Genomic DNA, 53,611 nt, shown 5'->3' with positions numbered 1-53,611 from the left:
TTATGGCTAAGTGGGAAAGGATGTAGAGATCCCAAAACAACCAGGATGTTGGCTTAGAAGCAGCCATCATTTAAAGAAAGCGTAACAGCTCACTGGTCTAAATAAGGGTCTCCGCGCCGAAAATGTACCGGGGCTAAAGCCATACACCGAAACTGCGGGTGCGTCTTATGACGCGCGGTAGCGGAGCGTTCTGTAAGCTGATGAAGGTGGACCCGTGAGGGCTGCTGGAGGTATCAGAAGTGCGAATGCTGACATGAGTAACGATAAAGAGGGTGAGAGACCCTCTCGCCGAAAGTCCAAGGGTTCCTGCGCAACGCTAATCGGCGCAGGGTTAGCCGGCCCCTAAGGCGAGGCCGAAAGGCGTAGTCGATGGGAACGGGGTTAATATTCCCCGGCCAGTGGGTAGTGACGGATGCCGTGTATCGTATCTCCTTATTGGATTGGAGATGCGGTGAAGGTGTTCCTGGAAATAGCTCCCACGCTAAGACCGTACCCGAAACCGACACAGGTGGACAGGTAGAGTATACCAAGGCGCTTGAGAGAACTGTGCTGAAGGAACTCGGCAAATTGCTCCCGTAAGTTCGCGAGAAGGGAGCCCGGTACGAAGGCAACTTTGTATCGGGGGCACAGAATAGGGGGTTGCGACTGTTTATCAAAAACACAGGGCTCTGCGAAGCCGCAAGGCGACGTATAGGGTCTGACGCCTGCCCGGTGCTGGAAGGTTAAGAGGAGGTGTGCAAGCACCGAATTGAAGCCCCAGTAAACGGCGGCCGTAACTATAACGGTCCTAAGGTAGCGAAATTCCTTGTCGGGTAAGTTCCGACCTGCACGAATGGCGTAACGACTTCCCCGCTGTCTCCAGCACAGACTCAGTGAAATTGAATTCCCCGTGAAGATGCGGGGTTCCTGCGGTCAGACGGAAAGACCCCGTGCACCTTTACTACAGCTTCACACTGGTATTCGTGATGACATGTGTAGGATAGGTGGTAGGCGTTGAACCCCGGGCGCCAGCTCGGGTGGAGCCATCCTTGAAATACCACCCTTGTCCTCATGGATATCTAACCGCGGTACTACAATATCCGGGACCGTGTGTGGCGGGTAGTTTGACTGGGGCGGTCGCCTCCCAAATGGTAACGGAGGCGCGCGAAGGTAGGCTCAGAGCGGTCGGAAATCGCTCGTTGAGTGCAATGGCATAAGCCTGCCTGACTGCGAGACTGACAAGTCGAGCAGAGACGAAAGTCGGTCATAGTGATCCGGTGGTCCCTCGTGGAAGGGCCATCGCTCAACGGATAAAAGGTACGCCGGGGATAACAGGCTGATGATGCCCAAGAGTCCATATCGACGGCATTGTTTGGCACCTCGATGTCGGCTCATCGCATCCTGGGGCTGGAGCAGGTCCCAAGGGTTTGGCTGTTCGCCAATTAAAGCGGTACGTGAGCTGGGTTCAGAACGTCGCGAGACAGTTCGGTCCCTATCTGCCGTGGGTGTAGGAAATTTGAGAGGATCTGTCCCTAGTACGAGAGGACCGGGATGGACGTACCTCTGGTGGACCTGTTGTGGCGCCAGCCGCATTGCAGGGTAGCTATGTACGGAATGGATAACCGCTGAAGGCATCTAAGCGGGAAACCAACCTCAAAACTAGATATCCCTTGAGAGCCGTGGAAGACCACCACGTCGATAGGAGGCATGTGGAAGGGTGGTAACATCCGAAGCTGAGCCTTACTAATAGCTCGATCGATCTTGATCACTCCCATTAAGCTATAATCATAAAAACTGCTAAAACGCAGAGCTTGAAAAAAACAAAACAGACCAGTTCATATGTGACTTATTCCTGCCCGGTGGCTATGGCGGGGCGCCCCCACCCGATCCCATCCCGAACTCGGAAGTGAAACGCCCCTGCGCCAATGGTACTTCGTCTTAAGACGCGGGAGAGTAGGGCGCCGCCGGGCATGAATAAGACACACACAATCTCTCAAAATAAAACAGAACATACCTTATTACCGCGGGGTGGAGCAGCCCGGTAGCTCGTCAGGCTCATAACCTGAAGGTCGCAGGTTCAAATCCTGCCCCCGCAACCAAAATATCAAACCCGCTATCGCAAAGATGGCGGGTTTTTTGTTGTTTAAATTTTAAAACAGAAACCGGCAACTAACCCGCCTAGGCCGGGAAGCTGTGCTCTCCATCAAAGTAATTCCAGATATGTGAGGCCACCGGACCCAAATGGTGGTTGCCGCGCCTGGCAAGGCAGATTGACAAGCTGATCTCGCCCAGGGTTGGGAGTGGCTTCAGAACGCCCTCAGTGACCTCCTGAGCAATCATATGACGGGGAAGACGGCCCCAGCCCAGTCCTGATGTGATCAGGTCCTTTTTGGCCTGCAGATCCGTCACAAACCACTTTGGTGCGTCCGCAAGCAGGCCGGTGTCCGGAGATTGGGCATCAGAGGACTTCACCACGATCTGAGGATGCTCAGCCAAACTAGCTCGCGTGAGCGAATGCGGGGCATTGTCACCAAGCAAGCCATAAGAGATGACAAGGGGTACATCCATACTGGTGATGGGCTTGTAATCCAAGGATGCATTGCGAGTTGGGGCGGCGAAGATTGCCATGTCGACAGCTTCAGACAGGAGCACGCGCTCTCCGGAGGCTACTTCTACATCCAAGTGGATCGTTGTCTGAGGGAACTTGGTACGGAGTGACTTTAGGAGGTCCGTGATCCAAGTGACTGGAAAGATGCTGCTAACTGCCAAGCGGATCTCAGGCTCGTTTTCTCCCTTGAGGTCTTTCACCGAATCTTCGAAGGCTTTGGCTTGTTCCAGAAGTCTTCTGATCTGAACCAGTAGAGTTTTTCCTTCAGGCGTGAGCTTTGGGCGGTACTTGGAGCGATCGAAGATCTGGAGTTGATAGAATTCTTCGACCTGCTTTACTGAATAGGATACTGCAGAGCGTGCTTTGTTCAGCTTTTCGCTCGCGAGTTGGAAGCTTCCGACCTCACAGATCGTGCTGATGGCATTGAGATGATCTAAGTTTGTCATGGTCTAATAATGTGACGGAGTTGGTCAGAAAGCTATGCTTTTTTCTGAATGAGTTGGGGCGTACATCAGTTTTCAAGAAACACAGACTGATTAGGAGTTTGAGATGAAAACTGTTGTTGTAGGTGGTACTGGCCTCGTTGGAAGTGAAGTTGCGAAACTGCTGGGACAAGAGCATGACGTGATCACTGTTGGCAGGTCCAGTGGTGATATGCAGGCTGATATTGAAGACAAAGCTTCTCTTGAGGCGCTTTTTGAAAAGATTGGGGCCGTAGATGCGATCATCAGTGTTGCTGGTGATGGTGTGTTTGGCGGCTTTGATGAGGAAGGCGACCATGCTTATGAGCGGGCTTTGCAGAGTAAAGTCATGGGGCAGGTGAACTTGACCCGTGTTGGTCACAAGTACCTCAACAAGGGTGGCTCCATTACTCTAACCTCCGGTGCTGCCGCCCAACATCCGATGCCGAATACTGCTGCAATCGCAATTGCAACGGCAGGTGTTGACGCGTTTGTGCGAACTGTGGCGCTGGAGCTGGCTGATGATAAGCGCATCAACTCTGTGAGCCTCTCGCTGGTGAAAGAGTCCGCTGAGAAGTTTGGCATGGATAGCACGCATTGTGTACCTGCTGCCAAGGTTGCGGAGCATTACCGTGATGTTCTTAGCAGTTCAGAGAGTGGGCAAGTGCTTCTGGTGCAGAATTAAAGGTTTTTCGCAGGCAGGCCCATGAAAGCCTTAGCTCTCCAGCTTTGCCCGCATTTCAACCGGTGTGGTTGATGATGACAAGGACGGACCTGTCCTTGTCATTCAGCTGGTTCTGCTTGCTGCCTGAATGATTTGTCACCGTAGATGAAGCGAGGGCCGCGGCCGTAGCTGGCGGCGGCGTCGCCAGCGTTGTAGAGCTCGCATTTGTCGAGCGAGAGGCAGCCACAGCCCATGCAGCCTTCCAGTTGGGATCTTAAGCGTTCCATGCGGGTGATACGTTCATCTAAGTGCACTTTGAACTGTTGGCTCAGGCGTTTCCATTCCGCTTTGTTGGGTGCACGGCCTGGTGGCAACGTTCCCAGTTGCTCTGAAATCTCTTTGATGGTGAAGCCAAACTCTTGTGCGACGAGAGCAAAAGACAAGCGGCGGATGTCAGCGCGCATGAAGCGGCGTTGGCCGCCTGCGTTGCGGCTGGCTGTGACTATTCCCTTGGTTTCGTAAAAGCGGATGGCGGATGTGGTGAGGCCGGATCTTTCGGCGAGTTCACCGATTGTCATGACGTCTGAGTGCTTCATAAATTTCTCAAAAATAGTGCTTGACTTAAACTTAACTTGAAGTCCTAAACAGGGTGTCATCAGAAGTCAAAAGAAAGGCTATTGCGATGACAAAGAGTTTTTTAGAGCACGTAAACATCACCGTTTCTGACCCAATTGCGACCGCAGGCCGTCTTTCAGATTGGTTTGGCTGGCATGTGCGTTGGCAGGGTGCTGCCCGGGCGGGTGGAACCACTGTTCATGTTGGAACAGATGACAGTTATATCGCCGTTTATTCTCTTGGAAACACCAATGCGACCAAGGAAGACAATTACGTCACTCACGGCAGTCTGAACCACGTTGGTGTAGTGGTTGATGATCTGGATGCGGTTGAGAAGAAAGTGCTGGCAGGCGGGTATAAGACCCGAAATCACGCAGATTACGAGCCTGGTCGCCGCTTCTATTTCGATGATGATGACGGCATTGAGTTTGAGGTCGTCAGCTACGCATAGAGCAATGTGTACCGGTGCAAGAGCGTTTCCCCATAATGAGGAAGCGCTCTTTTTCGTTTTACCAGAGGTCCAGCCCCAGAAGCTTTTTGCCGAGGTCGGTCAGTTCAGCAGTTTGGGCGTTTTTCTTCTCCCATTCGCGTGGGTCGCCGGGGAAGGATGCTCTTTGCGGCGGTTCCATATTGCGCCACTGATGGATGCGCTCCTGCCTCAGATCTTCATTGCTCTGCTCAGATGGGAACATGGAGATGTATTGGGCGATGCGTACCTTGTCTTTGGAGTTGTTGGGACGGATGCCGTGGGCGAGGAGCGCATTGAAGATCATCAAGTCGCCCGGTTCCATCTCGATCTTTTCAATTTCAAAGCCCGAGTAGTCTGGATGTTTGGGATCACGATCCTCCGGTTGGGTTTTAACCCACTCCTCAAAGTCTTCGAAGAGTTTGGGGATGCATTGGAAGCCGCCGGTTTCTTCGTCCTGCTTTACCAGTGAGAGGACGCCTTGCACGCTTATTGGCAGCGGGCGTAGGGATGTGTCGACATCCCAATGAATGAAGCCGGGTTTGCCGTCGCGGTCTTTCTTGGGTGGGTTGAGATTGGCGCGGTCGATGCTGACCCAGAGGTCTTCGCGGTCCCAGATATCTACGAAGGCATCGTAGATGCGTTGCTGCATGCGGTTGTCCCACAGGTACTGGTGGTTATAAATCTCCAGCATGCCCGCATTGTTAAGCTCCAGCATTTTGTGAGCGCGGCGTTGTGGGGTGTACCAGGTGGATGGATCCTTAGGATCTTTCTCATCAAACTCCCAAAGCAGATCCACTAGGCGTTTTACGTTTTCCTGCGGAACGGCCTGACGTACGATGACATAGCCACGGGTGATCCAATGTTGCCAGTCATCTTCTGAAAGTACGCGCAAGGGCAGGGTTTTCTTGATGTCCTTCAACTGGGTGTTAGTTGCGGTTGAGCCCCAGTGATTGTCTGCAAGCAGTTCAGCGTCCATGTGGTCCTCCCAGATCCTTCAATGGCTTGTAAGTTTATTCACTTTGGTATGTGAGAGTTGTTCTAAACTAGCTGATACTGATACTATTCTGGCGTCTTACTGGTTCAGAGGGTGAAATGCGGTCATATCTGGAGAAAGTGCCAGAGTCTGAAGACGGTTCATTCAAGGTGATGAACCGGCGTCTTCATGATGGCATTCCGTTCTCCTGGCATCATCATCCTGAGTATGAGCTGACGCTGACGTTGAACTCTGAAGGCCAGCGCTATGTGGGTGATCATGTGGGCGATTATGGGCATGCGGACCTTGTGCTGCTTGGACCTAATCTTCCGCATACTTGGGCGTCCAACAGCAAGCCCGATGATGATGAACCTCATCAGGCGCTGGTGATCTGGTTTGAGCCGGAGTGGATTGAGCGTATCACCAATGAGATGTCAGAGCTCTCCGGCGTGAAGAAGCTGTTTCAGCGGGCCTTGGCAGGCCTGAGTTTCAGCGATGATGCAAGGCATCGGGTGGTGCCGAAGATCAGGAGATTCTTTAAGGAAGATCCGTTGGAGCGTTTGTTCACCATCCTGCGGGTGCTGGCGGAGCTTTCTGAAGATGAATATGCGATGCAGCTTGCGCATGATCCGGTGGTGCTTTCCAGCGCGGATGGTGGGAATGAACGGATTGACCGGGTGCTGACGCTAATTCATTCCGAATATTCACGGGTGTTGCCTTTGGAAGAACTGGCAGAAACTGCGGCACTCAGTGTTTCAGGAGTGCACCGGCTGTTTCAACGCCATACCGGGCAGACGGTCTCTGAGTATCTGAAACGTATTCGGATTGGGGATGCGTGCGCGCAGCTTTCTGGCGGCGATGCCCCTGTGTCGCTCATTGCTCATAATGTTGGGTATTCGGCGCTGGCCAACTTTAATCGCCAGTTTCGCGCGGTGAAAGGCATGACACCGCGCGAGTACAGGGCGAGGTTTCGCCGGTAGCTGGCTGGCTACATCACCGCGCCAATTTGCCAAGGCACGAACTCGTAGTCGCCCAGACCTTGCGCTTCTGATTTGCTGTGTTCGCCAGAAGCGACTTTGATCATCAGCTCAAACAGTTCTGTTCCGACCTCTTCGACGGATCTTCCTTCGGAGATGATGGAGCCTGCGTTGAGGTCCATATCCTCGGGCATATGCTCGAAGAGAGGCGTGTTGCTGGCGACTTTGATGGTTGGCGATGGCTTGCTGCCAAAAGCAGAGCCACGGCCAGTGGTGAAGACGATCAGGTTGCAGCCGCTGGCGATCTGGCCGGTGACAGAGGCTGGGTCGTAGCCGGGACTGTCCATGAAGACGAAACCGTTGGTCTCGATAGGTTCGCCGTATTTGTAGACGCCTTCCAGCGCTGTCGTCCCGCCTTTGGCGACTGCGCCGAGGGATTTTTCGAGGATGGTTGTCAGGCCGCCGCGTTTGTTGCCCGGAGAAGGGTTGTTGTCCATGGTGCCGTTGTTGCGGGCGGTGTAGTCCTCCCACCAGCGGACCCGTTCCACCAACTTTTCAGCTATCTTCTGGTTCGCAGCGCGGCTGGTGAGCAGGTGTTCAGCGCCGTAGATCTCTGAGGTTTCAGAAAGAACTGAGGTGCCGCCGTATTTGACGAGCAGGTCTGTTGCATAACCAAGGGCTGGGTTGGCCGTGACGCCGGACCAGCCATCGGAGCCGCCGCATTGCAGGCCGACCATTAACTTGGAAACTGGTGCTGGTTGGCGGGTGGCTTTGTTGACTTCCGGCAGCATGGCTTTGACCTTTTCAATGCCTGCTTCGATGGTTTTGCGCAGGCCGCCCATGCCCTGAATGTTCATGAACTGGAAGGTTGGTGACTGCTTCAGGCCGTAGGCATCCAGCAGGAAGTCGATCTGATTGACTTCGCAGCCCAGGCCCACGAGCAGAACGCCGCCGACATTTGGATTTCTGGCGTAACCCCAGAGGACGCGTTGCAGGTTTGCGAAGCCTTCGTTGTCGCCTGCCATGCCGCAGCCTGTGCCGTGGGCGAAAGAGGCAACACCGTCGACGTTCTCAAACTGGAGCAGATCTTCGTCGCTGAACGCATCGGCGATGCGGTGGGCTGCTGTGGCAGAGCAGTTTACGCTGGTGAGCACGGCGATGTAGTTGCGGGTGCCGACGCTGCCGTCTTCGCGGTGATAGCCGAGGAAGGTTCGTTCTTCCGGGCGCTCTGCGTATTGGGTTGGCTTGTAGTCTTTACAGAAGCTGTGGTGCACGCCGGGATCGGAGAACTCCATGTTGTGCGAATGCACGTGGGAGCCTGCCTGAATGTCGGTTATGGCGAAGCCGATTGTTTGGCCGAACTTGATGAGTGCTTCGCCTTGCTTGATGTCACGCTCAGCGATTTTGTGGCCTGCCGGGATGTTGTCGCGAACCTGAAGGTCGCCTGCCTGATCGCCCGGCTGTAGCGCTCTTGTGGCGATGATGACGTTATCCGCTGGCTGGAGTTTGACGCTGGCTGGAATGGGTGCCGACATTTCAGAGAGTTTCCATTGTTTTGGTGAGGTAGAACTTTGCAGCGGTGCCACCAAAGATGGCCTCCCAATCTGCCTGAGGCAGGTCAGCGGTGAGCTGCTCCACCATATCCACCCAGTTTTGATAGGTGTTCGCGAGGAGAAGGACCGGCCAGTCGCTGCCGAACATCACGCGTTCGGGCCCAAAGCATTTCAGGATGTGAAAGGCGTAGGGGGCGATGTCCTCGATCTCTGCATTCTCGGAGGCTTCGGTCAGAAGGCCTGAGAGTTTGCAGCAGACGTTGGAGGTGCGGGCGATGTCGCCGACGTGTTGGGACCACGTCTCGATGGCCTTGTTGCGGATATCCGGTTTTGCGCCATGGTCGATGACGGCGCGCAGATCCGGATAACGGCTGAGGAAGGTTTTAAGGTGTGGCAGGTGCCGGGGCTGGACTAGTAGGTCGAGCGTCAGGTTGTTGTCGATGAGGGCCTGAATGGCGGGGTGCAGGTTGTCCTGCAGCATCCACTCATCGTCTTCAATGTCCTGTATCATCGGACGAATGCCGACGAGTTTCGGGTTTTGCGAGAGTTCCCGAATGACCTCAGGTGCGTTCGTGGCTTCCATGTCTACCCAGCCGACGACGCCGAGGATCCAGTCGTGCTCTGCGGCCAGTTCCAGCATGAAGTGGGTTTCATCAACGGTGTCAGCGGCCTGAACGAGGATGGTTCCATCCATCTTGGCTTGCGTGAGCAGGGGCTGGATGTCGCTGACGAGGAAGTCGCGATAGAGGACGTTCAGGTCTGGTGTCAGCCAGCTGTAGTCGCCGCGGGAAAGCTTCCAGAAATGGTGGTGGGCATCAATCCTAAGCATGCTTCACCTCTTGTTCGAAGAAAAGATTGCCAGAAGGGACAGGGGCGTTTGCCGGGAGTAGTTCTCTTTCTTTTAACTGGGCCCAGAAGGCATCCGGGATGTCAGCTGCGATCCATTTGAGGGTGCCTTCCAGCTCATTGCGGTTGCGCATTCCGGGAATGACGCTGGCGACTGCTGGGTGTGCGAGCGGGAAGTGGAGGGCCGCGGCTGCGAGATCAACGGAGAACTCCTGACAGCACTCTTTCAGCGCGTTCACATGTGTCAGTATCTCAGGTGGTGCGCTTTCATAGTTCCAGGTGTTGCCGCCAACGAGGATGCCAGAGTTGAAGGGGCCACCCAGAATGATGGAGGTTTTCGCTTCAAGGCAGGCTGGCAGCAGGTCTTGCAGAGGGGCTTGTTCCAGCAAGGTGTAACGGCCTGCGAGCAGGAAGGCATCCCAATGGGCTTGCTGCATCAACTCCATGCAGATGGCCGTCTCATTGACGCCGAGGCCCATGGCTGAGATGGCGCCGGAGCTCTTGAGTTCCTGAAGGGCTCTGATACCGCCTTTCAGGTCTTTCATATGACGCAGGTTTTCTTCCGGGCCGTGGGTGGCGGTGCCGATGTCGTGGACCAGCAGGATGTCGAGGCGATCAAGGCCAGTGCGATGCAGGCTGGCCTCATAGGAGCGCATGATGCCGTCATACGAGTAATCGTAGACCGGGTGGAAGGGAAGCGGATCAGGCCAGCCGAACTGGGCCGGATTGTCCGCCATGCCGGGTTTCAGCAGGCGGCCAACCTTGGTGGAGATGATGTAGTCGTACTTGCGCACGGCATCTCCAATGACGCGTTCAGAGCGGCCAAAGCCGTAGTAAGGGGCGGTATCAATGTATGTGAGACCAACCTCTTTGGCGCGATCCAATGTGCTCATGGACTCTTTGCGAGGTGCTGTTGCAAACAGCCCGCCAAATGCTGCGCCGCCGATCCCCAACGTCGGTAGCTGCAGATTTGTTCCTCCCAATTGTCGATGAGCCAGCTTCCCTCCCAAGCCCATAGCGATTTCCTTAGGTTGTTACTGTGCCGTAAATGTTGGTTATGTCCTTTGCGACCTGTGCATAGGCCTCCTGAACCTCTTCAATTCCCGGTGCTTTAAAGTCGTCTATCCGCTCCATGAACGGGCAGCTGAGTGCCGCAACCGCATGACCGTCCGGTCCCAGAATTGGAAATGCCAGATTGGTAACACCGACCGTGCTGGCAGATGGCATACGCACGAAACCTTGCTGCTGCACCTCCTCCAGAATGGCATGGAACTGGTCGTAGCTCATCTCCGGTTCTCCAAGGGCGCGTTCATGCTGGTTGTACATGAGCTCGCGGATCTCCGGCTTCTGGAAGGCAGCGATTGCCCGTCCGGTGCCTGTGTTCCAGAGGCCGATGACTGAGCCGGTTTTGAGCACGAAACTCCAGTTGCCCGGTGCTTCCACGCTGGCGACAACGACGATCTCTCCCTGATGTTCCATGCCGATGTGGCTGGACTGGTGAACGTCTTTGGCCGTCTTGCGCATCATGGGTACCGCTGCTTCCAGCAGGCGGGTCACCGGTGGGTGGCGATGCGACATGGAATACATTTTCAGGCTGAGCTGAAAGCGGTCGCCCTCGATGGAGCGAGAAACATACTCGCGGCGCACCAGAGTGGTGAGCATGCGGTAGATCTCGTTCGGAGATCGGTCGAGTGCTTTCGCGATTTCTGCCTGAGACAGGCCGGATGCGTACTGGGAGAGTAACTCCAGAATATCCAGTCCCTTCTCCAGGGCGGGCGCGCGGTATTTCTCAGCTTTGTCTTTTACTGCTTGTGTGTCTGCCATAATCAGCTCTGTTCGATTTGAGCTTATTGTTTGATGCAAAACCGGCGGTTGTCAATTTCTAATTTACATTTGAAAGAAGTTTTTATATTTAAGTTATGCCATTATGTGATTTGGTGAACTGACGGATTTCTGCGGTCTTTGGGAGAAGGCCAAGGGGTCAGCTGCCTTTTGCTTTGACGATAAGCAGTGCTTCCTCTCTAATAATCCGCGTTTCTGGTTGGTTCGGCCGAGCCTATATTTTTTAGAAATTCAGTCCGGGGGAGGACACATGGGACGACTTACTGGCAAGACAGCCCTGATCACTGCGGCAGGGCAGGGGATTGGCCGTGCGACGGTGGAAGCCTATGCCGCTGAAGGTGCAAAGGTTTTTGCGACTGATATCAACGAGGCTGCGCTTGCAGAGTTAAACGCTATTGATGGTGTCACCGGCCTGAAGCTGGATGTGACCAATGCGGATGAGGATCAGGAAACCCTGAAGAAGACCGGTCCGCTGGACATCTTGTTCAACTGCGCTGGCTTCGTGCACAACGGAACGATTCTGGAGTGTGATGAGGATGCCTGGGACTTCTCTTTCAATCTGAATGTGAAGGCGATGTACCGTCTATGCCGTGCGGCGATTCCGGCCATGCTGGAAAATGGTGGTGGGTCCATCATCAACATGTCGTCCGTGGCGTCTTCGCTGAAAGGCGTGCCGAACCGGTTCGTATACTGTTCTTCCAAAGCGGCGGTGATTGGCCTGACCAAGGCGATTGCGGCGGATTTCGTGACCAAGGGCATTCGCTGTAATGCGATTTGTCCGGGTACGGTTGATAGTCCATCCCTGCATGACCGCCTGAAGGCGACCGGGAACTACGAACAGGCCATGAAAGATTTTATTGCGCGTCAGCCCATGGGACGCATTGGCAAGCCAGAGGAAATTGCTGCGCTGGCTGTGTACCTTGGTAGCGATGAAAGCGGATTTACAACCGGACAGACACACGCCATTGATGGCGGTTGGGCGGTTTAATAAGAAGGGTAGGACATGAAGCTCCTTAGATTTGGTGAGATGAACGCCGAGAAGCCAGGTGTTCTGGACGCGGATGGCAATATTCGTGATCTTTCTGGTGTGGTTGGTGATATTGCCGGTGACACGCTGAGCGCAGAGGGACTTGCGAAGATTGCGGCTCTGGATCTGAACAGCCTGCCAGTAGTGGACGGGAACCCGCGCATTGGTGCTTGTGTTGGTCATGTTGGCAAGTTCATCTGCATCGGCCTGAACTATTCCGACCATGCTGCGGAAGCTGGCATGCAGGTGCCGGAAGAGCCAGTGACGTTCTTCAAGGCGACCTCTGCCATTTGTGGTCCGAACGATGACATTGAGATCCCACGCGGTTCTGTGAAGACAGACTGGGAAGTGGAGCTTGGTGTGGTGATCGGTAAGCACACCAAGTATGTGAGTGAGGAAGAGGCGCTGGACCACGTAGCTGGCTATTGCGTGGTCAATGATCTGTCCGAGCGTGATTTTCAGCTGCATCGCAGCGGTCAGTGGGTAAAGGGCAAGTCTGCCGATACCTTTGGCCCGATTGGTCCATGGCTTGTGACCCGTGATGAAGTGGAAGACCCGCAGAACCTTTCCATGTATCTGGAAGTGAACGGCCACCGTTATCAGGACGGTTCTACCAAGACCATGGTGTTTGGTGTGGCGCAGGTGATTTCGCACCTGTCCCAGTTCATGAGCCTGCAGCCGGGTGATGTGATCTCCACCGGTACGCCTCCGGGTGTTGGTATGGGCCAGAAGCCAGAGACTTACCTGAAGCCGGGCGACAAGATGGAGCTGGGCATCGAAGGTCTCGGTGTTCAAAAACAGGTTACTTATGCCGCTGAATGAGGGCCGTGAGCTTGCTAAGCTCTGATGCCTTCAATAAGCTTTATAGAACTCTCCGCTGCAGTTTGCGGCGGAGAGTTTTTTCATGAGCTTCCGAAGGAGGGGATGAGCATGACCACTGATGCAGAACCAATCACATATTGCACTTATGAGAGCCCTGTCGGGGAGCTTTTGATTGGTGGTGAAGCTGGTGGGCTGGAGTTTATCCATTTTCCTGAAAGTGCGCGCAGACGGTACGTTGAGGATGGCTGGATTGAAAATGCAACGCCTTACGCAGATCTGATTGCGCAGTTGGCAGCGTATTTTGCTGGTGACCTGAAGGAGTTTTCTCTCAATTGGAAGCTGATTGGCACTGAGTTTCAAAAGAGTGTCTGGGAGCAGCTTGCGGCGATCCCGTTTGGTGAGACGCGCAGCTATGGCGATGTGGCGAAGGCGCTGGGCAATCCGGGGGCGAGCCGTGCCGTTGGGTTGGCGAACAATGCGAACCCGCTGCCGATTGTTATTCCCTGCCACCGTGTGATCGGCTCAAATGGGGCTCTGGTTGGTTTTGGTGGTGGCATAGATACAAAAATCTGGCTGTTGGATCATGAAGGTATTCCTCATGGAACCAAAGCCAACAAAGACCAGATGGCATTTTCCTTCTAAGCAAAAAGGGCGCCCGGATGAGCGCCCTTCTTTTTTGCCGATGTGATTGGATCAGGATGGCGTTGTTTCTGTTTCTTCAAACTGAATGCGAACGATCCTGTCAGTTCCAGACTCTCCGCCCCAAACTTCACCTTTGCGTCCTGCCAGTTGGCGGACATCAGAGTCGGTTTTGTTGCTTGGGAAGCTGGTGAACTCTTCTGTGTCTGGGTCAAAGTAGACAACGGCGTCGGCATCGAAGTCGGTGAGCCAGACCTTGTCGTTTTCATCGACATAGACAGAGTAGGGTAGTGGATCGTTGCCGGGGAGGCGCCATTCGCGCCATGTGTCGGCTTGCGGGTCGTATTCGCTGACCTGCCCTGAGAGCCATTCACTGACCCAGAGTTTGCCTTCTGAGTTGGACCAGACACGGCGGGCGCCTTGTTCCTCTGTGGGAGGTGTAACAATGCGGGCGCGTCCGTTGGTTCTGTCGATGTTGGCGATATGGCTGCCTGCGAGGGACGCGTACCAGACATCTCCTTGCGGGGTGACGGTGATGCCATAAGGGCCGGGACCTTGTGGGCTTGGCCAGACTTCAATTTCCTGCGTTACGGGATCAACGCGGCCATAGACGCCGTTTTGTCCGGTGAACCAGTAGATGCCGTCGTGGTCAAACACGCCGGTGTTGAGGTTTGCGTCCTCAAACTCGGCTGGAAGCGGAATGAGGGTGACGGCGTCGGTGGCCGGATCTACGCGGGCTATGGCGTTCTGTCCGCCTTCTGTGACCCACATAGCATTGTCCGGGCCAAGTACCACGCCGTGTGGCGCTGCTTTTTCGCCCAGTGAAACCGGGTGAAGTTCTCCAGTGTCAGGATCAAGACGTGTGAGCGTGCCATCTGCCTGTCCGCAATACCAAACCATGCCATCGGAATCGAAGCCAACGTCTCTGGAGCGCGCGCCGGGGCGGGCGTCAAAGTATGTGACCTTTGCGTTTTTGATGGAATTTGCTTTGTCTTTGCTTTCTGCGAAGACTGGTCCAGCCACGATGCCCATGTAATAGGCGCTGGAAATTGTTAGGGCAGATGCTCCGAGAAACTCTCGTCTGTTCATCCTACCTCTCCCTTATGCCGTCTCCCTGGTGGAGACAATCGGCTTGCCTTAATGCATGGGAGAGGCGTGTCTATGGCAAACTACCTATACGCCCTCAAGCATTTTAAGTGAGGTTAAGGAACGGTCAGCGAAGCGGAGAAAATTGTTCGGGTCGTCGTGTTCCAGAATGTAGATTTTGGTACGGCTTTTTTCCTGCAGGGCAGCGAGGATGTGGCCCCATGGAACGGTGCCAAAACCTACATCTGCCCAACCATCTTCATCCGCACCTTCGCCTTCCGGCGCGATGTCTTTGATATGGACGGCGGTGATGCGGGTGCCGTGGGCTTCGATCCAATCCAGCGGATCAAGGTCTGCCTTGATGATCCATGCGGCGTCGATCTCCCATTCCACTGAAGGTGCTTCGGAGATGATGATCTCCATGGGTATGGTGCCATCGGGGAGGGGGCGGAACTCGAAATCGTGATTGTGCCAGCCGAAGTGAAAGCCTTTGTGCTTGAGCGTGCCTGCAAGATGCTCCAGCCGGTGGGCGAAGACGGTCCATTCGTGCTTGGTTTTGGGGCGGTCTTCTGGCGTGAGGTAGGGAGCAAAGATGGTGTGCATACCAAGGAGGACTGCGATCTTGATGCACTGATCGAGGTTTTCTTCCAGATCCTTCAGATCAAAATGGCCGGAGGGCATGTCCAGGTCGTATTGGTCGAGCAGCTCGCGGATTTCCTGAGCTGCCTCCAATGTGGGATAGAGCTCTTCAAAGCCTTCGACCTGTGTGTATCCGAGGAGAGCGGTTTCCTGAATGACCTCTTTCCAGGGCTGGAAGTTTCGTGCGCTGTAAAGCTGTAGGCAAAAATCCATGATGCAGTTCCCCTCCCTGATCAACCAAAGCCTACCGCTTCAGTTTAATCTTGCTTCACGACAATAGAGTTGCATCTACCTGTAGGGCAAGGGGTGCTGCGAAACTGGTGGGAGGCGCGGGTTCGAGCCGTCAAGCTGGGTTCCAGAATCGATCTTTAAGCAAAGGAAATTCAGGATTTGAACACACCCGGTGGAGAACGTCAGATTACCGAAAATAGGTTCGAATTATTTCGCCGCGAAAATATTAGTTGGCTCAGTATATTTGAGTTTGAGTGAACACCTCAGTCTTTTCAAGGTGTTAAAGGAGACGGGTGTGGGGTGCAGGAATGACAGATCTTCACCATTTCCAGCCGCACGTGGTGCGTTCTCATCCTAATGGATAACAACCGGGAGTTTCGTTTTGTCAATTTTCGAATTGACGCTTAAGTGGTTTCGCTTATATTTCGAAATTACGCGAATATGCGCGTAATCGGCTGTAAACGAAAATTGACGTGTAGGTTAGGACGTAGTTTAATTTTGGTCTCTAATGGCACTTTGTAGGGACGGAGCTGCGTAAGAAAGCAGAACTTGAAAGTGTTCGGGGAGGCTCGTGAAAATTTGACAGGAACGCAGCATCAAAAAGCTGCGATGTTCTTTAAAAGGCCTCGGCCTTTACTATGGGATTCAGCTCGGTTTTGAGCTGTTTATGGAATTACAGTCAGGAATTTAAAGGTACCGCAGTGCAAGCAGCGCGTACCGCAGAAAGCAGTCGGGTCGCTTTCTGTTCCGGGAGGGCAACATGCTTGAATTAAGGGGCGTCAGCAAAACTGTTGACGGCATGGATCATATTCGTGACGTGTCTCTGCGTCTTGAAAGTGGTTCATTAAACGTATTGTTGGGACCAACACTGTCGGGCAAAACAACGCTGATGCGTTTGATGGCAGGGCTGGACAAACCAACTGCAGGGCAAGTGCTCGTAAATGGACAGGATATGACCGGTGTTTCCGTGCGCAAGCGCGATGTCGCCATGGTCTATCAGCAGTTCATCAACTACCCGGCTCTCACGGTTTACGAAAACATCGCCAGCCCGCTGCGCGTTGCAGGGCTGAAGGGAGATGAGATCGAAAGCCAAGTGCGCAAAGCTGCGGATCTGATGAAGCTCTCACCGTATCTGGACAGAACTCCGCTGAACCTTTCCGGTGGTCAGCAGCAGCGTACTGCTTTGGCGCGCGCGCTGGTGAAAGGTGCGCATCTGGTGCTGATGGATGAGCCGCTGGCGAACCTGGACTATAAGCTGCGTGAAGAACTGCGCGACGAGCTGCCGAAGATCTTCTCTGAAAGCGGTGCCGTGTTTGTTTACGCGACCACTGAGCCAACTGAAGCGCTGCTGCTTGGCGGGCGCACTGCGACCTTGCATGAAGGCCGTGTTTCTCAGTTTGGTGACACCATCGATGTTTACAGAAATCCTCAGGACATCGTCACTGCGCAAACTTTCTCTGATCCGCCGCTGAACCTGTTGGGCCTGACAAAAAGCGGAAGTGAGTTCCGTACGTCCAACGGCACAGTCATTCCGGCGTCTGAGGAAGAGAAGCGTCTTCCTGATGGACATTACAAAGCAGGTTTCCGGCCCCATCACCTCTACCTGCAGCGCCCGAGCGAAGATGCTGTGTGTCTTCCAGCCGTTGTTGACGTCTCCGAGATCACCGGATCTGAGAGCTTCATCCACCTGACCTGCCTGAACCACCGCTGGGTGGCGCTGGAGCATGGCATTCATAACGTGGATGTGGATGCTGAGATCGAGGTGTACGTGGACGCCAAGAACTTCATGATCTTTGATGATGAGGGCCGCTCTGTTGCGTCTCTCATGAGCGAAGCGGCTTAAGGAGGCGAGCATGGCACGTATTGATCTCGACCACATTCGCCACTCTTATCTGCCGAACCCAACAAGCCCAAGCGACTACGCTTTGAAGGAAGTTAATCTGACCTTTGAAGACGGCGGTGCTTATGCGCTTCTTGGCTCTTCCGGCTGTGGCAAGACAACTCTTCTGAACATCATCTCCGGTCTGCTGACCCCGTCTGAGGGTGAGCTGCTGTTTGATGGCAAGCCGGTGACAGAGCTTTCTACCGAAGCACGCAACATCGCGCAGGTGTTCCAGTTCCCGGTCGTTTACGACACCATGTCTGTTTACGACAACCTGGCGTTTCCGCTTCGCAACCGTGGTGTTCCGGCGGCTGAGGTTGATCAGAAGGTCAATGAAATTCTGAGGATCATTGATCTGGAGAGCAAGGCCAAGCGCAAGGCGCAGGGTCTGACAGCTGATGAGAAGCAGAAGATTTCTCTGGGCCGTGGGCTGGTGCGTTCTGACACCAACGCGATCCTGTTTGATGAGCCGCTGACCGTGATTGACCCGCACATGAAGTGGGTTCTGCGCTCGCAGCTGAAGCACCTGCACAAGCAGTTCGGCTTCACCATGGTTTACGTGACCCACGACCAGACCGAGGCCTTGACCTTCGCGGATAAGGTTGTGGTGATGTATGGCGGTGAAGTGGTGCAGATCGGAACGCCGGATGAGCTGTTCCGTCGCCCGCAGCATACGTTTGTTGGTTACTTCATCGGTTCCCCGGGCATGAATGTTCTGCCGTGTGAGGTGGATGGCACCATGGCGCGCATTGGCGACCACAGTGTTCCGCTGCAGTGCGGTCTTAACCCGAAAAAGGTTGCTCAGAAGACCGAAGTGGGTATTCGCCCTGAGTTCGTGAAGCTGGGTGGTGCTGGCGAAGGCCTGCCGCTGACTGTCAACAATGTGGAAGACATCGGACGTTACCGCATTCTGCGCGGTGAGATGGATGGCATTGCGCTGAACGCGATTGTTGGCGAAGGCGAGAGTATTCCGGAAAGTCCGACAGCTCTCTTCGACCCGACACAGACGAACCTTTATGCCGATAGCTGGCTCGTAAGCGAGGGGGCTTAAGCCATGGAAAAGACCGTAAACAACAAAGCCTGGTTCATGGTTTTACCGGTTCTTTTGCTGGTGGCCTTTACCGCTGTTATTCCATTGATGACCGTTGTGAACTACGCGTTTCAGGACAGCTTTGGAAACAACCAGTTCTTCTGGGTTGGTATTGAATGGTTTCAGGAACTTCTTGCTTCAGAGCGTTTTCATGATGCTCTGGTGCGTAACCTGATCTTCTCTTTCACGATCCTTGCGATTGAAATTCCGCTGGGCATCGGTATCGCGCTTTGCATGCCTAAAAAGGGCTGGGGCGTTCCGGTTTGTCTGGTGCTGATGGCACTGCCACTGCTCGTGCCGTGGAACGTGGTTGGTACCATCTGGCAGGTGTTTGGCCGTGCGGACATCGGTCTGCTTGGTTACTTCCTGAACTCGCTGGGCATCAACTACAACTACACGCAGGACCCTGTTGCTGCATGGGCCACCGTGATTGTTATGGATGTTTGGCACTGGACCAGCCTTGTTGTGCTGCTGTGCTATGCGGGTCTGGTTTCCATTCCTGAAGCTTATTATCAGGCTGCGCGCATTGATGGTGCGTCCCGCTGGGCCGTGTTCCGTTACATCCAGCTGCCAAAAATGCACAGTGTGTTGCTGATTGCGGTTCTGCTGCGCTTCATGGACAGCTTCATGATTTACACCGAGCCGTTTGTGGTCACAGGTGGCGGACCGGGTAACTCCACGACCTTCCTGAGTATCGACCTTGTGAAGATGGCGATTGGTCAGTTTGACCTTGGACCAGCTGCTGCAATGTCACTCGTCTACTTCCTCATCATCCTGCTGTTCTCCTGGGTGTTCTATACCGTGATGAACAATGCCGGGACTGAGAAAAAACAATACGCAGGCGAGGAGTAAGCACCATGTCGACAACAACTGGAACTGCTGCAATTGATCAGGGTGTTGCTGCTGGTGGACAGGCTCCGCGCAGCCGGACCCGCGCGAAGGCACAAAGAACAGGAAGCCGTTATTCCTTCCTCGTGCCGACTCTGTACATCACATTTTTGATGCTGCCAATCTACTGGCTCTTCAACATGAGCCTGAAGACCAACCAAGAGATCCTGAGCAAGTTCACCTTGTGGCCGGATGAGCCTACGCTCGCCAATTACATGGTGATCTTCACAGACCCTAGCTGGTACAGCGGTTACATCAACTCCATCACCTATGTGGCGCTGAACACGGTGATCTCCGTAGCGGTTGCGCTGCCAGCAGCTTATGCGTTCTCTCGCTACAAGTTTCTGGGCGATAAGCACCTGTTCTTCTGGCTGCTGACCAACCGTATGGCACCTCCGGCGGTGTTTGCGCTGCCGTTCTTCCAGCTTTACTCCGCTTTCGGTCTGATCGACACGCACATTGCTGTGGCTCTGGCTCACTGTCTGTTCAACGTACCGCTGGCTGTGTGGATCCTGGAAGGCTTTATGTCCGGCGTTCCGAAAGAGATCGACGAGACTGCGTATATCGATGGCTACTCCTTCCCGAAATTCTTCGGCAAGATCTTCATGCCTCTGATTGCAAGCGGCATCGGCGTGGCAGCGTTCTTCTGCTTCATGTTCTCATGGGTTGAGCTGCTGATTGCCCGTACGCTGACAACCACTGCGGCTAAGCCGATTGCGGCGACTATGACCCGTACGGTTTCAGCTTCCGGCATGGATTGGGGTGTACTCGCAGCAGCCGGGATTTTGACCATTATTCCGGGTGCGTTGGTGATCTACTTCGTACGTAACTACATCGCTAAGGGCTTTGCCCTGGGCCGCGTTTAATCAGGAGAGCAAGGCATGGATTTTTCTTGGATGGCCTGGACGCAGCCAACAGCGATTTTCTTTTCCATGATTGCGCTGTTTCTTTCCGGAATGGCGGTTTGGGAGTGGTTTGTGCCGGGGGGAAGCCCGCGGCATGGCATCTTGAGATTTGAGACAACACGCGGCGACCGCTTGTTTGTCTCGCTGTTGGGCAGTGCGTTTATCTGCCTGTTTTGGCTTGGGTTTGTTAGCGCAAACCTTTGGTGGGCTCTGTTGGTCTGTGTGGCATATGCGTTTTGCGTGTTCCGCTGGGTTTAGGAATGAGCTTTTTTCTCCGCACTGACGTCTAGGGGAACTGTCAGTGCAATAAATTATAGTCGGGAGGAATATATATGAGACGTCAGCTATTAGCGTCCGTTGGCTTTGCAGCCATGATCTGTGCTTCCAGCTCTGCATTTGCAGACATGGAAGCCGCTAAGAAGTGGGTGAGCGACGAGTTCCAGCCTTCTACTCTTTCTCAGGAAGAGCAGATGAAGGAAATGGACTGGTTCATCAAAGCAGCTGAGCCTTTCAAAGGTATGGAAATCAAAGTGGTTTCCGAGACCATTGCGACCCACGAATACGAAGCTAAGGTTCTTGCAAAAGCATTTACCGAAATCACCGGTATTAAAGTTACTCACGATCTGATCGGTGAAGGTGACGTTGTTGAGAAGCTTCAGACCCAGATGCAGTCTGGCGAGAACATCTACGACGCGTACATCAACGACTCCGACCTGATCGGTACTCACGCTCGTTACCAGCAGGTTCGTAACCTGACCGACTGGATGGCGAACGAAGGTAAAGACGTAACTCTGCCAACGCTGGACATTGAAGACTTCATCGGCAAGTCCTTCACCACTGGTCCAGACGGTAAGCTTTACCAGCTTCCTGATCAGCAGTTCGCGAACCTTTACTGGTTCCGCTATGACTGGTTCACCAACCCAGACATCAAAGCTCAGTTTAAAGCGAAATACGGCTACGAGCTGGGTGTTCCGGTTAACTGGTCTGCTTACGAAGACATCGCTGAGTTCTTCACCAACGACGTGAAAGAAATCAACGGCGAAAAAGTCTATGGCCACATGGACTACGGTAAAAAAGACCCATCCCTGGGTTGGCGCTTTACCGATGCATGGCTCTCCATGGCTGGTGCTGGCGACAAGGGTATCCCGAATGGTCTGCCAGTTGACGAGTGGGGCATTCGCGTGAACGGCTGTTCCCCAGCTGGTTCTTCTGTTGAGCGCGGTGGTGCAACTGATGGTCCTGCAGCGGTTTACTCCATCACCAAGTACATCGAGTGGCTGAAGAAGTACGCTCCAGCTGAAGCGCCAGGCATGGTGTTCTCCGAAGCTGGTCCGGTTCCGGCACAAGGTTCTGTTGCTCAGCAGATCTTCTGGTACACCGCGTTCACCGCAGACATGGTGAAAGACGGTATTCCAGTTGTGAACGCAGACGGCACTCCTAAGTGGCGTATGGCTCCTTCTCCGAAGGGTGCTTACTGGGAAGAAGGCATGAAGCTGGGTTATCAGGACGCTGGTTCCTGGACTCTGATGAAGTCTACTCCGGAAGATCGTGCGAAAGCTGCATGGCTGTACGCTCAGTTCACCGTTGCAAAGACAACTTCTTTGAAGAAGTCTCACGTTGGTCTGACTTTTGTGCGTGACAGTGACGTTCGTGATGCATCCTTCACTGAGCGCGCACCTAAGCTGGGTGGTCTGGTTGAATTCTACCGTTCACCAGCTCGCGTACAGTGGACCCCAACCGGTACCAACGTTCCTGACTATCCAAAGCTGGCTCAGCTGTGGTGGCAGAACATTGGTGATGCATCCTCAGGCGCGAAAACTCCTCAGGAAGCTATGACTGCTCTTGCTGCTGCTCAGGACAAAGTTCTGAAGCGTCTTGAGCGTGCTGGTGTTCAGGGCGAATGTGGTCCTAAGCTCAACGAAGTTAAGGATCGTGACTACTGGCTGAACCAGCCAGGCGCACCTAAAGCCAAACTGGCTAACGAGAAACCAACTCCAGTCACCGTTGACTACGACGAGCTGATCAAGAGCTGGGCAGACGCTTCCAAGTAAGCGCTGCTTCAAAGGTGTCCATCATCGGGAACAGAGGTCGTTTTCGATGATGCGCTTCCAAGACTAAACGAGAAACCCGGTGCCACATAAGGTGCCGGGTTTTTTGTTGGGTGGTTGGGCTGCTTAGGAGCGGAGCTCCAACCAAGGTGGTTGTTTCGTCTTCTGGTTGTGGTGTGCTAGGTAGATCTCGCGATGTCTTGGTCAGATTGAGGGAGGCTGCTGCTGTGAAGTGCCTACGTATCTATGCAACGCCGGATGGGGAATCGCATTTCGATGAAATTGAGATACCGACCAATCAGGTGTCGGTGCATCCTGATGCTGTGCCGTTTGATGTGACTGCCAGCTATCCGGCTTCACGCGTCCGCATTACCCGTATTCCAGCTGGGATGCGCCAAGTGGAATGGCATACAGTTCCTGATCGGGTTTTGACTGTGCGGCTTGATGGGGCGGTTGAGTATGAGACCAGTGATGGTGAGGTTCGCACAGTTGAGGCTGGTGAGTTTTTGATGATTGAGGATACGCATGGCAAAGGCCACCTTTCGCGTCATTCTCCGGAGGTTCAGACCGTGATCTGGATTTCTTTGCCTAATGGGTTGGAGGAGCCAGCTTAGGCGGTGAAGTCAGTCATGGTTTACTGCTTCTAATTCCGCATATTGGAATTGTATTTTACAACTGGAATTCCTGCTGCGCCCTGCTAAACTACGTGGAATTGCGAGTGATAGTGCGGCGCGGGAGTGCGCTTTGCCTCAGGGAGTTTCGAGTGTCTTCTTCATTTAAGTCATCAGGTCAGGTTTCCTATGAATTGCGCGGTGATGTTGCGGTTATGACCGTGAGCAATGCGCCGGTGAATGCGTTGTCTCTGGCGATCCGGCAGGATCTGGTTGCGCGCATCAAGCAGTTTGAGGAAGACGAAGCGGCGAAAGCTGCGGTGATTGTTGGGGAAGATAAAGTGTTTATCGCGGGAGCGGATATTCGTGAGTTCAAGCGCCCGGCCACTGAACCACATCTGCCGGATGTGATTGATAGTATTGAAGCCTGCTCCAAGCCTGTGATTGCGGCCATTCATGGTGTTGCGCTGGGCGGCGGGCTTGAGGTTGCGTTGGGCTGTCACTTCCGTGTTGGAGTGAAGGGCGCGAAGGTTGGTCTGCCAGAAGTGCATCTGGGCATCATTCCGGGCGCTGGTGGTACGCAGCGGTTGCCGCGACTGGCGGGCTATGAGAAAGCGCTGGAGATGATCCCGAGTGGTGCGCCTATTGGGGCGGATGCTGCGAAGTCCGCTGGTATTCTGGATGGCGTGAGCGATGAGGCTGATGCGGTTGCTGCGGGTCTGGCGTTTGCGCGGTCTGTGATTGACAACGGAACTCCACTGCGCCGTTGTTCCGAGTTGGTTGCTCCTGCTGTTGATGCTCAGGTATTTGTGGATGCCAAGGCTGCTGTTGCCAAGCGAGCACGTGGTCAGAAGTCGCCAGTGGTTTGTGTTGAAGCCATTGAGGTTGCCAGCCAGACCAGCTTTGTGGATGGCATGGCGAAAGAGCGTGAGATGTTTATGGAGCTGAAGAACTCAGCCCAGCACCGTGCTTTGTCACATGCCTTCTTTGCTGATCGCGCTCTCGGAAAGCTTCCTGAGATTGAAGGCATTGCCCCGCGTATGCTGAAGTCTATCGGTGTGATCGGCGGCGGTACCATGGGCGCGGGCATTGCGACCGGTGCGCTGATGAACGGGCTTTCCGTTACGCTGATCGAGCGCGATGATGATGCTCTTGGCCGTGCGAAAGCGACGATTGCCAAGAATGTTGGCGGAGCCGTCAAGAAGGGCAAGCTTTCAGCAGATCAAGAACAACGGATTTTTGCAGAAGCGCTGTCTTTGAGCACGGACTACGCCTCGCTCTCTGAATTGGATCTGGTTGTTGAGGCGGTGTTTGAAGACATCGACGTGAAGAAGCAGGTCTTCGAGAAGTTGGATGAGGTTTGTAAGGAGGGTGCTGTTCTGGCAACTAACACCTCCTATCTGGATGTGAACGCCATTGCCGCCGTCACCAAGCGTCCGCAGGATGTGATTGGCCTGCATTTCTTCTCTCCAGCGCACATCATGAAGCTGTTGGAAGTGGTGGTTGCGGACAAGACGGCTCCGGATGTGATTGCTACTGGTTTCCTGCTTGGCAAGATCATGCGCAAGGTCGCTGTTCGGGCAGGTGTTTGTGATGGCTTCATCGGCAACCGCATTCTGGCGACCTATCGTGCTGCTGCAGATGCGATTGTGGTGGATGGGTCTACGCCGTTTGAGGTGGACGAGGTGATGCTGGAGTTCGGCTTTCCGATGGGGCCGTACGCAGTGGCCGATCTGGCAGGTCTGGATATCGGCTGGGCAACTCGCAAGCATAAAGCGCCAACTCGTGATCCACGTGAACGCTATTTCACATTTGCAGACCGCATGTGTGAGCAGGGCTGGTTTGGGCAAAAAACCAGCAAGGGCTATTACGTTTATGAGGATGGTGCGCGGAAGGGCACGCCGAACCCGGCTGTTCTCGACATTTTGACAGAAGAACGCAAAGAAAAGCGGATCAACGCAAAAAAACTCACAAAAACGCAAATCCTCGATCGGTACATGGCGGCGATGGTGAATGAGGCTGCGAAGGTGGTTGAAGACGGCATTGCTTTGCGGCCATTGGACGTGGATATGACGCTGATCTACGGCTATGGGTTCCCGCGTTGGCGTGGCGGTCCTATGCAGTATGCCGATGAGATTGGTCTGGAGAAAATCCTCAGCAATATCAAGGCGTATGCTGAAGAAGATGCCTACTTCTGGCAGCCCGCAAAACTGCTGGAGGAGCTGGTTGCTTCTGGCCGGACCTTTGCTGATCTGAATGCAGAGAGCGGGAATAACTCAGCAGCTAAAAAGCACGAGAACGCTTGATTCTCTTCAGTTGCATCGCCATCTTTTAGTGGTGTACCCTTGGGGTAGCTCTGAGACAGCGCACATAGCAACGGCGCTGTTTTGGATGTTTATCTGCGTATTCTCGGTCAGAAACCGCTGTGTGGTTCTCAGAGATATGCCCGTTGGAGATGGTGATGCTGAATTTTCTGGAATATGTGACCGGACGAGTTATCGCGATATTGTTCGCAATGGCTTTACTGGCATTTATCCTCCTTGTGATCGGGTTTGCCTCAGGCCTGATGCTGGCCATCATTGCCATCACTATTCCCCTTGTGATCCTGAAGATCCTATTCGGTAAGAACAAGCCCAAGATCACCTATCACTATGAGCGCAAAGACTAGCTTATCGGGGAATTTTTGATCTCGTTTTCGCCCCACAACTCCATTGCCTGAAGCACAGGCTGCAGGGATCTGCCTTTTTCGGAGAGGGAGTATTCCACATGGGGCGGGACAACTTCCATCACCATGCGATCGACAATTCCGTCTGCTTCCAGTGATCTCAGTTGGGCTGTAAGCAAGCGTTGAGAGACGCCGGGCAGTCTGCGCTTCAGCTCGTTAAAGCGGCATGGAGCGGGCAAAAGTTCGTATATAATCAAGAGCTTCCATTTTCCATTGAGAACGGTGAGCGTTCGGCGCACCGGGCATGTTTCGTAGCCAACGAATGCTCCACTTGGTGTGTCTGTGCTGTCATCGCTCATGGTATGCAGTACCCTTTTATATACTAGCTGCTAAAATAGTGCGTACTAGACCTTTTGTTTCTTTGCTTTCATATGGGGTTTGCCTAATGAAAACAAGGGAAATACACCAATGAACAAAGTGAAGCTCGCTGCTGCAGGTGCAGCTCTTGCCCTTTCAACTGCGGTTGCCGGTGCGACTGAAGCCACTGATCTTCTAAGCAAATTTTATGAGGTTGCTGATAGCCGCCCGTTTGACCGCGCGAAATTGGCTGAGTTCTACGCAGACGATATGGTGGACCACAACGGTCATGACGGTCAGAACGCCAAGCAGGCCGCGCTGGACACCTTCACAGCACTGGCAGCTGGTGCGCCGGACTCTCGCCATGAGCTTGGTATGGTTGAGCCGGTTGGTGACGATAAGGTTCTGATTTACTGGCGCTATAAAGGCACAAACACCGATGGTCTGTTTGGCTCTGAAGCGAACGGTAACACCTTTGATATTGCAGGCTTTGAGGTCTACCGCGTTGAAGACGGCAAGATCCGGGAGTTCTGGCATGTTGAAGAGCTGGCTTCCATGGGCGAGCAGCTTGCTACTAAGAAATAAGCGATAAGGCCCGGGGTGTTTCTCCGGGCTTTCTTTTTAAATCGTGTTTGTGAGATCGGGGAAATTGAGATTGTTGGCTTGAGCTGGCCGTGATTACCCGTATTGTTAGTTGCAGCTTTTAGGTTAAAAAAGAGACTGCCTGCCTTATTAGTTTGTTGATTTAGCTTTTGAATTTGCATTGAGGAATATGTTTGTGAAGCTGCAAGATGGAACACTGAAACTTTCCGGTGACCGCGCCCTTGCGTGGAGCGAGTGGGGTGCCGCAGACGGGCGGCCCGTGATTTTGTGTCAGGGCGCGGGGATGGCCTCGGCCATTCCGTTCGGAGAGCAGGCTGCAGCAGATCTTGGTCTGCGTATTTTCTCCGTTGATCGTCCTGGGCTGGGGAACTCCGAGGCTGATCCTGAGAAGAGTTTTGAAAGTTGGGCAGCGGATATCAAGGAACTGCTTGATTTTGTGAAGGCTGATCAGGCGTTTGCGATTGGCTTCTCGCAAGGGGCTCCGTTTGCGTTGGCGTTGGCTGATGCTGGCCTTGTTGATGGCGTTGCGGTTGTCTCCGGTCAGGATGAGCTGGCCTCTCCAGAGCTATTTGCCATGCTCCCTGATGAGTTGAAGGGCATGGTTTCGCTTGCTTGTGATGATCCGGATCGTCTTGAGGCAGACATTACAGGCATGGCGACGGCTGACTGGTTGTGGCAGATGATTGAAGGGATGAGTGGGCCTGAGGACCGTGCGTTCTATGCCTCAGCATCGTTTGCTCCTCTTTATCGGGATGCACTTGCTGCCGGCTTCTCTCAGGGTGCTGCCGGGTATGCCCGTGATACTGGGCTTGCCATGAGACGTTGGTCGTTCAACGTCGAAAACATCAAGCAGGATGTGCAGTTATGGTATGGATTGAAGGATACCAGCCCAGTCCATTCGCCTGATTTTGGCGCTACGCTTGCCAAGCGACTAAGCCGCTCCGAGCTGCATCAGGTTGCAGAGGAGGGAAGTGCGATCCTTTGGACCCGTGCTGATGATATTCTGCGTAGGCTGGCAGAAAGTCAGCGCTAAGCAGAAGGCCCGGCGAAGAAGCTTTGTCGGGCTTTATGCATTCAGCTGGGAGAGTGGTAAGCTCAGACGGGCAGGAACAACTCTCGCACTTCGGAGCTTCTGGCTACTGGTGCATCGTCTGTATGAAGTGTCTGGTATCTATGTGTGTCATCTGAGATGGCTGTACTTGTGCCGTGATAACCTGCAACTTCAACTTTTTCGAAGCCAACCTCTTTCAGATCATTTGCAAGCGATTGGGCAAATGGGACCACCTTTGTGCCGTCCAGTTCGGGATCTTCCGGGGCGTCGATATAACCCGGCTCAGCTGCCAGTTTGAGTTCAGCTGGATCAAACGACTCTGGCTTGGTTGTATCAGCGCTGAAGCAACTTGCGACACGGATGTCAGAGAAAGATTTGTCCAGTCCACCTTTGGAGAGTTGCTCGGCAAGATCCCTTGAGGAGACTATTTCATAGCCTTCTTCACTGGCACTCCTTTTACTGGATATTTCGTTGGAGCCGGAAGAGCCATGACCGAGAACATAAAGCTTGTTTTCGCTGCTCTTCAATGTGCCCAGAATGCCGGTGTTTTCATTGCTGATAATGTCTGACTGCTGCAAAACATGAGCCTCGAAAGTGTAGTTTTGCGCTAGTTTCATCATGGCTTTGTAATCGTCTGAAGACACGAAATCCAGAAGCTCAAAACCTTCAAGGTTCAGTTCTGAGATAACTGCATTTGCTGTCTTGCGCATGTCGCAGGCTTGTGCATGCTTTTTTTCAATCAGTTGTTGCTTCAGGGTTTCCAGCTTGGCCTTGTCTGCGTCATTTGCCACGATGATATTGCGTGGCTCTTTGCCAGAGGTGTTTCTGGTTCGATTAGCGCCTGCGGCGTAGTCTAAAATATCTTCAGATGCGAAAGGGGCGTAGTAAAAGCCTGTTTTTTTAGGGGTATCTGTCTGTGAAGTGGACTCACTCAAGTTAGTGTCTTGTGCATCTTTTGTGTTGACTTGCGCGAAGCTTGCGCTTTGATCTATTTGCACAGTTGTTTGTGGTGTATTTACATTAGATATAGGCATATGTGCACCGAGTTTATTGAGAATCGGAAGTATTTATCTGAATTCACTATTGGTGCTTTGCTTGGGTAACTGTTGTATCATTTGATACAGCACGTATAGATTGTTTATACGTGATAATGCTTACCTAGTTTAAGGCTGCGGAGGGACACCGCCAGAATTTCCCAATCACGGCATTGAAAAACCCGGCGAAATGTTCCGCCGGGCTGTTCTTCATTCAGTTGTGTTGCTCTTAGTTCAGCTGTGCTGCATCACCCATGGAGAAGAAGAGGCTTTCGCCGCTGGCATCGTCTACGCCGTCATTGTCGGTAGAGACTAGGATGCGGCCATCTTTGGTGATTGCCAAGCCTTCCACCTTATCCGGTGTCCAGCCGTTGGTTGCGGACATGGCTGGCAGCAGGTCGAGTACGACTTTCTTGGTTAGCACTGGCAGCTCGGTGCCGTGTGGAGCAGGGGTGATACCTCCCAAAGAGACTGTGGTTACCTGCTTGATAGCTGCTTCCTTACCGCCTTTGTTGTCGCGCTCCAGAACAGCAAACTTGCCGTTGCCGAGAGCTGTGATTTCGGAGAGGCCGACCCAGCCACCGGCAGAACTGCGCGGTGCATCCAGCGGGTAGTGGACGAAGCCCCAGCTTTCATTGGCAGGGTTGTAGATGCCGATTTTGGTCATGCCCTTTGGATCGTCGTTCCATTCGCGCTGAACTGCGACAGCTACGAGGGTTCTGCCGTTCATTTCAAACTCGGCCACGCCTTCTAGAGAGAAGCGCTTTGCCTGTGCGACGAGGCTTGCTGGCAGCTTGATTTCTTTCTGGATCTCACCATTGGCAGAGGCCTGAAGCAGGAAGTGCTCCATTTCCTTCTTTGCGTTGCCTTCAGATGCCAACCAGAAACCACCGTCTTTGCGCAGGGCGATGCCTTCCAGATCGTACTTTTTCGCGGTGCCGCCTGTCAGGTCCATGTGGCCTGTGATTTCAACCGGCTGCTTGGAAACGTCCAGCGTGAAGATGCGGGCTTTGTCGTAGAAGCTGTCAGAGACGGCATAGAGTTTGTTGGCGTCGTCTTTGTCTGCCACCATGCCGGAGATTGCGCCCCAGCCGATTGGTGCGTTGGTTTCCGGATCGATGTTGGAGACCAGCTGCGGGTACTCAGCAGATGTTGCACCAAACTCGTAGAGGCCAACGTGGGCGCGGACCTTGTCTTCTGCATTGTCCTTCTCGTTGGCGACAACGAAGAGGTTGCGGGATGGGATCGCCAGCAGGCCTTCCGGGCCGATGTGGGTTGGCAGGAACTGGACGAACTCAGGCTCAGCGCCTGTATCGCGATAGACAGCGACGAAGTTTCCGCGCTCGGAGTTTACGAAGATCAGAGTCTCGCCACCGAACTTACCAACAGTTACGCCCTCAGGCTCAGTGCCCTTCTTGTGCGCGCGCTTGGCAGGGTAATGCCCGCGGGACATAGCCAGATGTTCCATCTGGTTGCCGCTGTCAAACTCGATGGTGCCATCCTTGTTCCAGATGGTGAAGCCGCGAGAGCCGCCTTTGTAATCCCCTTCGTTAGCTGTCACAAAGCGATTGTCATCAATCCACGCCACAGCATCCGGTTCACGAGGAACATCCACCTTCGAACCCGACGCATCAGAGAGACGCGCCTTCTTAACCGGCACGTTTTCAACGGTTGCTGTACCCGCAGAGAAGTGGTTGATTATCTTACCGGAATTCAGATCCACGATAGCGAGGTGGTTGTTTTCCTGAAGAGTTACAACAGCTTCGCCCTTGCTGTTGATGGCGACATATTCTGGCTCCGGATCATCGCCACCTTCTGCCGCAAGACCTGTCATTTCCACGATACGAACAGCATCGCAGTTTGTTGGCATGCCGTTTTCGTCTAGGTCGAAGATAGTTAGAAAACCTGCTGGCAGCTGAGGTAAAGCGCCGTCGTTCAGGTCTTCGTCACGTTCGTTTTCAATAGCGATTGCGAGGAACTTGCCGTCTTTGGAAATAGCTACAGAGTCAGGCTGGCCTTTGACATCGCACTTTGCGGAGATCTGTTTGGTCGCCAAATCGATGATAGCGAGGTAACCGGAAGGCTTGGTGTAGCTTTCGGAGGTGTTCACGCCTGCAAGCGCATACTTGCCTGAAATCGCTACAGAAGTTGGTTCACCGCCGAGAGCTGTACGCTCTGCTGGAACTGGCTGCGCGGCGTTGGAAGCATCGAGGAAGACGATCTCATTCTGAGGGCCATCGGTGAAGGCAAGGGTCATGCCGTCTTCGGAAGCGGCGATGATTTCCGCCACGGTTTCAGACTTGCGGTCTACGCCTTCAGCCAGTGTTTCGTAAACCGGCATGGTCGCGATGCGTTTAAAGAATTTTGCTTCAGATGCTGTTGCAGCGGAAAGGCCTGCTGCCAACATGGCAACCGAAATGCCGCCCATAAGTGAAGTGCGAAGAACGCGCATGAAAATCCCCTGTCAGAAGAGTTTTGCGGTTAAGTGCTTTCTGGTTAGGGGCCCCGCATGGCAGGCCTATGAATGTTTGTTGAAGCTTTGATGACGTCGCGTGAAACCCAGAGAAACTGCACTTACGGGGTTGTTGGTTCTATGCCGTCGATGGCGTCTATGAAGGGTTGTTTGGGTTTTAGGGGGAAGCTTTTTTCGAGCATTTGGGCGGATTTTATGCGGTCGAGGCGGAAGGTACGGACGGCGTCGCGCAGGTGGTCCCAGGCCATGATGTACCAGACCGGATAGCTCAGGAAGAGGTAGTGCGGTTCGATGGTACGCTGGGAGAGATTGCCGTTTTGATCGCTGTACTCGATCTGGATGCATTTGCTCATCAAAAAGGCTTCGTTGATCGGGCTCATGGCCTCGCTGTCGATTTCCTCAAAGGATCCGTAGACATAGACTGAAGCCGTTCCCCCAATCCAGATGCGAGACTTCAGGGTGTCGACACGTGAGCGAAGTTCTGGAGAGAAAGAGGCGATTAGTTTTCGGCGGATTGGTTTGAGGTTGGCCAGCAGGAGAGGGGAGTGCATGCTCTCAGCGATGGCGAGGCAGATGAGCAGATCGATGGCCTCTTTATACTCCAGCTTGAGACGACCAACTCCCCAACGGGATTGCAGGCGAATGCCGCCGCCGCGGCCTTTGTCCGCTTCGATTGGCAGGCCGCGTTCGCGGAGTAACTCCAGATCCCGGAACAGGGTTCTTTGAGAAATACCGAGTTCTTTCGCTAGATCATGGGTTGTCGGGCACTCGCCGGACTTCAGCAGCGTCTCGATTTGTTCAAGTCGATCTAGGCGCTCCAGCGCGGTTGCTCTGGTTCTCTCTGTGGTCATGAAAGAAATGTGTCATTAAATGGCATATTTGTCCATACAAACGGGTCATCGAGACTTTTAAGGATAATAATGATGACCAACCAAGTGATTGAGTTTGCTCCTTTTCATCTTGCTGCTGATAAGACGGAAGCGGATCTTATCGCTGCGTCTGAGCGGTTTCAGAGTGAATTTTTGGATGGGCATAAGGGCTTTGTGCGTCGTTCACTGGTGAAGCATGAGGATGGTGCCTATGCTGATATTGTGGTTTGGGCGGACAGCAGCGCGAGTGAGCGGGCATTTGCTGCGGCTGGTCAGCACGAAGCCGGGCAGGCGTATTTTTCAATGATCGATATGAGCCGCGAGCATCAGCCACGTAAAGCGGGTGCAATGGAGTTTTTTAGCGTGGTGGGGACTTATGGCTGAGCCATTTAAAGAGGTTTTCAATCAAGCCTCTATTCAACGTGTGGCCTCTGCTTTGGCGAGGGTTCATCCTGCGTTTGACAGTGCTGGTTTTATGGTTGAAGCGCTGGAGGGATTGAGTGACCTGGAGCTGAAGGAGCGCTCACTTCATTTGGCACGTTGTCTGCGTCGTTATCTGCCGGAAGATTACAGCGATGCGCTCTGGATCATGATGGCGACGCTTTCTGCCCCGCTGGCTATGGATGACGAGCCTGTCTGGGAGCATGAAGGGGATGGGCTCTATGGTTTCATCACTATGCCGTACTCAGACTATGTTCTGCTTTATGGTCTGGAGCACTTTGAGCTTTCCATGGCGGCCATGAAAGAGATGACCAGTAGGTTCTCTGCTGAGTTTGCTATTCGTGCCTTCATTGAGCGCTATGAAGATGAAGCGATGGTGTTGTTGACTGAATGGGCCAAGGATGAAAGCGCCCATGTTCGGCGGCTCGTTTCTGAGGGGACGCGACCACGGTTGCCATGGGGGCAGCGGTTGAAGGGGTTCATTGAAGCGCCGGAGAAGTGTTTGCCTTTGCTGGAGGCGTTGAAGGATGACGAAACCGAGTATGTGCGCCGGTCTGTTGCCAATCATCTGAATGACATCTCAAAGGATCATCCGGATCTGACAGCTGAGGTGTGTAAGAGATGGATGGAAGAGCCTACTGAGCAGCGGAAGCGGATGGTGCGTCATGCTCTGCGGAGCAATGTGAAAGCTGCGCATCTGCCGAGCCTCGCGGTGCTTGGGTATGATCCCAAACATGCGCAGGTTGTCTCCGGTGAGCTGCGGGATAGTCGCGTGGAGTTTGGCTCCAAGCTCTCCTTTGCTGCTGAGATCGCGAACTCCTCCGACCTGCCGATCTCTTACATGCTGGACTTCGTAATCTACCATCGGAAAGCCAACGGGATTTTGGCGCCCAAGGTGTTCAAGTGGAAGCGCGGGGAGTTGCGTGCAGGGCAGACGCTTTCTGTTACAGGTCAGCATAGCATGCGGCCCATTACGACCCGGCGGTATTACGATGGAGAGCACAAGCTGGCGGTTTTGCTGAATGGAGTTGAAACCCCGGTTGGTTCATTTGAGCTGGTTGGTGTTGAAGAGATGATGGCTTAGCTCTGCAACGGGCAGGCCTTGACACAATGAGATAATAGATTATCTAAAATGACAATCTATTATCTTCGTGTTGAGGACAGAATGCGTTTAGAGGGGCATCTTGGGCTTTCTACCATTGTGAAGACCTTTCCTTATCGGATCTGTCTGACATGGGCTGGTGTGCTCGCAGAGAACTTTCTGATGGCGTTGATCCCGCTGCTGATCGGGTTTGCCATTGATGACCTACTGCAGGGTGCCTATGATAATGTCATTATAATGGGTGCCGTGCTTGTCGGGCTGACGGTGATTGCTGTTGCCCGACGGATTTATGATACTCGCGCCTACGGCACTATCCGCGTTCACCTTGGCGCTGCACTGGATCAGAAGCATCAGAATAAGCCGGTCTCAAAACGGGCGGCGCGGCTGAACATGAGCCGGGAGCTGGTGGATTATCTGGAGGGCGAAGTACCTGAGGTGCTTTCAGCGGTTATTCAGATCATTGTAGCTCTGGTGGTGCTCGCTGGGTTTCATTTGTTACTGTCAGCTTCTGCTTTTGCAGTTGTTCTCCTGCTGCTGCTGACCTACTCGGCGTTCAATAGCCGATTCTATCTTCTGAACTCCTCACTGAATGCGGAGAGCGAAAATCAGGTGAACGTGCTGGAGCGGGGTAGTCGGAAAGGGGTCTGGCGGCATCTTAGGGCCTTGCGGATCCATGAAGTGCGGCTTTCAGATACGGAAGCGATCGTTTATGGCGTGATCTTCCTGTTTCAGATTGCCTTCATCGTCACCAACCTGGTGCTTGCAGCTGGCCTACCGGATATGAGCACAGGGATGATCTTCTCTATCGTCGCTTATTCATGGGAGTTTGTGGAAGCGGCCATCATGCTGCCCATGACGATGCAGAGCCTGACCCGTCTTAACGAGATTACTGCGCGTATTAATAATGTAGAGGAAGAGTAGGGACGGGTAAGAGCTGGTGGTTTTTCCAGCTCTTGTGCTTGCCGATTAGATCAGCGGTGGTTGGATAGGCGTGGGCGGGCGCCGTTGGCGATCTTGCGCAGACCTTTGAAGTCCAGAACTTCAATCTTGTGCTTGCCGATGAGTTTGACTGCGCCTTCTTTCTCCAGACTCTTTAGAACACGGCTGACGGTTTCAGCGCGCAGGCCGAGATAGTCCGCGATAGACTGTCTGGAGATTGGCAGAGTGAACTCTTCCACAAAGCGCGGGATATTCATGCGGTTGCGCAGCTCAAAGATAAAGGAGGCCATGCGCTCTGTTGGGGTCTTCTTGCCCAGATCAGAGGAATGGTCGAACTGCTGGTGCATGATGTCTGTTGCGCGGCGCCAATAGATGCGGCGCAGGTTGCCATCCCGCAGGAGCAGTTCTTCGAACACATTACGCGGGACGAGCTTTACGGATGTCGGCGCAAGCGCGACAACCTCGCCGGATGCGTGTCTGTCCGCGCGGTTCATGTCGAGGTATTCGCCTGGGAAGCGGAGTGTCAGTAGAGAGCGGCGGCCATCACTTAAATGACTCTCGACAGCAATCACACCAGTGAGAACAGCAAAGACGACTGGTTCCGGAAAGTCTTCGGGCGCCAGCTGATCACCTTCGTTCAGCTCGATGGTTCGGGCGGTGCGAAGTTCAGCTCTGTCGAAGTGAAGATGCATAGGGCGGCAGATGCATTCTTCGCCCTTAAAACCGCAGGTTTCATGAACACATTCAAAAGATGGTTGGTCAGGCGATGACGCTATCTTAGGAGGGGTTGTCCCCGACATGCGTTAAGCTCCCCGCTTATTACGTGATTTGGCGTAAAGTCCCCTGTAGTAAAGGACATTGATATAAATCAATATTCTAAGGATTACTTTTATTCAACATTTTGTTACCGGATGAAGGTGAAAAAATATCATTGTTTAGAACTCTTAAATCCAGCTTCTGATTGCAATCAATGAATGCAGTTCAACCCCATGCAGAAATAATGCGTATTCGGGGATCGACGCCGCTTGGCAACGAATCCAGGCGGCGTCATCCTAGGCAAACTGGGGGTAACAATGCGCCTTCTCGTCGGTATGTCGATTGCTTTGATGACAAGCACTGCGGCATTCGCAACAGATTTAGGGCCTGTTGCAAAAATTGAGCAGAATCCTGCTCTCGTAGAACTGGGAAAACGCTTATTCTATGATAGCCGTTTGTCTGGTGACACCAACCTTAGCTGTTCAACATGTCATGATCCAGCTAAGGCGTTCACAGATGGCGAGCAGCTTTCTACCGCATATACAGGTACAGAAGGTTTCCGTAACACGCCAACACTGGCGAACGTCGGACACCGTGCTGCATGGATGCATGATGGCCGTTTGGGTACAAACCTGAACGACGTGTCTCGTGGTATGATCACCGAGACCTACATCATGAACATGGATATGCGTATTATGCAGGAGCGCTTTAAACAGGATCCTGTTTACGTTGAAATGTTTAAAGCTGCGGGCAAGGGCGAACCATCCAACGGTGGTGCTCGTGGTGCTTTGGAAGCATTCCTTAAATCCATTACATCTCAAGGTTCCGCGTTTGACCGTGGTGAGCTGACCGTCGCTGAGAGACGCGGTTATGAACTCTTCATGGGCAAAGCAGGATGTTCTTCCTGTCACTCCGGCAACCGCTTCACTGATGATCAGCCACACAATACCGGTGTTCCAAACAACCCAGATATCTGGTCTGATCCACTGCGTCACATCACCTATGTGACTTATGCGAAGTTCATGGGCGTAGAAAACTACATGAACCTGCGTGAAGATCAGGGTGCATACATCCGGGATCACAAAGAAGAGAACAAGCGTTCCTTCCTGACCCCAACTCTTCGTGAGCTGACCTACACCGCGCCTTACATGCACAACGGCATGCTGGCGACCCTTGAAGACGTTGTAGAATTCTACAACCAGGGTGGTGGTGATGATGTCAACAAAGACTTACGTCTGAAGCCACTCAACCTGAAGAATAGCGAAAAAGCCAATCTGGTCGCGTTCCTTAAGTCCTTGTCTGGCGACAGCTTCGATACTCCTGAATACGTTTGGACAGCCGACGACTACTCTTACGAGTTGATCGAAGACTGGAAAAACAAGAAGAACTAGGGGGCTGCTAAAATGACAACATTCAAAAAAACCATTAGTGCGATTGCACTTGCTGGTGTTTCCATTGTTGCAGTGGCAGCTGGTGTTCAAGCGGCTGAAAAACGCCCGGCAGAGCTGGCTCCTTTGGGAGAGCCTCCTTCTCCACCAGATAACCCAATGACACCTGAAAAGGTTGAGCTGGGTAAGCTTCTGTTCTTCGATCCACGCCTCTCCGGTAACGGTGCAATGCCTTGTTCGGCTTGTCACCTTCCAGAACTTGGCTGGGATTTCCCGGACAAGATCTCTCTGGGCTACCCAGGTACTGTTCACTGGCGTAACTCACCAACCATTGTGAACTCTGCTTACTATGGCAACCTGTTCTGGACTGGTGTTTCCAAATCTCTGGAAGCTGAAGCCCGTACAGCTGCACGTGGTGGCGTTGCCGGTAACGGTGAAGACGACATGATGGAAGCACGCCTTGCGTTCATTCCTGAATATCGTGAACGCTTCAATGACGTGTTCGGTACAGAATATCCGCTGATGCGTGACGCTTACATGGCGATTGCTGCATTTGAACGTTCCATCGTTCAGCGCGATACTCCGTTCGATCTGTACATGCTGGGTGATGACAATGCTCTGTCTGACCAGCAGAAGCGTGGTATGGAACTGTTCACTGGCAAAGCAGGTTGTTCCACCTGTCACGACGGTGCTCTGATCTCCAACCAGAAGTACTACAACCTCGGCGTTCCAGCTTATGACGGCTGGGAAGATGATGAGCTTGCACAGATCACCTTCCGCTTCGAGCTTTATGCAAAAGGCTCTACGGAAGAGAAATATCGCAAGTGGAAGGACGATCCGGGCCTTTACTTCGTGACCAAGCAGGAAGCTGACCTCGGTAAATTCCGTGTGCCTTCTCTGCGTTACACCAAGTACACCGCTCCTTACATGCACAACGGCATGCTGGAAACTCTGGAAGACGTAGTTGAGTTCTACAACCAGGGTGGTGGCACTAACGACTGGGCAGCAACGAAAACTGACCTGATCAAACCTCTTGGTCTGACCGACAAAGAGAAAGCTGATCTGGTGGCCTTCGTAGAAAGCTTCTCTGGCGAGCGTCTTCTCATGGAAACACCTGATCTTCCTGAGTATGAACCGCTTCCGGCTGTAACGAACTAAGAGGAGATGGAGATGACACATCAACCTAAGTCCGTCTCTCCTGAGATGATTGAGGTCGTTAACGGCCCTGAGGAAATCGCGAAAACTGGCAAGCGCTGCGTGATGACACGCCGTCAGTTCCTGCTGACTTCCGGTATTTCTACCTTCACCGTAATGGTGGCACTGAAGTCTGGTCCTTCCTCCGCGAAGGTGCCTGCAATGGTCTCCACTTATGAACGCAAGTTCATTTGTAAGCTTTCTGATCTGAAAGAAGACGAGCCATTTGACTTCAGCTACCCAGATGATGGCGCTTACTCCGAGTCCATGATTGTTAAACTGGGCAAGGAAGCTGGCGGCGGTATCGGTACTGACAAGGACATTGTTGCGTTCAACTACACCTGTACTCACCAGGGTGGTCCGCTGCAGGGTACCTATCAGAAAGGTGATAAGGCACTGGGCCCATGCCCACTGCACCTGACCACCTTTGACCTAACCCGTCACGGTATCTTCATCTCCGGCCAGGCTTACCAGAGTCTGCCTCAGGTTCTTCTCGAGCTGGACGGCGACGATATCTACGCTGTTGGTATGTTCGGGCTGATCTATGGCCGCTACGACAATCTCAAAGGGTGAGGAGTAAATCATGTCAACTCCCTACTACATTCCTGGAACAAACATTCCGCTGCCTCCGGTAGACGCTGATGTTCTTTCCACTGCTTGTGATTATTGTATCGTAGCGTGTGGTTATAAGATCTATCGATGGCCTGTTAAGGGCGGAAAAGTAGGTGGTGAGAAAGCCGCTGAAAACGCCTTTGGCGTGGACTTCCCGGTTGATCCGCTGGGTCCATGGGTTGCTCCTAACCAGTACAACGTTGTGCTGCACAAGGGGGAACCTCACCATGTGATCATCATTCCGGATAAAGATACCAAGCATGTAAACATCAATGGTAACTCTTCTATCCGTGGTGGTGCGCTGGCGAAGAAGGTTTACAACCCTCAGACCCCAACCCGTGATCGTCTGAAGTCACCAATGATCCGCATGTTCGGCACTCTGATGCCTGTGACCTGGGATCTGGCTCTGGAAGTTGCTGCGGAAGTTGGTAAGCACGTTATCAAGAAGCACGGCGAGAACGCTTTCTGCGTGAAAACATTCTCCTACGGCTACATGGAAAACACCTATGCGATTTCCAAGTATGCTCTGCGCTCTGTTAGCACTGCGAACTTCACGTTCCACGACACTCCGTCTGATGTGACCTCCACACCAGGCTTCCGTGATGCTGGTTTCGACAACTTCGGTCCGTCCTATCAGGATTGGAAAGATGCTGAGACCCTGATGGTTTGCGGTACGGACCCATATGAGTCCAAGACCATCCTATTCACTGACTGGATGATGCCTGCGATCCAGAATGGTCAGAAGACCATCTTCATGATCCCACGTAAGACCGCTGGTGTGGCTTACGCTGAGAAGAATGGCGGTCTGTGGCTCGACATCCAGCCTGGTACTGACCTTCTCGTTGTGAACGCGATTGCTCGTGTGATCATCGAAAACGGCTGGCAGGATGCTGAGTGGATCCGTGACTGGGTCAACAACAAATGGGAAAGCTCCTCAGGCTTCGGTCAGGGTACCCGTAATACTCCATGGCAGTGGCGTACCACTTGGGGCAAATTCCAGACCAAAGGCTACGAAGACTTCGTTAAGTGGTTGATGGCTCAGGATGAGTTTGAACCAACTGCAGCTGCTGAAATCGCTCAGATCGATGTAGAGAAAATCTACACAGCTGCTGAGTGGATGGCGAAACCTCGTGAAGATGGATCCCGTCCTAAGACGTCCATCATGATCGAGAAGGGCTTCTACTGGTCCAACAACACCGGTAACACCAATGCGATTTCTTCCCTTGGTATTATCTGTGGCTGTGGTGGTCGCCCAGGTCAGGTTATCGGTCGTGCTGGTGGTCACCAGCGTGGTGGCTTGAAGGGTGGTTCTTACCCACGCAACAAGTCTCCTGAGAAACTGCCAGGCCGTCGTCGCCGCGCAATGGATACCGACCGGTATCTGATGAGTGGTCACACCCGCTTTGCTCACGTGATCGGCAACACCTGGATCCAGTCCATGTGTGGTTCCCAGTCTCTTGCTGCGAAGTTTGAAGAGCTGACCGTTCAGAATCCAAATCAAGTGCGTTCTTACGACAAGCAAACCATCATCGACACACTGAAAAAGCGTGTAGACAGCGGTGGTATGGTTGTTGTGAACCAGGACATCTACCTCGTAGATCCAATTGGTGCACGTTTCGCTGACATCGTCTTCCCAGCTGCAGGTTGGGGTGAAGACACCTTCACCCGTGCAAACGGTGAGCGTCGTCTGCGTCTGTATCCAAAATTCTACGATGCACCAGGTGAAGCAAAACCTGACTGGTGGATTGTTGCGAACCTCGCGAAGAAAATGGGCTTCAAAGGCTACGATTGGAAAGACTCCAACGAAGTGCTTGAAGAAGCAGCCCGCTTCTCTCGTGGCAGCCGTAAAGACTTCTTTATGTTGAAGGTTGCTGCGCAGAAAGAAGGCAAGACACTTCACGAGAAGTTTGCTGAGTTCGGTACTGACGGTATTCAGGGCCCGGTTGTTATGCTTGAAGACGGCACCTTGCAGGGTACCAAGCGTCTGCATGATACCACCCGTGAACTGTCTGCGACTGGTCCAAGTGGTTCCAACCGCTACAACAAGAAGCTCACTCACTTCAACTCTCAGACTGGTAAGTGTAACATCCAGAAGAGCCCATGGAGCCTGTTCTCCGATTACTGGGCATGGATGAAGCCTAAGGATGATGAGCTCTGGGTTACTTCCGGTCGTATCAACGAGCGTTGGCAGTCTGGTTATGATGACCGCCGTCGTCCTTACATCGTACAGCGCTGGCCTGAAAACTGGGTTGAAATCCACCCAGATGATGCGAAAGAGCGCGGTATCGAGAACGGTGACTATGTGATGCTCTATTCTGACCGCATTCCGGTTCAGACAGACACCACAGTAGGTATCGAAGGCGATGACTTCACCTTCACCAAGCTGATGGACGAAGGCCACATTGAGCTGACCGAAGCAGCGATCACTGCGGTAGCAATTGTTACCCCAGCGCTGAAGAAGGGCATGCTTTACATGGACTTCCTGCACACTGCACAGCCAGCGAACGCTCTGTCTGGCCGCGTGGTGGACTGGATCAGCGGTAACTACAACTACAAGATGGGTGTTGGTCGCATCAAGAAGATCGGCACAAGCCCATACAAGGATAGTTTCCGGTCTATGTCTTTCGCACGTCGCGATATTGCATAAGAAATCAGGAACTGGCGGGCGCACCCCGCCAGTTCTTTTTCCGCTTGTGCCAAGGGGCTTTCAGAGATCAGCCCTTTTGCAGAAGTGGACCTTGAAGCGGTTGGCTTTCGATGTTGAACATTCAACCTGCTTTGAGTTTTAGTTTTGCGTATTCTTGCCGTGATCCGGTGCCCACTTTTCGAGAATACGCTTGAGGAGAAAAGCCAATCATGACGGTTTCCACCAGGCGTTTGGATCAGGATTTTGCAATTGAGCAAACCGAAGCTACCGACAAGCTCGTGAAGATCCTGTGTGAGTTACTTGCAAACGGCGAAGAGCGTGAAAAGTGTTTGTCCGCTCAAATTCTTGGAAAATTTGGAAATTCGACAGCTCAGGCTGCGCTCGCGGAAGCTCTGCGGGATGAGGATGAAGACGTTCGCAGTGATGCGGTTGAAGCTCTGATCAGTGCGGGTAAAGGCCTTGATGCTGATGTGCTTCTCTGGAGCCTGCTGAACGACCCTGTGCTGGAAGTTAAGCTCTCGGCCATTGATGGTCTTGCAATTGTGGGCGGAACAGTTGCTGAAGAGTGGCTGATGAAGCTTGCCAAAGATCGCTGCGAAGATGACGTAGCCTGGGATGGTTACGGTGCTGAGTGGGATGATTGGCTGGATGTGCAGCGCAAGTCCATTCTTGCACTTGGCACGCTTAAGTGTGAAGCATCGGCGGCTACTTTGCTGGAAGCTGCACGGGATCCGTTTGGTCAGGAAGTCTGGCCGGAAGTGACTGTGGCGCTCGCTGAAATGGGTGTGACTGGCTTGCTGGAACTGGCTGGGCTGGCGTCTGATGCTTCCGCTCGTGTGCGCGAGCATACGGCGCGTGCGCTTTCTTCTGCGAAAGATGAGCGCGTTGGTGAGATCCTGCGGGCTCTGTTTGTTGATGCTGATCCGGATGTTCGTGTTGCAGCAGCTGAAGTGCTGATGACACGTGGTGAAGAAGCTGATCTGGCTGTTCTGCTGGCGGATAATGAGCCGCAGATGCGTCGGCTTGCTCTGAAGGCTCCGGGAAGGATCTCTTACTCCAAGCTTGAAAAAGTGGCTTTTGAGGATGAGGAAGAAACTCTGCGTGTGATGGCGCTGGAGCGGATGGCTTCCATTGAGATCGCCAAGCCTGATGCGTTGATTGAGCGGATTGAACGTTCTCTGCGCAGCGCGAGCGATGTGTTTGTTGCCGCTCTGATTCCAGTACTGGCAAAGGTTGATAGTGAAGCTGCAACCTCACTGCTGACTGAAATAGCGACCCACCGCACGGAAGAAGCTGTTCTGAAGGCATTCATCGTGCAGCATGGGGAGAAGCCGAGCGTTGAAGGGCTGGCTGTGCTGCAGGAGCAGGTTACCAGTGCTGAACAGGAAATCCGCCTCGCTGCTTTGAACTCGCTTGCCAAGCTGGCTGAAGGTGAGGGTGACATTGCAGACAATGCATCTGTGCAGCTGGTTTGGGCTGTTTCCGGCAAGCTGATGCCTGAAGCGCATGATCAGGATATTCTCGACACTGCGAAAGAGAAAGATCCGTCTGATCTAGGCAACAACGGCAAAGGTGAAGACAAGCCACCACGTGTTCAGATTGACCGCGAAGGCAATGTGATTGAGCCGCAGACACAGGAAGACGTTATTGCTGAAGAAGAGGTAGTGGCGGAAGAGCCTGCTGCTGAGGAGCTGGTTACGAAGGTGACTTCAGGCGCAAACGAGGTGGTCTCAGAAGAGGTGCCGGAAGGTGCGATTGAGAGTGTTGAAGATCTGCCGGACAATGTTGTTGCCTTCCCTGGTTCTACCCTTGGCGCGATCCTGAACACTGAAGACGAGCTTGAGAAGCTTGCAGAAGAGCCTGTTGAGCTTGGCAAGAAAGACATGCACTTCCTTGAGTTGGCGAATGAGCTGATCGAAAAGAAGCGTGTTGTGCCGGGTCGTCCTGATGATCCTGCGCTGGACATCCGTCTTCTGGCTCTGCGTATCTGTGGTGATGCGAAGCGTCCGGAGCTGATTGATGCGCTGGTCTCAGCACTGTCTGATCGTCAGATGCAGGTTCGCTTTGCCGCGAGTCAGAGCCTCGTGCATCTGATTGAGAATGGCCTTGAGCTTTCCGAAGATGCGATTGACCGCATTCTCGCCCTGCCGCCTGAGAACGATGTTGCCGTGCGTGCCATGCGTGTTGAGCTGCTTGGTACCTCTTCCAAGCCGGAAGCTGAGAAGGTTGTGACAGCTGCGTTGAAAGACAAGACCGATGCTGTGTCCGCGTCTGCACTGAAAGTTTTGGCCGGAAAAGCTGAGGCTAACATTGATGTGCGTAGCTATCTATCAAGTCCGCGTCGTCGTTTGCGGGTGATTGCTCTGGAGCTTGTGAGCGCTAAAGCTGATACTGGGGCGCTGGACGATATCTTCGAAGCTGCGCAGATGGAAAACGGGGTTCTTATACCGGGAGCTGCAACGTGCCTGCGTTGTTATTCTCAGGAAAAGGTCCTCGATGCCATGGAGCGATGGCTGGATGGAGATCTCTCCCGCAAGCTGGCTGCATTAGAGGTGCTCAATAAGTACGTGGCTTAGAGTATTTGGCTCTTTGATGAGCTGAAATGGTTTGCGCTGGTGTTTATCTGGTGCACAATACGTTGTAAGGAAACCTGCTGGCGGTGTGCTGGCAGGTTTTCTTTTTTGAGGGGGCATCATGCGATCTAAGACACTTTCCACCGGTTACAAGATGCCAATGCTGGGCCTTGGCACGGTGAACTTTGGAGAAGGCAAAACCTATCCTGCGCTGCGTGCGGCGTTGAAGGCCGGGTATCGTCACATCGATTGCGCGATGATGTACGACAACGAAGCGGAGATTGGTCAGGCAATCGCGGATGCGATGAAAGAAGATGGCATCAAGCGTAGCGATCTCTTCATCACTTCCAAGCTTTGGAACAGCTTTCACAAGCCTGAGGATGTGAGAGGCGCGTTGGAAAAGACGCTTGCGGATCTTCAGATGGAGTATCTCGACCTCTATCTCATGCACTGGCCTGTTGCTCTGAAGAAGGGCGTGAAGAAGCCAAGTAGCTCAGCGGATTACTACTCGCTTGAGGACGTGCCGCTGATGAGCACGTGGCGTGAGCTGGAAGAGTGCTTTGATGAGGGTTTGGTGAACACCATCGGCGTTTCCAACTTCAGCACTCACAAGCTGGAAGACCTGATCATGGAAGCGCGGGTTGCGCCTGCGGTTAATCAGGTGGAGCTGCATCCGTTCCTTCAGCAGAATGAACTGCGCTCATACTGCCTGCACAACAACATCGCGATTACGGCTTACTCGCCGCTTGGCCGCGGCATTCCTGCTGATTTAACTGAGCAGCAGAAGCAGGAAGTTGTTCTGGCACATCCTGTTATTGAAGAGATCGCCGAGAAGCATGATGCGACCACATCTCAGGTGGTGCTGAAATGGGCAATCCAGAACGGCATTATCGTTGTGCCGAAGTCAGGCAATCCTGAGCGCCTTGCGCAGAACCTTGCGGCGCTCGCGTGCGATCTTGATGAGCACGACATGTCCCGTATCGCGCATCTAGACAAGAACCATCGCTTCATTCCTGGCGATGAGTACTTCCTGTCCGGTAGCCCTTACACCTGGGAAAACCTCTGGGATGAGCCTCGTCCTGAGTAAAGGCGTCAGACCTGGAATCTGGAAGAGTCGCGTACCAACAGATGCGGCTCTACGCGCTCCGTCATGGTGGGTGCGGTGTCTCCATCAAGGCGTTTGATGAGCAGGTTGGCGACGTCCTTGCCGATGGTGCGTGGGTAACTCTCCACTGAGGTGAGGGCCGGTGTCCATGCTTCTCCCTCTGGAAGATTGTCGAAGCCAACCACGGCGAGATCCTCACCAATATTGCGGCCTGCTTTCTTCAGCTCTGCTGCTGCGCCGACTGACACCAGATCATTGTGGCAGAGCAGGGCGGTGAACTCGGTTTGGTTTGAGATCAACTCCTGCGCTTTGATGCGGCCGCATTCACGATCGAAGCCACATACTTCCACATGGATATCTGCTTCAGGAATGCCTGCTGCTTTCAAGGCGTCGTAGAAACCACGCTTGCGCTCGCGGCCTGGCATTGTTTCCTGCAAGCCTGCGATCATTGCGAACTTGCGGTGGCCTTGTTCCAACAGGTGTTTGGTGGCCAGCTGAGCGGCCTGATAGTTGTTGGAGCCGATGTAATCCATCGCCAATCCCTCAATCTCACGACAGAAGGTAACGACTGGGATTTTACGTGTGCTGGCAATCTCGAAATCACTGCGTTTGGTGCCCGCGCTTGGGCTGATGGCGATGCCGGCAACGCCGTGGCCGATGACTTCTTCCAGCATGGTTTGCTGGCGCTTGGTGTCCTCTCCGACATTTGCGATCACAGGCAGATAGCCGTGTTCTGAAAGTGCGGCTTCCAGTGAGGTGCAGAACTCGGCATAAAATGGGATCGAGATGTCCGGCACGAGTACGCCAATAAGGCGTGAGCGGCCGGAACGGAGTTTGGCGGCGTTGTAATCTCTTACAAAGCCCAGTTCCTGCATTGCTTTCTTTACGCGAGCTTTGGTTTCTTCCGTCATGCGCCCGGTGTCGTTTATTGTATTCGACACGGTCGCTACCGATACCCCCGCTGCTTTCGCAATATCGGACACAGTAACTCTGGATTTTTTTAAAGGCATGAATTTGCTTTATTTATAAAGTAAGTGGAACTCGCAGGTAACAATAACACCTGAATCGAGTGGGTGTGAGCTATATTTTTGTTTTTCTAAGTAAATGTTGTTGGGGTTACGTATAGGTTAGAAATTTAGTCGGCTAAATACTTCTCCATTTCGCGTATAAGATGAAATATTTTCAATTACTTGGCGTCCCATCTCCAATCGCGTTTCCAGTGTGGCACTTGCGAGATGGGGTGTGAGTGTTGTGTAGGGTGAACTGATCAGTTCATTGGGAACATTGGGCTCATCTGGAAATACATCCAATGCTGCTGCGCCCAGTTTTCTGCTCTCAAGTGCAGCGATCAAATGTTGAGTGTTTACTAATGAACCGCGGGCAATATTGATAAGAAGGCCCTGAGGTCCGAGTGCTTCTAATATATTAATATCTATAATATTTTTTGTGTCGGAACTGCCTGAAGCGGCAATAACCACCACGTCAGATTCGTTTGCCAGCTCAAGAGGTGTGGCTCTACATTGGCTGTCTTCGGCTGGGTCGCTGTTCCTGTCGCAATACAAGATATGCATGCCAAATGTACCGCCGAGAATCTCTGCGGTTTTTCTGCCAATGCGCCCATACCCAAAAATGCCGAGTGTTTTACCGCGTAAGCTGTAGCCGATGCCGAGTTTGCCCCTGAGCCAGTCACCATTGCGGATAAAGCGGTCCCCCTCTGCAACTCTGCGAGAGGAGGCGAGGGCGAGCGCGACCACATGATCGGCGACGGCTTCGGTCAGTGCATCAGGTGTGGTGGTGATGATGATGTTGCGGCTGCGGGCCTGATCCAGATCGATTTTATCGTAGCCTGCACCGTAGACCGTGATGAGCTCCAGATTGGGTAGGGAGGCCATGAGTTCTGTTGGCAGGCCCACATCTCCCTTGGCGGCGACCACACGAATGTTTGGCAGGATTTGCGCTTTCAGGTCTTCGTCCTGCTGAAACTCCCAATAGCGGGCGGGCGAGAAGCGGCGATCCATCTCCTCGTTGATTTCATCGGGTGCATAAGGGCTTAGTTGCAGAACATCGGTCATGTACAGTCATCTGAAGATTACTTGAACGTCACCGTCAAGAATGACTCAAGTTGCGGAAGTTCGCCAGAGCAGAGTTTGATCTGTCCAACAGATGCTGCGTCCTAAGCTGTTGGAAAACGCAGAGAACTCAGGTCAGCGTGAAGATCAGATAAAGGAGGCCTACGAGGATACTGGTGACAGCCAAAGTGCCACAAAAGTCAGTTGCCGCACACTGAATAGTCTTGAAAGGAAGTCGACGCATAATAACACCCCCAACCTTGGAGAGACCCCACAATCCCTCTCAGATATATTAGAAAGATGCGCTGTAAATAAGTAGACTACATAATGTCGCAGTTGCTTAAGCAGACATGGTTGTTCGCTTATCTGGATGAACTCATAAGTGGCGTAGTTATTTGAATTTACTATAGTTTTTCTGCTGATGTTTTTACGTGATGTGTTTTGGACGGGTTTAGGGTGGCAAGCTTGTTAGCTCAGGCGGGCTGTTGTAAATTAATGCAGTTCCAAAGGCTGCAAACAGCTAAGAAAAACAAGAATAATTGGAGTGAGCGGTGGCCCGTCCAGCAAACCTCTCGAATGCGGTTTACGACAAGATGAAAGAAGCTGTCGATTCCGGAGAATTTCCGGAAGGCTTGAAGCTTCCGACTGAAAACGCGCTTTGTGAGCGGTACGGCGTCTCGCGGCCTGTTGTGCGCGGTGCGATGGAGCGTTTGCGCAAGGAAGGCTACATCAAGACTGTGCGTGGTTCTGGCAGCTTTGTCATCAAAGAGCACGTCACCCCAACTCCTTTTGCTCCAACCCTTGGTGAGTTTGCGATCTCTGGTATTGGCGATGTCATCCAATGTCAGGAAACCCGTATGGCGTTTGAAGGCGAGATGGCGGCGCTGGCTGCTGAACGCTGGACAGACGAGGAAATGGAAGAGCTGGATGCCGCGCTGGCGCAGATCCATAGCGATGGCCTGGACTCTGTCGGTACCATTGATGGTGATATGCGGTTCCATGCTGCGGTGGTAAAAGCAGCGAAGAATGAATATGCCGCCGCTGTTTATGAGCTGATGAAGCCGCAGATCCTCGTGGGTATGAACATGAGCAAGGGGCTTTACCCGCTGCTGCCGGAGTTTGCGCGTCGTCATGGCATTGAAGAGCATAAGGCCATTCTGGATGCGATCCGCGCACGGGATGTGGAAGGTGCGCGCCGGGAAATGCGCAATCACATCGGCTTCTTTGGCGATCAGTTCAAATAAGAAGGCCCGCTGTATTAGAAGCGAGGCTTCTCTCAAACTTGCCTATCAGATGTCTCGGGCCTTCATGAAGGCCTCGACCTGATCCCGTGTTGGGATTGGAGCAACTGCGCCATAGCCCTGAGTGGTCAGTGCTGCTGCGGCGTTGGCGTATTTGAGGCTGTCTTCCAGTGACTTGCCAGCCACCACATTGGTGAAGAACGAGCCGGAGAAGCAGTCGCCAGCGCCTGTTGCATCGATAGCCTCAACCGGATTACCTGCCACGCGATTTCTCTCAGATGCGGTGGCGTACATGGCGCCTTCTTTACCCAGCTTCAGAATAACGTTCTTTGAGCCGAGGTTGAGGTAGAAGTCACAGATTTTGTCCGGATCAGACAGGCCGGTCAGCACTTCGGCTTCATCAACGCTTGGCATGATGAAATCAACGAGACGTGCAGTTTCGTGGATGATGCCGCGGGCGCGGTTCAGATCCCACAGTTTGAGACGCAGGTTGGTGTCGAAAGAGGTGAGCGTACCTCCTTCTTTTGCAATCTCGATGCCTTTGAATACGCTGTCGCAAGAACTGGTGGAGATGGCCTGTGTGATTGCGGTGACGTGGAACAGCTTCGCTGCGCGGATTGCATCTGCTGGCAGCTGCTCTGGTGTGATCTGCGATGCGGCGGAGCCTTTGCGGGCAAAGCTGAAGTGGTGACCTTGCTCGTCGTGAGAGATGAAGTAAATACCGGTTGGCGCAATGGCGTTGCGTTCAACAAGGTGCGTCTGGACGCCTTCTTTCTCCCAAAGATCAATGAACTTGTTGCCGAAAACATCATTGCCCAGATGGGTCAGAATCGCGACGCTAGCGCCCTGACGGGCAGCGCAGCATGCGAAGTTTGAGGCATCACCACCGAAGCCGGAGAGATAGTCCGGGCCTTCACCGCTGTATTCCTTGACCTGATTGAACTCGAACAATGGCTCCCCAAAGCTGATGATTTCTGCGGTCATTTTGTCCTCATTGTTCAAAGTGTATCAGGCAGCATGCGTCACTTTTGGCCAGTCCTATCAGTTTCCTGCAGCCGGAGCGGTTGATATGATGCAGGAAAGATTCTGATGCTTGGAATGTGGTGACAGCTAATTGGTAGACCATTTTCCGATATTTCGGGGTATTTTGCAATTAGCTGCTTACACTTATTTTCGTTGATTTTATTGAAATTCTTGATGAGTTAAAACGGGAAAACCATCGGATATATACAGGGAGGTTATACTGGAGGTGAAATTGGTCGGCCAATATTGAGGCGGATCTTTCCTGAAATAAGCCGCCATTTGCCATGGCGGCGTTGTTTGCTGATTAACTATGAAATAGGACTGGTACACCTGAGTGGAATACGATTTGTGCCAGAGGTTGGAATGTTTCAGAAAATCAATATTGGGTCTTTGCCAAAGGGTCAGCGGAACACAATCTGTGATGTTCCGGGTGTCAAAGTCGGACACGTGACGCTTTCAGATGGAGACTGCCAGACTGGCGTGACAGCAATTACCACTCACAATGAGAACGCCTTTAACCTGAGAACCCGCGCGGCTTCCCATGTTTTCAATGGGTTCGGCAAAAGCGTCGGGCTGGTGCAGGTTGAGGAACTGGGAGAGCTGGAAACGCCTATCCTGCTGACCAACACGTTGAGCGTTGGTGCTGTGAGTGAGGGGCTTATCCAGCATACGCTGGCAGAAACGCCAGACATCGATTTTGTGATGGGAACCATCAACCCTGTTGTGTTTGAGTGTAATGATGCTTTTCTGAACAAGATCAGTGCGTTGTATGTTCGTCCAAACCATGCTCTGGAGGCGATTTCTGCAGTTTCAGACGAGTTTGAACAAGGTGCAGTTGGTGCAGGACGCGGCATGTCCTGTTATGGGCTGAAGGGGGGCATTGGGAGTGCCTCTCGTCAGGTGACGCTGGGCAATAAAGAGTACCATGTGGGTGCTCTGGTGCTTTCCAATATGGGCCGCATGCCGGACTTTACATTGGCTGGACGGCACATTGGTCCACAGATTGAAGAGAAGCTAGCACGTGATGAGAGTGGGCCTGAGAAAGGGTCCATCATCATGATCGTTGGAACGGATCTGCCACTGAGCGAACGACAGTTGAAGCGAGTAGCCAGACGGACATCCGTAGGACTTGCACGAACTGGTTCATTCCTTGGTCATGGAAGTGGCGATATAGCTTTAGCGTTCACAACTGCGGATCCGGTGGACATTAAGAGCAGAAAACGTACGCATTCGGTGGAACAAATGGATGAGCGGCGAATTGACAGAGTGTTTAGAGCAGCAGCAGAAGCTACAGAAGAAGCAATCGTCAATTCAATGTTGAATGCAAAACGCGTGACAGGTCGTGATGGCAATACGCGCTATGCACTGGGAGATTTTGGCGAGTTAATGGGGGATGCAAATGAATAAGCAGGAAATCAAGCTCCTTGATGAAGCTTTTGCCTTGCCGGAAAACACCAAGTGGTCCTCTTTTGGAGAAGGCCATGCCAATGAAACATGGTTGGGAGAGATAGACGGTGACGAGCCTGTGGTTCTTCGTCGTCACAATCCAAACAGAACCGAAGAGCAGATCCTCTCCGAGTTCAAATGTCTGGACCTGCTTCATGATCTGATTGGCTATGAGGTTCCTAAGGCGCTTTACGGTGTTAATCAGGAGCGCGTGACCGAGGTGGAAGGTGCACACTACTCTCTCTTTGAGCTGATCGAGGGTGAGACACCTCCACTGGACAAGGTTGAGACCTGCAAGCAAAGCGGTCAGGCTCTGGCAAATCTGCACATCAAGCTTTGGGAGGAGCGGGATGCGTTTAAATTTGCAGAGGAAGAACGTCCCGGTGTCAGCAAGGAGACGCTGAAATCTGGCGCTGAATTGCTGGAAGCGCTTTCCAGCATGGAAGCTTCCAAGAACATCGATGGCAAGTACCTGACCTCAGAGTACTGGACTGATGTGGAGGCGTCACTGAATGATGCCCTTGGTGCGCTCGCGAAGTTGAACGAGACCAAGCATCTGATCCATGGTGATTTTGGCCCGCCGAACACACTGATCAGCGAGAACTCTGGTGAGCTGGTTGGTATTCTGGACTGGGATGAATGCCGCTGGGATCTGCCGGTTTATGATGTGGCTGGCGTCTATCCGTTCCTCTGCGAGATCGACAAGTCGCTGGGCGAAGCGTTTGTTGATGCTTACTTTGCTGGGCTTAAAGGCTCGTCTCACCCATTGGCCGCGCGGGAGAATGAAACCCGTGATCTGATGGGGGCTGTGCAGTACGTGGCGACTTACAAAGAGTTTGAGCTGATGGTTGAGAACCATCTTGATGAGCCAGAATATCTGGCGCAGCTGCTGGAACAGCTGGCCTGATACTCAAAGACTGTCTCTCACGGGTTTGTTTGGGGCATATCCTTTTCCGAAAACCGGTTTCCGCTTTTCGGGGATATGCTCTATCCGTGAGAGAAACTTGGTCCTGCCTCGGACCACTTGATGTTGTTTTTATCCAGATAGTTCAGGGCTTTTTTGATGTCCAAGTAGAGCTGCTCGACGGCATCGTGAGAGACGCCGTGGCGGATCATGACGCGCTGGACAACAGTGTCTTCCATATCTGATGGCAGCGGGTAGGATGCGATTTGCCATCCATTCATGCGCACGCGCTCTGAAAGATCGTAGAGCGTGTAGTGAGCTTTGTCCGGATGTTTGAGGCGATAGCATACGCAGGGTAGGGCACCGTTGCCGTCGTAAAGGATATCCAGCTCCGGCAGTTCCGATAGTTTCTCTGCTAGATACTGAGCATTTTCTGCGCAGGCGGACTGGATGTCCCGGTAGCCATCCCAACCTAACCGCATGAAGTTGTAATATTGGATGACGATCTGCCCGCCGGGGCGGGAGAAGTTCAGCGCGAAGGTTGGCATGTTGCCGCCCAGATAATCGACGTTGAACACCAGGTCAGACGGCAACTCTTTCTTATCGCGCCAGATTACCCAGCCCACGCCCAGAGGTGCGAGACCGAACTTGTGGCCGGAAGCGTTGATGGATTTCACGCGGTCTAGGCGGAAATCCCACAGCAGTTCTGGATGCAGGAAGGGCGCAACAAAGCCACCGGATGCAGCGTCCACATGGACTGGAATGTCCAAACCGGTTTCGGTTTGAAGCCTATCCAACTCCTGGCAGATTTCTTTGACGGGTTCGTAAACGCCAGTGAAGGTTACGCCCAATGTGGGGACGACACAGATTGTGTTTTCGTCCACGTAGTCTTTCAGCTGCTCAGGCCGCATGTGGAGGGAGCCTTCGCTGAGTGGGATCTGGCGGAGTTCCACATCGAAGTACTTTGCAAACTTGTGCCAGCACACCTGAACAGGGCCACACACCATATTGGGCTTGTCGTGAGGTTTGCCTTCCTTCTTGCGGCGGTCTCTCCATGCCCATTTCAGGGCAAGGCCACCCAGCATGGCGGCTTCTGAGGAGCCAGTTGTAGAGCAACCGATCGTTTCTTCGGCTTCCGGTGAGTTCCAGAGGCTGGCGATGATGTGAACGCAGCGGGCTTCAATCTCTGCAGTTTGCGGATACTCATCCTTGTCGATCATGTTCTTGTCGATGCAATCAGCCATGAGTTTGTGGACTTCATCCTCCACCCACGTGGTGCAGAACGTGGCGAGGTTTTGCCGTGCGTTGCCATCCAGATACAGCTCGTCCCGCACAAGATTGTAGGCTTCTTCAGGGCTCACTCCGGTTTCTGGAATGCGGGCTTTGGCTAAGCCTTCAACGGCGCGGGCCGTGGCGTAGATGTCGGGACTTTCGCTGGCACATGTCTTCCACAGTGGCATGGGGTTGCTCCGAAATTGATAGGCTGATGCAACCCTAGCGACAGTGCCTGAATTCCGCGTAAGTTTCACACGTTCAATTTGGAGTGTCCTGTTGACCTTTTTAAGAAAACGAGGGCGTTTCAGGTCAGCTTCGTTTATTACTCATTGACGTTTGAGAAAGTTATTACAGGTGGTCTGGAATGGATTGGTCTCCGCAACAAGACGATGCACTCACTGAAGTGGCGCGCTGGGCACGCTCTCACGGGCCACAGGTGTTTCGCTTGTTTGGGTATGCTGGAACCGGAAAGACCACACTGGCCCGACATTTGGCAGAGGGTTTGGATGGCGAAGTGGCCTTTGGTGCGTTCACCGGTAAGGCTGCGCATGTTCTTCGGCAAAAAGGGTGTGCGGATGCGTCGACCATCCACTCGTTGATCTATCGCCCCAAGGGGACGAAGAAGGATGATGAAGACGAAGATGAAAGCCCGCAGTTTGCTATCAACCGCGATAGTCCTGCCGCCAAAGTGGATCTGATCATCATTGATGAATGTTCCATGGTGGATGAAGAGCTGGGCCGAGATCTGCTTTCCTTTGGCAAAAAGGTGCTGGTGCTGGGTGACCCTGCGCAGTTGCCACCTGTGCGTGGTGGTGGCTTCTTCACTGAGGCAGAGCCGGACATCATGCTCACCGAGGTTCACCGTCAGGCGAAAGACAATCCGATCGTGCGCATGTCCATGGACATTCGTGATGGGGAAGAACTGGACTTTGGCCAGTATGGTGACAGCGCCGTGATTTCCCGTCGGGAGATCGACAAGGAGCGCATCC

The 53,611-nt window shown here is 53.1% G+C and carries 48 protein-coding genes, 1 tRNA gene and 2 rRNA genes (2 of these 51 cut by a window edge); 33 read left to right on the top strand and 18 right to left on the bottom strand.

Annotation, left to right across the window (positions count from 1 at the left end; genetic code table 11):
* From PSE_RS24675 to PSE_RS24665, 3 genes are all read left to right on the top strand, one after another.
* Positions 1–1,748: ribosomal RNA gene (locus PSE_RS24675) — 23S ribosomal RNA — on the top strand; it begins 978 nt to the left of the window's first position.
* A gap of 86 nt (positions 1,749–1,834) precedes the next feature.
* Positions 1,835–1,949, top strand: a 5S ribosomal RNA gene (gene rrf / locus PSE_RS24670).
* Between the two features lie 52 nt (positions 1,950–2,001).
* Positions 2,002–2,078: transfer RNA gene (locus tag PSE_RS24665), tRNA-Met, on the top strand.
* 79 nt (positions 2,079–2,157) lie between these two features.
* Here the strand turns inward: PSE_RS24665 and PSE_RS24660 are convergent.
* Complete coding sequence (locus PSE_RS24660; RefSeq protein ID WP_014287275.1) at positions 2,158–3,033, bottom strand: LysR family transcriptional regulator; 876 nt, start codon at positions 3,031–3,033, stop codon at positions 2,158–2,160.
* Between the two features lie 103 nt (positions 3,034–3,136).
* On the opposite strand from PSE_RS24660, the gene PSE_RS24655 reads away from it, so the two are divergent.
* Entirely contained in the window at positions 3,137–3,733 is a 597-nt protein-coding gene (locus PSE_RS24655; RefSeq protein WP_014287274.1) for a short chain dehydrogenase, read from the top strand.
* Positions 3,734–3,831: 98 nt separating this feature from the next.
* Here the strand turns inward: PSE_RS24655 and soxR are convergent, their stop codons facing one another.
* The gene (soxR, locus tag PSE_RS24650; RefSeq protein WP_014287273.1) at positions 3,832–4,308 is read right to left on the bottom strand and encodes a redox-sensitive transcriptional activator SoxR; all 477 of its coding nucleotides are present in this window, start codon (positions 4,306–4,308) and stop codon (positions 3,832–3,834) included.
* A gap of 86 nt (positions 4,309–4,394) precedes the next feature.
* Here soxR and PSE_RS24645 point away from each other — a divergent pair, with 86 nt between their 5' ends.
* The gene (locus tag PSE_RS24645) at positions 4,395–4,778 is read left to right on the top strand and encodes a VOC family protein (protein WP_008552511.1); all 384 of its coding nucleotides are present in this window, start codon (positions 4,395–4,397) and stop codon (positions 4,776–4,778) included.
* A 58-nt stretch (positions 4,779–4,836) separates the two neighbouring features.
* Here the strand turns inward: PSE_RS24645 and PSE_RS24640 are convergent, their stop codons facing one another.
* Positions 4,837–5,772, bottom strand: coding sequence for a phytanoyl-CoA dioxygenase family protein (locus tag PSE_RS24640; protein WP_014287271.1), 936 nt, complete (start codon positions 5,770–5,772; stop codon positions 4,837–4,839).
* Positions 5,773–5,888: 116 nt separating this feature from the next.
* On the opposite strand from PSE_RS24640, the gene PSE_RS24635 reads away from it, so the two are divergent.
* The gene (locus PSE_RS24635; protein WP_014287270.1) at positions 5,889–6,749 is read left to right on the top strand and encodes an AraC family transcriptional regulator; all 861 of its coding nucleotides are present in this window, start codon (positions 5,889–5,891) and stop codon (positions 6,747–6,749) included.
* An 8-nt stretch (positions 6,750–6,757) separates the two neighbouring features.
* Here the strand turns inward: PSE_RS24635 and PSE_RS24630 are convergent, their stop codons facing one another.
* The 4 genes from PSE_RS24630 to PSE_RS24615 are packed head-to-tail and all read right to left on the bottom strand — an operon-like array spanning position 6,758 to position 10,969.
* Entirely contained in the window at positions 6,758–8,281 is a 1,524-nt protein-coding gene (locus tag PSE_RS24630) for a UxaA family hydrolase (protein WP_014287269.1), read from the bottom strand.
* 1 nt (position 8,282) lies between these two features.
* The gene (locus PSE_RS24625; protein ID WP_014287268.1) at positions 8,283–9,128 is read right to left on the bottom strand and encodes an amidohydrolase; all 846 of its coding nucleotides are present in this window, start codon (positions 9,126–9,128) and stop codon (positions 8,283–8,285) included.
* Positions 9,121–10,161 carry an aldo/keto reductase gene (locus PSE_RS24620; RefSeq protein ID WP_041768815.1) on the bottom strand — a complete coding sequence of 347 codons (1,041 nt, stop codon included), beginning with the start codon at positions 10,159–10,161 and terminating at the stop codon, positions 9,121–9,123. Before PSE_RS24620 ends, PSE_RS24625 begins: the two co-directional genes overlap by 8 nt.
* A gap of 10 nt (positions 10,162–10,171) precedes the next feature.
* On the bottom strand, positions 10,172–10,969 hold the full coding sequence (locus PSE_RS24615; RefSeq protein ID WP_014287266.1) for an IclR family transcriptional regulator: 798 nt from the start codon (positions 10,967–10,969) through the stop codon (positions 10,172–10,174).
* 268 nt (positions 10,970–11,237) lie between these two features.
* Here PSE_RS24615 and PSE_RS24610 point away from each other — a divergent pair, with 268 nt between their 5' ends.
* The 3 genes from PSE_RS24610 (at position 11,238) to PSE_RS24600 (ending at position 13,478) form a co-directional block, all read left to right on the top strand.
* Positions 11,238–11,975 carry an SDR family oxidoreductase gene (locus tag PSE_RS24610; protein ID WP_014287265.1) on the top strand — a complete coding sequence of 246 codons (738 nt, stop codon included), beginning with the start codon at positions 11,238–11,240 and terminating at the stop codon, positions 11,973–11,975.
* Between the two features lie 15 nt (positions 11,976–11,990).
* Entirely contained in the window at positions 11,991–12,836 is an 846-nt protein-coding gene (locus PSE_RS24605) for a fumarylacetoacetate hydrolase family protein (RefSeq protein WP_014287264.1), read from the top strand.
* Positions 12,837–12,944: 108 nt separating this feature from the next.
* Positions 12,945–13,478, top strand: coding sequence for a methylated-DNA--[protein]-cysteine S-methyltransferase (locus PSE_RS24600; protein ID WP_041768814.1), 534 nt, complete (start codon positions 12,945–12,947; stop codon positions 13,476–13,478).
* Positions 13,479–13,529: 51 nt separating this feature from the next.
* On the opposite strand, the gene PSE_RS24595 is transcribed toward PSE_RS24600, so the two are convergent.
* Positions 13,530–14,564: a lyase gene (locus tag PSE_RS24595; RefSeq protein ID WP_041768813.1), complete on the bottom strand. Its 1,035-nt coding sequence runs from the start codon at positions 14,562–14,564 to the stop codon at positions 13,530–13,532.
* An 84-nt stretch (positions 14,565–14,648) separates the two neighbouring features.
* The gene (locus tag PSE_RS24590; protein WP_014287261.1) at positions 14,649–15,413 is read right to left on the bottom strand and encodes a sugar phosphate isomerase/epimerase; all 765 of its coding nucleotides are present in this window, start codon (positions 15,411–15,413) and stop codon (positions 14,649–14,651) included.
* A 778-nt stretch (positions 15,414–16,191) separates the two neighbouring features.
* Here PSE_RS24590 and PSE_RS24585 point away from each other — a divergent pair.
* From PSE_RS24585 to PSE_RS24545, 9 genes are all read left to right on the top strand, one after another.
* Positions 16,192–17,274, top strand: a complete 1,083-nt coding sequence (locus PSE_RS24585) for an ABC transporter ATP-binding protein (protein ID WP_014287260.1) — start codon at positions 16,192–16,194, stop codon at positions 17,272–17,274.
* Between the two features lie 10 nt (positions 17,275–17,284).
* Positions 17,285–18,364, top strand: a complete 1,080-nt coding sequence (locus tag PSE_RS24580) for an ABC transporter ATP-binding protein (RefSeq protein ID WP_014287259.1) — start codon at positions 17,285–17,287, stop codon at positions 18,362–18,364.
* A gap of 3 nt (positions 18,365–18,367) precedes the next feature.
* Positions 18,368–19,255, top strand: a complete 888-nt coding sequence (locus PSE_RS24575; protein WP_014287258.1) for a carbohydrate ABC transporter permease — start codon at positions 18,368–18,370, stop codon at positions 19,253–19,255.
* A 5-nt stretch (positions 19,256–19,260) separates the two neighbouring features.
* Entirely contained in the window at positions 19,261–20,157 is an 897-nt protein-coding gene (locus tag PSE_RS24570; RefSeq protein ID WP_014287257.1) for a carbohydrate ABC transporter permease, read from the top strand.
* A gap of 15 nt (positions 20,158–20,172) precedes the next feature.
* Positions 20,173–20,454 (top strand): DUF2160 domain-containing protein, encoded by a 282-nt coding sequence (locus PSE_RS24565; RefSeq protein WP_041768812.1) that lies wholly within the window; start codon positions 20,173–20,175, stop codon positions 20,452–20,454.
* A 74-nt stretch (positions 20,455–20,528) separates the two neighbouring features.
* A complete protein-coding gene (locus PSE_RS24560; protein ID WP_008552567.1) occupies positions 20,529–22,247 on the top strand; it encodes an ABC transporter substrate-binding protein in 1,719 nt (572 codons plus the stop codon).
* A 224-nt stretch (positions 22,248–22,471) separates the two neighbouring features.
* On the top strand, positions 22,472–22,858 hold the full coding sequence (locus PSE_RS24555; RefSeq protein WP_041768811.1) for a hypothetical protein: 387 nt from the start codon (positions 22,472–22,474) through the stop codon (positions 22,856–22,858).
* Positions 22,859–23,007: 149 nt separating this feature from the next.
* Entirely contained in the window at positions 23,008–25,161 is a 2,154-nt protein-coding gene (locus PSE_RS24550) for a 3-hydroxyacyl-CoA dehydrogenase NAD-binding domain-containing protein (RefSeq protein WP_014287254.1), read from the top strand.
* Positions 25,162–25,316: 155 nt separating this feature from the next.
* Positions 25,317–25,523 carry a hypothetical protein gene (locus PSE_RS24545; protein ID WP_128647471.1) on the top strand — a complete coding sequence of 69 codons (207 nt, stop codon included), beginning with the start codon at positions 25,317–25,319 and terminating at the stop codon, positions 25,521–25,523.
* Here PSE_RS24545 and PSE_RS24540 read toward each other — a convergent pair.
* Positions 25,520–25,879 carry a helix-turn-helix domain-containing protein gene (locus PSE_RS24540; protein ID WP_014287252.1) on the bottom strand — a complete coding sequence of 120 codons (360 nt, stop codon included), beginning with the start codon at positions 25,877–25,879 and terminating at the stop codon, positions 25,520–25,522. The genes PSE_RS24545 and PSE_RS24540 overlap by 4 nt on opposite strands.
* A 109-nt stretch (positions 25,880–25,988) precedes the next feature.
* On the opposite strand from PSE_RS24540, the gene PSE_RS24535 reads away from it, so the two are divergent.
* Both PSE_RS24535 and PSE_RS24530 read left to right on the top strand, forming a co-directional pair.
* Positions 25,989–26,462, top strand: a complete 474-nt coding sequence (locus tag PSE_RS24535) for an ester cyclase (protein WP_014287251.1) — start codon at positions 25,989–25,991, stop codon at positions 26,460–26,462.
* Between the two features lie 187 nt (positions 26,463–26,649).
* On the top strand, positions 26,650–27,513 hold the full coding sequence (locus tag PSE_RS24530) for an alpha/beta fold hydrolase (protein ID WP_014287250.1): 864 nt from the start codon (positions 26,650–26,652) through the stop codon (positions 27,511–27,513).
* A 62-nt stretch (positions 27,514–27,575) separates the two neighbouring features.
* On the opposite strand, the gene PSE_RS24525 is transcribed toward PSE_RS24530, so the two are convergent.
* The 3 genes from PSE_RS24525 to PSE_RS24515 all read right to left on the bottom strand — a co-directional run bounded on the left by PSE_RS24525 (position 27,576) and on the right by PSE_RS24515 (position 31,889).
* Entirely contained in the window at positions 27,576–28,466 is an 891-nt protein-coding gene (locus PSE_RS24525; protein ID WP_148266199.1) for an OspB, read from the bottom strand.
* 328 nt (positions 28,467–28,794) lie between these two features.
* Positions 28,795–31,017, bottom strand: a complete 2,223-nt coding sequence (locus PSE_RS24520) for an esterase-like activity of phytase family protein (protein ID WP_014287248.1) — start codon at positions 31,015–31,017, stop codon at positions 28,795–28,797.
* Positions 31,018–31,139: 122 nt separating this feature from the next.
* Positions 31,140–31,889: a YafY family protein gene (locus PSE_RS24515; protein WP_014287247.1), complete on the bottom strand. Its 750-nt coding sequence runs from the start codon at positions 31,887–31,889 to the stop codon at positions 31,140–31,142.
* A 69-nt stretch (positions 31,890–31,958) separates the two neighbouring features.
* On the opposite strand from PSE_RS24515, the gene PSE_RS26815 reads away from it, so the two are divergent.
* Genes PSE_RS26815 through PSE_RS24500 form a run of 3 tightly spaced genes read left to right on the top strand, consistent with a single transcriptional unit; the run spans position 31,959 to position 34,371 of the window.
* Entirely contained in the window at positions 31,959–32,291 is a 333-nt protein-coding gene (locus PSE_RS26815; protein ID WP_014287246.1) for a hypothetical protein, read from the top strand.
* Positions 32,284–33,432 (top strand): DNA alkylation repair protein, encoded by a 1,149-nt coding sequence (locus PSE_RS24505; protein ID WP_014287245.1) that lies wholly within the window; start codon positions 32,284–32,286, stop codon positions 33,430–33,432. Before PSE_RS26815 ends, PSE_RS24505 begins: the two co-directional genes overlap by 8 nt.
* Positions 33,433–33,480: 48 nt before the next feature.
* Positions 33,481–34,371, top strand: coding sequence for an ABC transporter six-transmembrane domain-containing protein (locus PSE_RS24500; RefSeq protein WP_014287244.1), 891 nt, complete (start codon positions 33,481–33,483; stop codon positions 34,369–34,371).
* A gap of 50 nt (positions 34,372–34,421) precedes the next feature.
* Here the strand turns inward: PSE_RS24500 and PSE_RS24495 are convergent, their stop codons facing one another.
* Positions 34,422–35,189, bottom strand: a complete 768-nt coding sequence (locus PSE_RS24495; protein ID WP_208609282.1) for a Crp/Fnr family transcriptional regulator — start codon at positions 35,187–35,189, stop codon at positions 34,422–34,424.
* A 273-nt stretch (positions 35,190–35,462) separates the two neighbouring features.
* Here PSE_RS24495 and PSE_RS24490 point away from each other — a divergent pair, with 273 nt between their 5' ends.
* The 6 genes from PSE_RS24490 (at position 35,463) to PSE_RS24465 (ending at position 44,646) form a co-directional block, all read left to right on the top strand.
* A complete protein-coding gene (locus PSE_RS24490; RefSeq protein ID WP_014287243.1) occupies positions 35,463–36,536 on the top strand; it encodes a cytochrome-c peroxidase in 1,074 nt (357 codons plus the stop codon).
* 12 nt (positions 36,537–36,548) lie between these two features.
* On the top strand, positions 36,549–37,691 hold the full coding sequence (locus tag PSE_RS24485) for a cytochrome-c peroxidase (protein WP_014287242.1): 1,143 nt from the start codon (positions 36,549–36,551) through the stop codon (positions 37,689–37,691).
* Positions 37,692–37,703: 12 nt separating this feature from the next.
* Entirely contained in the window at positions 37,704–38,300 is a 597-nt protein-coding gene (locus PSE_RS24480; protein ID WP_008552535.1) for an arsenate reductase (azurin) small subunit, read from the top strand.
* Positions 38,301–38,310: 10 nt separating this feature from the next.
* On the top strand, positions 38,311–40,986 hold the full coding sequence (locus PSE_RS24475) for an arsenate reductase (azurin) large subunit (protein WP_014287240.1): 2,676 nt from the start codon (positions 38,311–38,313) through the stop codon (positions 40,984–40,986).
* A gap of 209 nt (positions 40,987–41,195) precedes the next feature.
* Entirely contained in the window at positions 41,196–43,562 is a 2,367-nt protein-coding gene (locus PSE_RS24470) for a HEAT repeat domain-containing protein (RefSeq protein ID WP_014287239.1), read from the top strand.
* 118 nt (positions 43,563–43,680) lie between these two features.
* Positions 43,681–44,646, top strand: a complete 966-nt coding sequence (locus PSE_RS24465) for an aldo/keto reductase (RefSeq protein ID WP_014287238.1) — start codon at positions 43,681–43,683, stop codon at positions 44,644–44,646.
* A 5-nt stretch (positions 44,647–44,651) separates the two neighbouring features.
* On the opposite strand, the gene PSE_RS24460 is transcribed toward PSE_RS24465, so the two are convergent.
* Positions 44,652–45,674, bottom strand: a complete 1,023-nt coding sequence (locus PSE_RS24460) for a LacI family DNA-binding transcriptional regulator (RefSeq protein WP_083841615.1) — start codon at positions 45,672–45,674, stop codon at positions 44,652–44,654.
* A 117-nt stretch (positions 45,675–45,791) separates the two neighbouring features.
* Positions 45,792–46,736 carry a 2-hydroxyacid dehydrogenase gene (locus PSE_RS24455; RefSeq protein WP_014287236.1) on the bottom strand — a complete coding sequence of 315 codons (945 nt, stop codon included), beginning with the start codon at positions 46,734–46,736 and terminating at the stop codon, positions 45,792–45,794.
* A gap of 548 nt (positions 46,737–47,284) precedes the next feature.
* On the opposite strand from PSE_RS24455, the gene PSE_RS24450 reads away from it, so the two are divergent.
* Positions 47,285–47,977, top strand: a complete 693-nt coding sequence (locus tag PSE_RS24450) for a FadR/GntR family transcriptional regulator (protein WP_008552540.1) — start codon at positions 47,285–47,287, stop codon at positions 47,975–47,977.
* A gap of 45 nt (positions 47,978–48,022) precedes the next feature.
* Here PSE_RS24450 and PSE_RS24445 read toward each other — a convergent pair whose 3' ends face one another.
* Positions 48,023–48,958, bottom strand: coding sequence for a sugar kinase (locus PSE_RS24445; RefSeq protein ID WP_014287235.1), 936 nt, complete (start codon positions 48,956–48,958; stop codon positions 48,023–48,025).
* Between the two features lie 402 nt (positions 48,959–49,360).
* On the opposite strand from PSE_RS24445, the gene PSE_RS24440 reads away from it, so the two are divergent.
* Both PSE_RS24440 and PSE_RS24435 read left to right on the top strand, forming a co-directional pair.
* Complete coding sequence (locus tag PSE_RS24440; protein WP_014287234.1) at positions 49,361–50,404, top strand: P1 family peptidase; 1,044 nt, start codon at positions 49,361–49,363, stop codon at positions 50,402–50,404.
* Positions 50,397–51,350 carry a phosphotransferase enzyme family protein gene (locus tag PSE_RS24435; protein ID WP_014287233.1) on the top strand — a complete coding sequence of 318 codons (954 nt, stop codon included), beginning with the start codon at positions 50,397–50,399 and terminating at the stop codon, positions 51,348–51,350. The genes PSE_RS24440 and PSE_RS24435 overlap by 8 nt, the downstream gene beginning before the upstream one ends.
* An 80-nt stretch (positions 51,351–51,430) precedes the next feature.
* Here the strand turns inward: PSE_RS24435 and PSE_RS24430 are convergent, their stop codons facing one another.
* The gene (locus PSE_RS24430; protein ID WP_014287232.1) at positions 51,431–52,807 is read right to left on the bottom strand and encodes a glutamate decarboxylase; all 1,377 of its coding nucleotides are present in this window, start codon (positions 52,805–52,807) and stop codon (positions 51,431–51,433) included.
* Between the two features lie 179 nt (positions 52,808–52,986).
* On the opposite strand from PSE_RS24430, the gene PSE_RS24425 reads away from it, so the two are divergent.
* On the top strand, positions 52,987–53,611 hold the 5' portion of the coding sequence (locus PSE_RS24425) for an ATP-dependent RecD-like DNA helicase (RefSeq protein WP_008552592.1). Its footprint extends 485 nt past the window's final position; the window shows 625 of its 1,110 coding nt (coding positions 1–625); the start codon lies at positions 52,987–52,989; its stop codon lies off the right edge, out of view.

This window comes from Pseudovibrio sp. FO-BEG1 (genome assembly GCF_000236645.1).
GTDB lineage: Bacteria > Pseudomonadota > Alphaproteobacteria > Rhizobiales > Stappiaceae > Pseudovibrio.
The sequence above is the reverse complement of the archived record's forward strand: the minus strand, read 5'-3'. Positions and strand labels throughout refer to the sequence as shown.

Coding starts and splice junctions, on each gene's coding strand:
- PSE_RS24485 (WP_014287242.1), top strand. CDS start 36,549: ATGACAACATTCAAAAAAACCATTAGTGCGATTGCACTTGCTGGTGTT.
- PSE_RS24495 (WP_208609282.1), bottom strand. CDS start 35,189: ATGTCGGGGACAACCCCTCCTAAGATAGCGTCATCGCCTGACCAACCA.
- PSE_RS24560 (WP_008552567.1), top strand. CDS start 20,529: ATGAGACGTCAGCTATTAGCGTCCGTTGGCTTTGCAGCCATGATCTGT.
- PSE_RS24505 (WP_014287245.1), top strand. CDS start 32,284: ATGGCTGAGCCATTTAAAGAGGTTTTCAATCAAGCCTCTATTCAACGT.
- PSE_RS24475 (WP_014287240.1), top strand. CDS start 38,311: ATGTCAACTCCCTACTACATTCCTGGAACAAACATTCCGCTGCCTCCG.
- PSE_RS24635 (WP_014287270.1), top strand. CDS start 5,889: ATGCGGTCATATCTGGAGAAAGTGCCAGAGTCTGAAGACGGTTCATTC.
- PSE_RS24580 (WP_014287259.1), top strand. CDS start 17,285: ATGGCACGTATTGATCTCGACCACATTCGCCACTCTTATCTGCCGAAC.
- PSE_RS24585 (WP_014287260.1), top strand. CDS start 16,192: ATGCTTGAATTAAGGGGCGTCAGCAAAACTGTTGACGGCATGGATCAT.
- PSE_RS24590 (WP_014287261.1), bottom strand. CDS start 15,413: ATGGATTTTTGCCTACAGCTTTACAGCGCACGAAACTTCCAGCCCTGG.
- PSE_RS26815 (WP_014287246.1), top strand. CDS start 31,959: ATGATGACCAACCAAGTGATTGAGTTTGCTCCTTTTCATCTTGCTGCT.
- PSE_RS24455 (WP_014287236.1), bottom strand. CDS start 46,736: ATGACCGATGTTCTGCAACTAAGCCCTTATGCACCCGATGAAATCAAC.
- PSE_RS24655 (WP_014287274.1), top strand. CDS start 3,137: ATGAAAACTGTTGTTGTAGGTGGTACTGGCCTCGTTGGAAGTGAAGTT.
- PSE_RS24565 (WP_041768812.1), top strand. CDS start 20,173: ATGGATTTTTCTTGGATGGCCTGGACGCAGCCAACAGCGATTTTCTTT.
- PSE_RS24630 (WP_014287269.1), bottom strand. CDS start 8,281: ATGTCGGCACCCATTCCAGCCAGCGTCAAACTCCAGCCAGCGGATAAC.
- PSE_RS24530 (WP_014287250.1), top strand. CDS start 26,650: ATGTTTGTGAAGCTGCAAGATGGAACACTGAAACTTTCCGGTGACCGC.
- PSE_RS24490 (WP_014287243.1), top strand. CDS start 35,463: ATGCGCCTTCTCGTCGGTATGTCGATTGCTTTGATGACAAGCACTGCG.
- PSE_RS24480 (WP_008552535.1), top strand. CDS start 37,704: ATGACACATCAACCTAAGTCCGTCTCTCCTGAGATGATTGAGGTCGTT.
- PSE_RS24625 (WP_014287268.1), bottom strand. CDS start 9,128: ATGCTTAGGATTGATGCCCACCACCATTTCTGGAAGCTTTCCCGCGGC.
- PSE_RS24595 (WP_041768813.1), bottom strand. CDS start 14,564: ATGAACAGACGAGAGTTTCTCGGAGCATCTGCCCTAACAATTTCCAGC.
- PSE_RS24645 (WP_008552511.1), top strand. CDS start 4,395: ATGACAAAGAGTTTTTTAGAGCACGTAAACATCACCGTTTCTGACCCA.
- PSE_RS24545 (WP_128647471.1), top strand. CDS start 25,317: ATGCTGAATTTTCTGGAATATGTGACCGGACGAGTTATCGCGATATTG.
- soxR (WP_014287273.1), bottom strand. CDS start 4,308: ATGAAGCACTCAGACGTCATGACAATCGGTGAACTCGCCGAAAGATCC.
- PSE_RS24465 (WP_014287238.1), top strand. CDS start 43,681: ATGCGATCTAAGACACTTTCCACCGGTTACAAGATGCCAATGCTGGGC.
- PSE_RS24430 (WP_014287232.1), bottom strand. CDS start 52,807: ATGCCACTGTGGAAGACATGTGCCAGCGAAAGTCCCGACATCTACGCC.
- PSE_RS24575 (WP_014287258.1), top strand. CDS start 18,368: ATGGAAAAGACCGTAAACAACAAAGCCTGGTTCATGGTTTTACCGGTT.
- PSE_RS24500 (WP_014287244.1), top strand. CDS start 33,481: ATGACAATCTATTATCTTCGTGTTGAGGACAGAATGCGTTTAGAGGGG.
- PSE_RS24605 (WP_014287264.1), top strand. CDS start 11,991: ATGAAGCTCCTTAGATTTGGTGAGATGAACGCCGAGAAGCCAGGTGTT.
- PSE_RS24620 (WP_041768815.1), bottom strand. CDS start 10,161: ATGGGCTTGGGAGGGAAGCTGGCTCATCGACAATTGGGAGGAACAAAT.
- PSE_RS24610 (WP_014287265.1), top strand. CDS start 11,238: ATGGGACGACTTACTGGCAAGACAGCCCTGATCACTGCGGCAGGGCAG.
- PSE_RS24440 (WP_014287234.1), top strand. CDS start 49,361: ATGTTTCAGAAAATCAATATTGGGTCTTTGCCAAAGGGTCAGCGGAAC.
- PSE_RS24570 (WP_014287257.1), top strand. CDS start 19,261: ATGTCGACAACAACTGGAACTGCTGCAATTGATCAGGGTGTTGCTGCT.
- PSE_RS24470 (WP_014287239.1), top strand. CDS start 41,196: ATGACGGTTTCCACCAGGCGTTTGGATCAGGATTTTGCAATTGAGCAA.
- PSE_RS24515 (WP_014287247.1), bottom strand. CDS start 31,889: ATGACCACAGAGAGAACCAGAGCAACCGCGCTGGAGCGCCTAGATCGA.
- PSE_RS24445 (WP_014287235.1), bottom strand. CDS start 48,958: ATGACCGCAGAAATCATCAGCTTTGGGGAGCCATTGTTCGAGTTCAAT.
- PSE_RS24660 (WP_014287275.1), bottom strand. CDS start 3,033: ATGACAAACTTAGATCATCTCAATGCCATCAGCACGATCTGTGAGGTC.
- PSE_RS24520 (WP_014287248.1), bottom strand. CDS start 31,017: ATGCGCGTTCTTCGCACTTCACTTATGGGCGGCATTTCGGTTGCCATG.
- PSE_RS24640 (WP_014287271.1), bottom strand. CDS start 5,772: ATGGACGCTGAACTGCTTGCAGACAATCACTGGGGCTCAACCGCAACT.
- PSE_RS24535 (WP_014287251.1), top strand. CDS start 25,989: ATGAACAAAGTGAAGCTCGCTGCTGCAGGTGCAGCTCTTGCCCTTTCA.
- PSE_RS24460 (WP_083841615.1), bottom strand. CDS start 45,674: ATGCCTTTAAAAAAATCCAGAGTTACTGTGTCCGATATTGCGAAAGCA.
- PSE_RS24600 (WP_041768814.1), top strand. CDS start 12,945: ATGACCACTGATGCAGAACCAATCACATATTGCACTTATGAGAGCCCT.
- PSE_RS24435 (WP_014287233.1), top strand. CDS start 50,397: ATGAATAAGCAGGAAATCAAGCTCCTTGATGAAGCTTTTGCCTTGCCG.
- PSE_RS24615 (WP_014287266.1), bottom strand. CDS start 10,969: ATGGCAGACACACAAGCAGTAAAAGACAAAGCTGAGAAATACCGCGCG.
- PSE_RS24540 (WP_014287252.1), bottom strand. CDS start 25,879: ATGAGCGATGACAGCACAGACACACCAAGTGGAGCATTCGTTGGCTAC.